Genomic DNA, 56,020 nt, shown 5'->3' with positions numbered 1-56,020 from the left:
GGGCGCTATGCGCGGCAGCAGCAGGGCGCGGCCGTCGGCGCGGCGCAGGAATGCCTCCGTCAGGGCGCGGGCCGCGCGGCGGCTGGGCAGCAGGATCAGGCCCGCGCCGGTACGCTGCGGGTCGTCATCGACCTCCGCCATCCAGCGCGCGGCAAGCTGGTCAAGGAAGGGCACATGATGGGCGACGGTGACGATGGCGGGAGCGGACATCAGCCGTGCACGTCCGGGCTGTCATGATCGGGGTCGAGCGTCCGGCGCAGCGTCGCCTCCGCCGCCTCGATATCGCGCGGGCGCGACAGGTGGAACCACAGCGAATCATGGACGATCATCCCCAGCCGCCCGCGCGCCATCGCGCGGTCCCACAGCAGGTTCAGGCTGAACGCCCCGTCCGGCGCGCCGTCGAACAGCGCGGGGGAGACGATCTGCACCCCGGTATAGACATAGGGCGTCAGTTCATCCTCCTTCGGCCTGCGCGGCCTGCCATGCGCGTCCACGGCGAAATCGCCGCGCCCGACCTCCCCCACCGCGCGGGTCGTCGCCCCCAGCAGCAGCATCGCGTCCATCGTGTCAGGATCGAACGCCGCCGCCAGACGGCGCAGCGCCGCGTGCGGGCCATTGAGCCACATCGCATCGCCATTGAGCAGGAAGAACGGCCCCGGCCCGATCTGTCCCGCGCGCAGGGCGGCGGCGGCACTTCCCCCCGTCTCCAGCAGCGTATCCTCGCGCCGCAGGATGGTGCGCGGCCCGTCGCCCGCCGCCCGCCGGGCCTCCAGCGTGGCAGCCACCATGTCGGCGTGCCAGTGGGCGTTGACCACGACGCGGCCGACGCCCGCGCGGTCCAGCCGGTCCAGCGCGTGCTCCAGGATGGACTGCCCGCCCACCTTCAGCAGGGGCTTGGGGGTCGCCTCGCTCAGCGGGCGCATCCGCCGGCCCATCCCGGCGGCAAAGATCATCGCCGTGTGTGGCATCTCCACGCTCATCCCCGTCCTCCTGCATCTATCATGCGCGCGGCCGCGTGCGCATGCGCGCCCCAGCCACGCAGAATGGCGTCCCGCCCGCCATCGGCGCGCACCACCAGGTCGATGCCGCGCGCATCAGGCGGCGCAAGGGCGCCCAGCCGTTCGGGCCATTCCACCAGCACGATCCCCTCGCACGCGTCATCCCAGCCCAGTTCCACCAGCGCGTCGGGACCATCCAGACGCCACAGGTCGAAATGCGATACTTCCACCCCTGATGCGTCCCCCCCCGATGCATCCCCCCCGGGCGCGTCATAGGTCTGCACCAGGGTATAGGACGGGCTTGGCACCTCCATCGCCGCGTCATTGCACAATGCCCGCAGCAGCGCGCGCGCCAGCGTCGTCTTGCCCGCGCCCAGATCCCCGCGCAGCAGCACCACGTCCCCCGCGCCCAGCGCCGGGGCCAGCGCGCGGCCCAGCGCCATCGTCGCCGCGTCATCGGGCAGGACGATGCGCAGCGTACCGGCATCCGCTGCCCCGGTATCTGCCGCCGGGGCCGCTGTCGAATCCGGTGCCGAAGCCGCCATCGAGGCGGGCGGGCGGGGTGGTTTCATGTCCGTCTCCCTCATTGCCGCATATTGTGCGCCCTTGCCCCCCGCCCAGACAAGCGGACAACCAGACAAGCGGACAAGATGAAACCGCCGCCCGCGACCGGCGCTGACGCCGGGGTGCATTTTCGCATGCGCCGTCCCCTTTTTGTGGGTTGCGCTGGTGCGCCGCGCAACGCACAACGCTGCCGACAGCCTGAACAGCCACGGATTGCAGGATACACAGCAATGACCGACACCCGCAGCCTTTCCACCGATGTCGCCATTATCGGCGCGGGGCCTGCCGGCCTGTTCGCCGCGTTCGAATGCAGCATGCTCAAGCTCGGCTGCGTCCTGATCGACGCGCTGGACGAAGTGGGCGGACAATGCTGCGCGCTGTATCCCGAAAAGCCGATCTATGACATCCCGGCCCATCCCTCCATCACCGGGGGCGACCTGATCGCCGCGCTGGACCGGCAGATCGCGCCCTTTGACGTCGCGCGCCTGCTGGGCCGCCGGGTGGAGGAACTGACGGGCACACGCGGCGCGTTCACGCTGCGGACCGACGCCGGCGACACGATTCGCGCCCATGCCGTCATCATCGCGGCGGGCGCGGGCGCGTTCGGCCCCAACCGTCCCCCGCTGCCGGGGCTGGAGGCGTTCGAGAAAAGCGGCGCGGTGCGGTATTATGTCCGCCGTCGCGCCGATTTCGCCGGAAAGCACGTCCTGATCGCGGGTGGCGGGGATTCTGCGGTGGACTGGGCGCTGTCGCTGCGTGACGTGGCGGCACGGGTTTCCATCGTCCATCGCCGCAACCGTTTCCGCGCCGCCCCCGAAAGCCTGCGCCAGCTGGACGAGGCCGTCGACCGGGGCGAGATCGAGAAGCTGGTGGGATACCAGCTGCATGGCCTGCGCGGCACGGATGGCGTGCTGGAGGGCGTGGACCTTGTCACGCTGGAGGGCGAGGGCCTGCATGTCCCGTGCCAGGCGCTGCTGCCGTTCTTCGGGCTGGCGACCGACCTTGGCCCCATCGCGCAATGGGGGCTGGATACGATCCGCGGGACCATTCCCGTCACGCCCTCCACCTGTGAAAGCAGCATGCCGGGCGTCTTTGCCGTTGGCGATGTCGCGTCCTATCCGGGGAAGCTGAAGCTGATCCTGCAGGGATTCAGCGAATGCGCGATGGCGGCACACGCCATCCATCCCATCGTCCATCCCGACACCGCGCTGCATTTCGAATATTCCACCAGCAAGGGCGTTCCCACCACCTGAACGCATGGCGGCTGCCACCGTGCCGGGCCACATAATCCGACATATAATGTTATAATCGCCGCGTCGAGATCGGCGCCGTGATGCTTGACCCCATCGGGACGGGCGATAGCATCGCGCCCGAACTCCATGACATGACAAAAGGGGCAGCGGGTGAAGGTCATTATTCTCGGCGCGGGCGTCATTGGCGTGACGACGGCATGGTACCTCGCCAGACAGGGACATGAGGTGGAGGTCGTGGACCGGCAGCCCGCCGCCGCGATGGAAACGTCCTTTGCCAATGCCGGGCAGATTTCGCCGGGTTATTCCGCCCCGTGGGCCGGCCCCGGGCTGCCGCTGCAGATCCTGAAATGGATGTGCAGCCGCAACAGCCCCATGATCGTCCGCCCGCGCATCGATTTTGCGATGTTCGCGTGGATGCGCCAGGTCCTGCGCAACTGCAACGCCCGTTCCTATGAAATCAACAAGGCACGCATGCTGCGTGTCGCGACCTACAGCCGCGACTGCCTTGACGCGCTGCGGGCCGAAACCGGCATTTCCTATGACGACCGCCAGCGCGGGCTGATCCAGCTGTTCCGCACCGACCGCGAGGTGGCGAAGGCGCATCGCGACATGCGCGTGCTGCGCCAGCATGGCGTGGCGCATGACCTGCTGGACCCGGACCAGATCGCGGCGTTCGAACCCGGGCTTGCCGCCTCGCGCCACCTGCTGCGCGGGGGGCTGCGGCTGCCGGGCGACGAATCGGGGGATGCGCACATGTTCACCCAGCGCCTTGCGCAGAAGGCGGAGGAACTGGGCGTCATCTTCCATTATGAAACCACGGTCAGGGCGCTCGACGCCTCGGCCGAGGAGATACTGGGCGTGCGTACCTCCGCCGGGCGGATGACGGGCGATGCGTATGTCGTCGCCCTCGGCAGTTACGCGCCGCGCCTGCTGCGTCCGCTGGGGCTGCGGCTGCCGGTCTGTCCGGTCAAGGGATATTCGCTGACCCTGCCGGTCACGGACGAATCCCGCGCGCCGGTTTCCACCGTCAATGATGACACATACAAGGTCGCGATCACCCGCCTGGGCGATCGCATCCGCATCGGTGGGACGGCGGAACTGGCGGGATACAACACGCGGCTGAGCCGCGATCGCCGCGCGGGGCTGGAGGAATCCTTCTCCGAACTGTTCGGCGGGGGCGACCTGTCACAGGGAGTGTACTGGACGGGACTGCGCCCCTGCACGCCCGACGGCACGCCCATCATCGGCGGCTCAAAGCGTTTCGGCAACCTGTGGCTCAATACCGGCCACGGCACGCTGGGGTGGACGATGGCCTGCGGGTCGGGAAAGCTGGTGTCCGACATGATCAGCGGCCACCAGACCGAAATCCCCAGCCTCGACCTCTCGCTGGAGCGTTATTTCCAGTAAGCCGGGCACGGGGGAACCACCCTGCGGCTTCAAGACAACAGAAGTTTCCGGGCGCCGCCTGTTTCCAAAAAGGCGGCGTCATTTCAAGGCATTTCAAAAAAGCCTCACCAGAAACCTCTGCATGGTTGCCCGAAATCCGGACAATAAAAAACGGGGCCGGAAAATTCCCGGCCCCGTTTTTCTGGCATCATGCAGCCGTGGCGCATCGCCGTCCGGATGGATCCGTCAGGCGATGCCCGGGCGACATTACTGCGCGGCAGGCGCTTCAGCAGCGGCGGCGGCCTTCTTCTTGCCGTGATGCTTGCCGCCATGATGATGGCTGCCGTGGTGCATCTTCTTTTCACCCTGGCCCGCGACACCCGCGGCTGCGTCAGGCGTACCGGCCTCGGGCGCATGTTCCGGGCCGGAGACAGCCGGGGCGGTCGGTTCGGCGGGGGTGGTCTGCGCCATCAGGGGGGAAGCAACGCCCATAACGGCAACAGCGGACAGGGCGGCCAGGAAACGGCGGGTCGAAACGATCATGAACTCTTCTCTCCAACAATCGGGATAATATCCCAATGCCTGTGCCGGACCAGCAACGATACCAGTCCGATCCGACACCACGCGGAATAACACGCGGAGAGGAGCCCCGTCTCGAATTAAAAAATTTAAATTTTTACAGCGAACCCCATAACTGCCGCATTCCCACCGCAATCACAATCCCCGAAACATTACGAATGGTTGCTGCAGGGCTGCGCGACAGTCATGGGACAGTCATGGGGTCGATGTGAAAATCAGTCCACGGTGCCCGAACGCTCGCGCTTCTTGCGCTCATGCGGGTCGAGGTAGCGCTTGCGGATGCGCACGGCCGACGGCGTGACCTCCACCAGTTCGTCATCCTCGATATACGCGATGGCCTGTTCCAGGTTCATCTTGCGCGGCGGGATCAGCAGCAGGGCCTCGTCCTTGCCGGCGGCGCGGATGTTGGTCAGCTTCTTTTCACGGACCGGATTCACTTCCAGGTCGTTTTCACGCGAATGTTCGCCGATGATCATGCCGACATAGACCTTTTCGCCCGCGTCAACGAACAGCGTGCCGCGATCCTGCAGCGAGAACAGCGAATACTGCGTCGTCGCCCCGTCTTCGGACGAAATCAGCGACCCGTTGCGACGGCCCGCGATCGGCCCGACATACGGCTGGTAGCCGGAGAACAGGCGGTTCATGATGCCCGAACCGCGCGTGTCGGTCAGGAATTCGCCGTGATAGCCGATCAGCCCGCGAGAGGGGATCTGGAACGTCAGGCGCACCTTGCCACCGCCCGACGGCTGCATGTCCTGCATGATGCCCTTGCGCAGCGCCATCTTCTCGACCACGACGCCCGAATACGGCTCGTCCACGTCGATCAGGACTTCCTCGAACGGTTCCTCGCGCTCGCCGGTTTCCTCGTTCGTGCGGAACAGCACGCGGGGACGGCCGATCGTCAGCTCGAAACCTTCGCGGCGCATCTGCTCGATCAGGACGCCAAGCTGCAGTTCGCCACGGCCCGCGACCTCGAACGCCTCGCTTTCGGGGCTTTCGGAGACGCGGATGGCGATGTTGCCCTCGGTTTCCTTGAACAGGCGGTCGCGGATCTGGCGCGACGTGACCTTCTTGCCCTCGCGACCGCCCAGCGGGCCGTCATTGAGGCGGAAGGTCATCGACAGCGTCGGCGGATCGACGGGGGTGGAGGGCAGCGGCTCCTTCACCTCGAGGGCCGCGATGGTTTCGGGGATCGTCGCTTCCGACAGGCCGGCCACGGCCACGATGTCGCCGGCCTCGACCTCTTCCACCGGCACGCGGTCCAGCCCGCGGAACGACAGCAGCTTGGTCAGGCGGCCGGTTTCCACGACGGAACCGTCGGGACGCAGCACATGCACGGGCATGTTCATCTTTGCCGTGCCCTGTTCCACGCGCCCGGTCAGCACGCGGCCAAGGAAGTTGTCGTTTTCAAGGATGGTCGCGACCATCGCGAACGGCGCGTCCTTGTTGACCTTCGGCGGCGGGACATGACGCAGGATCAGGTCGAACAGCGGGGAGAGGTCCTTGCGCGGGCCATCGATTTCCAGATCCGCCCAGCCCTGACGGCCGGAGGCGTAGAGCATGGGGAAATCAAGCTGCTCGTCATTCGCGCCAAGGGCTGCGAACAGGTCGAAAATCTCGTTATGCACCTCGTCCGGGCGGGCGTCGCCACGGTCGATCTTGTTGACCACGACGATCGGCTTCAGCCCGCGCGCCAGCGCCTTGCCCACGACGAACTTCGTCTGCGGCAGCGCGCCTTCGGCGGAATCGACCAGCACGACCGCGCCATCGACCATGCTCAGGATACGTTCCACCTCGCCGCCGAAATCGGCATGGCCCGGGGTGTCGATGATGTTGATGCGCGTGTCCTTCCACACGACGGACGTGCACTTGGCCAGGATGGTGATGCCGCGCTCACGCTCCAGGTCATTGCTGTCCATCGCGCGTTCCGCGACATGCTGGTTTTCGCGGAACGAACCGGACTGTTTCAGAAGCTGGTCAACCAGCGTGGTCTTGCCATGATCGACGTGCGCGATGATGGCGATATTACGGATGTCCATAACGGTTGTAACCTGACTTTCCTTGCGGGGGCGCCAAAAGGGCGCGCCGCCCGTGCGGGCAGTTCAGGCCCGAGCGACATGGCGGCATTGTTTGGTGCTGAGGCGTAGATAAAGGGGACTGGCGCGGATTGCACGCGAAACTTCACGTCATCCGCGCATGCCGGTGATGAATTCTGCCGTGCGTGCGATCAGAACCCCATGTCCTGGCGCATGTTGATCAGCGGCCGCGCGCCATAGTGGGAGATCACTTCGGACGCGGCGACGCTGCCCAGGCGGCCGCATTCGGCAAGCTCGCGCCCCGACGTCCATCCTGCCAGGAACCCGGCGGCATAGGCGTCGCCCGCCCCGGTGGTGTCGACCACCTGCGTGCGGACGCTGTCGATGGCGATCTGCTGCTGGTCCTGCACGATCACGCTGCCCTTTTCACTGCGGGTCAGGACGGCGAAATGCGTATCGGCCGCCACGTGGCGCAGGGCCTCGTCGAATTCCCTGGCCTGGTACAGCGACAGGATTTCCATTTCATTGGCGAAAAGGATGTCGACATGCCCGCGCACGAGGTCAAGGAACGCGTCGCGGTGGCGGTCGACGCAGAACGCGTCCGACAGCGACAGCGCGACGCGGCGGCCTGCGGAATGCGCGATTTCGGCGGCGCGGCGGAAGGCGGCCTGCGCCTCCGGCCGGTCGAACAGGTATCCCTCCATATAGGTCACCTTCGACGCCGTCACGACATCGGGCAGCACGTCGTCCGGCCCGAACGCCACGCATGCCCCGAGATAGGTGTTCATCGTGCGCTGCCCGTCCGGGGTGACAAGGATCAGGCAGCTTGCGGTCGGCTGCTGCGCCGCATCCTTGCCCTTGAGCGGCTGTGACGGGAAATACACGCCCGCCGCCTGCATGTCCGCGGCAAAGGCCCGGCCCGTCGCGTCATCCGCGACCTTGCCCAGATAGGCCACGCGCGCGCCCATGTTCGACGCCACGACGCAGGTATTGGCGGCCGAGCCACCGCCCATTTCCTTTTCCCGCCGGATGGCACGGCCCAGTTCCTCCGCCCGGGGCGCGTCGATCAGCATCATGCCGCCGGGCACCATGTCATTGGCCTTGAGGAAGGAGGGCTCGACAGGGGCAAGGATATCGACGATCGCGTTTCCGATCCCCAGGATATCGAACCTGCATTCGGAGGCCTGGCCAGAATTTTCCGTGTTCTTTTCCATCTTCGTCTCCCCTCTCCCCCGCGTCTTACGGCGTTATTGCGCCAATATCGCCATGAAATAACCAACATTGCGGATAACTAAGTTGCGCATTCGCTATCACCGGGGCAGGGAAACCGCAATGGCGGCATGTTTTTCACCGCTGCGACATGACGTACGCCCTTGTCGCGAATACATGCACGCGTATAACAAAAACAGAAAGGTAGGGCATGCCTGTCCGGTGCGAAAGCGATGACCGATCCGGACTATTCCCAGCGCCGGATTACACAGCCAGATGAAGCGGGGTAATATTGTTCAGACGTCGTAAGCCAGAAGAGACCAAGCCGCCGGTCAAGCCTCAGGCAGCCACTCCGCAAGCCGCGCGCCCAGCGCCTTCTTCCACACCAGCCAACAAGGAAAACGCGCCGATGGCCCGTCCCCCATTCCCCCCGACACCGAACACGTCTCCTGCCGCGGGCGGCGTGCGCCCCGGCGCCACGGCCCCCGGCGCGAAAAAGGACAACGACCGCCGCACCCTCGTCGTTGGTCGTGGCATCAGCGTCCAGGGCACCATCCAGGATGCCGAACGACTGGTGGTGGAGGGAACGGTTGAATCCTCGATGATCAACGCCTCCGAACTGCAGATCGCCCATGGCGGCATCTTCAAGGGCGAGGTCGAGGTCGAGGACGCCGAACTGGCCGGGACCATCGACGGCAAGCTGACGGTGCGCGGCAGCCTGACGATCCGTTCGACCGGCCGCCTGCTGGGCACGGCAAAGTGCCGCCGCCTGAAGGTCGAGGACGGTGGCCAGGTTTCCGGCCAGCTGGAAATGATCAGCACCCCCGCCCCGGCGGAACCGCCGGCCGCGGCCCCGCAGCCCAAGCCCGCCACACCCTGAGGCCGGCTGCCCTGCCTGACCATGATGCCCGTCCCGCGCGGGCATCACGGTCCGCCCGCGCGACGCCATGCAATCGGGGCGCCACGCATTCCGGGCATCCGTGAAAAAGCGGATACCATGAAAAAAAGCCGCCGGAACGCCCTGTTCCCGGCGGCTTTTTCATGCCCGCATGTCACGGGGCCATGTTATGGGGCCATGTTAACGGGGCGATATCAGGCGACGTTGTCGCGACGGTCGCGCAGCTTCACATACGCAAGCTGCGCATGCTCGGCGCAATAGGGCTTGCCCGGCAGTGGCGTCGCGCCACAGAAATGAAAGCCCGGCGTTCCCGGATCGCCCAGCGGCCAGCAGCAGGACTGGCTGCTGCGACGGCGCGGCGGGGCCGGGGCATGCGCGGCGGCGCGTTCAGCACGCGAGGTCGCGGCCCTGCGCGCCGGCTTGGCCGGGGCCGGTTCCTCAGCCTTGGGCGCGACGGGCGGAGTCGCGGGGGCTGCGGCTTTCTGGGCCGGGGGTGCTACAGGCGCGGGCTGCGCGGAAGCGACCGGGGCGGCGTCAACGGGGGCGGACGCGACAGGCGTGCTGGCGGCTGGCTGCGGCGTAACGGGTTCGGCTGGCACGGGCGCTGCCACAGGCGCGGCGGCGACCTCCGCATGGGCGGGGCGCGGCGTTGCGACAGGCGCGGGCGCGACGGGGGCAGCGGGCGTGGCCGATGGCGCCCCGGCCGTGGCGGGAGCTGATGTCGCGGGGGCTGGCGTCGCGGCGGCGGCCTTTTCCGCTGCCTTGCCACCCCGGCGAATGGGCGACGGGCGTGGCTTCAGACCCAGCCGATGCGCCTTTCCCACGACCGCGTTCTTGGTCACTGCCAACTGACGGCCGATTTCCGCCGTTGACAGTCCCTGCTGCCACAGGTCGCGAAGACGCGCGATCGTCTCCTCGGTCCATTCCATCGCCATCGCTCACACTCCATTACGCGGAATTGGGGGCAAAATAGGCTTATATTGTGGGTGACTCAACCGGCCAGACACAAAATATTGTGGACAAGACTGCACATAACCTGTTCGCAACCATGGGAAAACCCGGGGGATAACCCGATGGGGATCAGGCGCGTATCAGCCGTATCGCCCCGTTTTCCACCCCCAATGTCAGTTCACCCGCCTTCAGCGCCAGCGCCTGCGTCCCGAAAACCTCGCGCCGCCATCCCTGCAGGGCGGGGATTTCCGGCGCGTCTTCCAGCGCAAGGCGATCGATATCGTCCGCCGACGCCACCAGCTTTGGCGCCACGCGATGCCGTTCGCAGCATGCCGCAAGCAATACCTTGAGCATCGCCACCAGCGCCGCCGATGGCCGGGGCGCGTCCTTGCCCCGTCCCTTTGGCGGGCGCGGCAGGCTGGCGTCGGGTTCGCGCCGCGCGACCGCGATCGCCTCCAGCAGGCCCTGCCCGCTGCGTCCCTCGGCAAAGCCGCGCGAAATGCCGCGCACGCGCGCCAGCCCGTCAACATCGCCGGGGCCGGTGGCCGCGATTTCCATCAGGCTCTCATCCTTGACCAGGCGCTGGCGCGGGACGTTGACGCGCTGCGCCTCGCGCTCGCGCCATGCCGCGATGGCCCGCAGCATGCCCAGCATGCGGCGGTTGCTGGTGCGCGGACGCATCCGTTCCCACAACGTCTCGGGGTCGGGCCGGAAGGTCGCGGGGGAATTGAGGACATCCATCTCCGCCGTCATCCAGTCCTGCCGGCCTTCGCGTTCCAGCTGCGCCACCAGCCGCAGGTAGACATCGCGCAGGTACGTGACGTCAGCCGCGGCGTAGCTGATCTGCGCCGGCGAAAGCGGACGCGCGGCCCAGTCGGAAAAGCGGTGCGACTTGTCTATCTGCGCGCCCAGAAGGGAGGAGACGAGGTTGTCGTATCCCACCTGGTCCCCGTATCCCGCAACCATCGCCGCGACCTGCGTGTCAAACAGCGGCTGCGGCAGGCGGTCGAACAGGTGCAGGAAAATCTCCAGATCCTGTCGGGCGGCATGGAACACCTTGATAACGTTCTCATCCGCAAGGAGTTCACCCAGCGAGGTCAGGTCGATGCCCGGCGCCAGCGCGTCGACCACCACCACTTCGTCCGCACCCGCCAGCTGCACCAGGCACAGTTCGGGCCAGTACGTGCGTTCACGCACGAATTCCGTGTCGATGGTGATGAAGGGTTCGCGGCGAAGGCGCGCGGTCACCGCATTCAGGTCGGCAGTCGAGGTCACAAGGACCGGATCGGGAAATTCGGTTCGGGATGCAGGTGCCATGCCTTGTGTGTTATCACGTGCCGCAGGCTTGCGACAGCAGGCAAAATGACATGGCAATCCATTGACGCCGCCATATCCCGTCCGCCATCACGGGCCTTTACGTGAACCATGGAAAGACCACGCCCATGACATCCCCCACCCCGCCCGATGACGGCAGCCAGGCCCTGACGCAGCTGGGACGCAGCACGGCCCAGCCCGCCAGCCCGGAGGAAGCCGTGCTGGAACGCGTGCCCGCGCCGGACCCGGACAAACGTTACGTCGTGCGCTTTACCGCGCCGGAATTCACCTCGCTGTGCCCTGTCACGGGACAGCCGGATTTCGCGCATATCGTCATCGACTACATCCCCGGCAAGTGGATCGTGGAAAGCAAGTCGCTGAAACTGTTCCTGACCAGTTTCCGCAACCATGGCGCGTTTCACGAAAAATGCTCCATGCAGATCGCAACCACCCTTGTCGATCTGCTCGACCCCGTATGGTTGCGGATCGGGGCCTACTGGTATCCGCGCGGCGGCATGCCCATCGATGTCTTCTGGCAGACCGGAACCCCGCCCGAAGGTACATGGATCCCGGCGCAGGATGTTCCCGGATATCGCGGGCGCGGCTGACATATGCCCGGCGCATGAAAAGCTTTACGGGAAAAAAGCCGTTTGACAGTCAGACCCGGTAATGGACTGAAATTCTAAAAGTTTTTGGGTATCGCCTTTTTTCAAACAGGCGATGTCTTTCGAAGCTTTTTGCAAAAAGCTTCACCAAAAACTTTTGCTACTTTTTATCAACGGTTTCCAAAAATCCGCGCAAAAACACCCCGGCAATCCGTGAAACGGTTCAGGAACCCACAAAAAAAACGGCGCCCACCAGGGGGCGCCGTTTTCATGACTGATCAGGCCGGAAGCCGCGATATCAGATCGACATCTCGGGCGTGGCACTGTTGGCGGCCTCGATTTCCGCACGGGCGGACTGCATCTTGTCCATCAGGATATCCAGCGCGGGGACATTCATCTTGTCCGCCTCGTCATAGGATTTTTCCAGCGCGGCCAGACGGGATTCGGCATCGGTCGCGGAAAGTTCCGTCACCGGCGTCGCGTGATCCGCCAGGATGGTGCAGTGGTCCGGCGTCATATCGGCAAACCCGCCCGACACGAAGAAACGATGGGCGATGGCATCGCCCTCGTAAATCTCGACAACGCCACCGCGCAGCATCAGCATCAGCGGCGCATGCTCGGGCATCGCGGCGATATCGCCCTCGGACCCGGGCATGACCACCATGTCAGCCTTGTGGGAGAAAAGGATTTTCTCCGGGCTGACAATCTCGACCTTAATCGGCATGGTCTGTCTTCCTTGCGTCAGGGGCCAGTAATCAGGCCGATTCCTTCATCTTTTCGGCCTTGGCCACCGCTTCCTCGATCGCGCCGACCATGTAGAACGCGCTTTCGGGTAGGTGATCGTATTCGCCCGCGACAATCGCCTTGAACGAACGCACGGTATCGGCCAGCGCGACCAGCTTGCCCGGCGCGCCGGTGAACACTTCGGCCACATGGAACGGCTGCGACAGGAAACGCTGGATACGACGCGCGCGCGCCACCACCAGCTTGTCGTCTTCCGACAGTTCATCCATGCCCAGGATGGCGATGATGTCCTGCAGCGACTTGTAGGTCTGCAGGATGCGCTGCACGTCGCGCGCCACCTGATAATGTTCGTCGCCCACGATTTTCGGGTCCAGCGAGCGCGAGGTCGAATCCAGCGGGTCAACGGCGGGATAGATGCCCATTTCCGCGATGGAACGGTTCAGCACCGTCGTCGCGTCAAGATGGGCGAACGTCGCGGCAGGCGCCGGGTCGGTCAGGTCATCGGCGGGAACGTAAACGGCCTGCACCGAGGTGATCGACCCCTTCTTGGTGGAGGTGATGCGTTCCTGCAGCGCGCCCATTTCGGTCGCCAGCGTCGGCTGGTAACCCACGGCCGAAGGAATACGGCCCAGCAGCGCGGACACTTCGGCGCCGGCCTGCGTGAAGCGGAAGATGTTGTCGACGAAGAACAGCACGTCCTGGCCTTCGACATCGCGGAAATATTCCGCGACCGTCACGCCGGACAGCGCCACGCGGGCACGCGCACCCGGCGGTTCGTTCATCTGGCCATAAACCAGCGCCACCTTGGAACCCGCGGTGGAATCACCATCGAGCTTGATGACGCCCGCGTCCTGCATTTCGTAATACAGGTCGTTACCTTCACGGGTACGTTCACCGACACCGGCAAAGACGGACACGCCGCCATGCGCCTTGGCGATGTTGTTGATCAGTTCCTGGATGATGACCGTCTTGCCGACGCCCGCGCCACCGAACAGGCCGACCTTGCCCCCCTTCAGGTAGGGGCAGAGCAGGTCGACGACCTTGATGCCGGTCGGCAGGATTTCGGTCGCGGCAGCCTGTTCGTCAAAGGCCGGGGCCGCGCGGTGGATCGGCGAACGGCCCTTCGCCTGGATCGGGCCACGATCGTCGATCGGCTCACCGATGACGTTCAGGATACGGCCCAGCGTGCCCGGACCGACCGGCACGGTGATCTGCGTGCCCGTGGCGACGACCTCGGTCCCGCGGCTCAGGCCGTCGGTCGTGTCCATCGCGATGCAGCGGACTTCGTGCTCGCCGATTTCCTGCGCGACCTCGAGCACCAGCGTCTGGCCATTGAGCGAGACATGCAGCGCATCGAGGATGTGCGGCAGCGTGCCTTCGAACTGGACATCGACGACGGCGCCGCGGATCTGCGTCACGCGGCCGACGACGTTGCTTTTCTGCGACTGCCCCTGTGTGGAGACAGGAGCCTCGTGAGTTGTGGTTTCCGACATGGGACAGCTCCTGGAGCGTGGAGACCGATCTTCAGACTGCCTGGGCGCCCGAAATGATCTCGATCAGTTCATTGGTGATGTTGGTCTGGCGGGTGCGGTTATAGGTCAGCGTCAGCCGGTCGATGGCCTTGCCCGCGTTACGCGTGGCACTGTCCATCGCCGTCATCCGCGCGCCGTTTTCACCCGCGGCGGTTTCAAGCATGGTCGCATAAAGCTGGACCTGCAGGTTGCGTGGCAGCAGTCGCGACAGCAGCGCGCCCTCGTCCGGCTCGAACTCGTACTGCGCGGTCTCGTCGCCCGCGTCGTTGTCGTTGCCCGGCAGCGCCAGCGGGATCAGCTGCATTTCCGTCGGGACCTGCGACATGACGTTCTGGAAGCGGTTGTACACCAGCGTGCAGACATCGAATTCATCCCGGTCCAGCATGCCGGAAATCCGTTCGCCCAGGTCGGAAGCGACCTTGAACGAGACTTCCTTGCCCGACGACATGTGGATGTGCCCGATAATCAGGTCCGCGAAATCGCGCTGCAGGTATTCGTACGTCTTGCGCCCGACCGGCAGCAGGCGCACGGTCTTGCCCGCGGCCTGCAGCTTGAGGATCATGTCGCGCGTCTTGCGGTTGATGTTGGCGTTGAAGGCCCCGGCAAGACCACGGTCGCTCGACATCGGTACCAGCAGGTGGGTGGTATCTCCCCCCGTGCCGGACAGCAGCTTGGGCTGGCCGCCCTCGCCCGCCATGCTGCGGGCAACCTCGGCGAGCATGCGGCGCATCGCGTCGGCATAGGGACGCGCCGCCGCCGCGCGGGTTTCCGCCCGACGCAGCTTGGCCGCGGCGACCATTTTCATCGCGCTGGTGATCTTTCGCGTCGATTTGACGCTGCCGATCCTTGCGCGCAGTTCCTTCAGGGAAGCCATGGATGCGCGTTCTTCCTCAGTTGACGAACTGACGGCCGAACGTCGTCAGGAAATCGTTCAGTCGGCTTTCGATATCCTTGGTCAGCTGACGCTGGGTCCGGATGGATTCGAGGATGTCCTTGCCTGCCGAACGCACTTCCTCAAGCAGACGCTTTTCATAGGTCGTGACCTCGTTCACCGGCACGGCGTCGATATAGCCACGGGTGCCCGCGAACAGGACGACCACCTGCTCCTCGACCGAAAGCGGGGAGGTTTCGGGCTGCTTGAGCAGCTCGACAAGGCGCGCGCCACGGGCAAGCTGCTTCTGCGTCGCGGGATCGAGGTCCGACGCGAACTGCGAGAAGGCGGCCATTTCGCGATACTGCGCCAGTTCCAGCTTGATCTTGCCGGCAACCTGCTTCATCGCCTTGATCTGCGCAGCGGAACCGACGCGCGACACGGAACCGCCAACGTTCACCGCCGGGCGGATGCCGCGATAGAACAGGTCGGTTTCAAGGAACACCTGGCCGTCGGTAATGGAAATCACGTTGGTCGGGATATAGGCCGACACGTCGCCAGCCTGCGTCTCGATCACCGGAAGCGCCGTCAGCGAACCCGCGCCGAACTTGTCGGACATCTTCGCGGCGCGTTCCAGCAGGCGCGAATGCAGGTAGAACACGTCACCCGGATACGCCTCACGTCCCGGCGGACGACGCAGCAGCAGCGACATCTGGCGATAGGCGACGGCCTGCTTGGACAGGTCATCATACACGATCAGGGCATGCATGCCGTTGTCGCGGAAATATTCGCCCATGGAGCACGCGGCATACGGCGCCAGGTACTGCATCGGGGCCGGGTCGGACGCGGTGGCCGCCACGACGATGGAATATTCCATCGCGCCGGTTTCCTCCAGCGTGCGGACCAGCTGCGCCACGGTCGAACGCTTCTGCCCGATCGCGACATAGATGCAGTACAGCGACTTGGATTCGTCACCCAGGGCATTGACGCTCTTCTGGTTGACGATGGTGTCGATCAGGATCGCGGTCTTGCCGGTCTGGCGGTCACCGATGATCAGCTCACGCTGGCCGCGCCCGATGGGCACCAGCGCGTCGATGGCCTTGATGCCGGTCTGCATCGGCTCGCTGACGGACTGGCGCGGCATGATGCCGGGGGCCTTGATTTCCGCGCGCTTGTTGATGATTTCACCAACCAGCGGACCCTTGCCGTCGATCGGGTTGCCCAGACCGTCGACCACGCGGCCCAGCAGGGCCTTGCCGGTCGGGACCTCGACCACCTTGCCGGTGCGCGCGACGGTGTCGCCTTCGCGCATGGAGGTGTCATCACCGAAGATGACGACGCCGACATTGTCGTTCTCGAGGTTCAGCGCCATGCCATGCTGGCCGCTGGCGGGGAAGACCAGCATTTCGCCGGCTTCGACGTTCTGCAGCCCGTAAACACGGGCGATGCCGTCACCAACCGACAGGATGGTGCCGGTTTCGGCAACATCGACAGCCTGGTCGAACGTGGCGATCTGCTGCTTGAGGATATCCGAAATCTCGGAGGGGCGGATTTCCATCACGCGGCTCCCTTCATGGCATGATGCAGGCGGGTAAGGCGGGATCTGAGGCTGGTATCATACAGGCGGGCGCCTATGCGCACGACCAGACCGCCCAGCAGCGCCGCGTCAACACGCTCCTGGATATTGACTTTGGAATAGCCGGCCTCGGCGAGGCGGCCGCGAAGCTGTGCGCGCTGCACGTCGTTGAGGGGATGGGCGGACACGACGTCCGCCACCACCTCGCCCCGGCGGGCAGCGGCGATTGCCGCCAGGGCGGCGAGAATTTCACGAAGATGCGGCAGGCGGCGGTTGGCCGCCACCACGCCGACGAAATCACGGATCAGGGGATCGAAACCCTCCTTGTCCAGCACCGCGAGCAGCGCGCGCGTGGACTGGCGGATGTCAAGGGTGCGATCAACCAGCACCGCGGACAGGTCCGCGCTCTGGTCCAGCATGGAGGACAGGGCCTTTGCCTGGTCCAGCGCGAGGTCGAGCTTCTGCTGGTCGGAGGCAAGGTCATAGAGCGCCGTCGCGTAACGGCCCGCAAGGCCATTGGCAATGGAGGCGATTGGTATTGAGGTCGTTCCAGTCGAATCCACTGTCCGCTTTTCCAATCCAGAATCGTGGGTCACACAAACACGCCGCAGGCCCCGGAACACGACCGCCCGAGCCACTGCTGGCGCGGCTCTAGCACGCTGCGTTGACCCACGCAACCGGCACCATACCGGCCGCGCGCCACAAAATCCATCGCGCGCCCGACCCGGCCGTCCGGCAGGTCACGCCACCGTCCCACAGCGGGTCGTAGCATACATATCCACCCCCGCTTCGGAAATAGAGTTCATGAACGATTCGTCACGAATATCCCGCCTTCCATTGCACGCTGCGCATCTCAGTCATGCACGGATCGAACAGGAGCCGGTCAGGCCCGCCGCGATGCCCCGCCGCCCATGCCCCGGGCCGCCATGTCGCCAGCCTCCACCCCGGCCAGCACGGCCGCCACAGCTTTGGTGCTGGCGCGCGCCCGCGCGCTGGTGACGACAATGCCGATCACCCCGATCAGGATGGCCGCCACCAGCATCGCCCACCACACGGCATGCGTCGCCCGCGCGAACGCCGCCCACTGGACCGCCCCGATCTGTCCCGTCGGCGCGCCGGTCATCGTGCCAGACAGCGCGATGCCCAGCAGCACCCCGATCTGCCGGCTGGTGGAGGCCAGCGCCGCCGCCACCCCCGCCTGCGTGCGCGGCATGCCGGAGACGGCGGCATTGGTGATCGGGGCGTTGCACATCCCGAATCCGCAGCCGCACAGGCCATACGCCACCAGCAGCACCCACAGCGGCGTCGCATCCGACAGCCCCGTCAGCAGCAGGGCGCTGACGCCAAACCCCACGGCGGAGACCAGCAGCGGCAGGCGCGCGCCCACATGTCCCACCAGACGTCCCGACAGGGGGGAGCAGACGCTGCTGCACACCGCGAACGGCAGCGTGCACAGCCCCGCATGCAGCGCCGACATCCCGCGCGATCCCTGGAGATAGAGGGTATTGAGGAACAGGAACGCGCTGAAGACCGCAAAGGCGAGGATGGCGGTCACGATCGCCCCGGAAAACGGCAGCGCATGGAAAAACCGCAGGTCCACCAGCGGCGCGGGACTGCGCTGTTCCACGATCACGAACCCGATCATCGCAAGGACACCCAGCGACAGGAACCCGACGATGACCGGATTGCTCCAGCCGAGGTCACGCGCCTCGATCAGGGCGGCCGTCAGCATCGCCAGCGTCACCATCACCAGCAGTTGCCCCGGCCCGTCGAACGCGCGCGTGCGCGGGCCGTGGGATTCGGGGATGAAACGCAGGCTGAGGAAAATCCCGATGATCCCGATCGGCACGTTGACCCAGAACACCGCCTGCCAGTTGACCCAGTGGACAAGGATGCCCCCCACCACCGGCCCCAGCGCCAGCGCCACGCCAGACGTGCCGCCCCATATCCCGATGGCCTGCGCCCGCGCGCGCGGATCGGTAAAGACGTTCGCGATGATCGACAGCGCCACGGGGTTGAGCATCGCGCCACCGATTCCCTGCAGCATGCGCGCGAACACCAGGAACGGGATCGACCCCGACAGCGCGCACAGCATCGACCCCCCGCAGAACACCGCGATTCCAGCGACGAAGACGCGCCGCCGCCCCACCCGGTCGGCGATCGCGCCCATCAGCACCAGCAGGCTGGCGACCATCAGGGTATAGCCGTCGACCACCCATTGCAGGGTGGAGAAACTGCCATGCAGGGCGATGCGGATGGAAGGGAGCGCCACGTTGACGATGGTCACGTCCATCATCACCAGCAACAGGCTGAGGCAGCACGTCACCAGCACAATGGTCGGATGAATCGCGGCGGGCCGGGACGCCCCGGCGTGCGTGGGGGGATTGGTGGGGGTCATGGCGTGGTCGGGTTCCCGTCGGTCGGAAGCTGCCCGCGGCCGCAGGGCCCGTTGGGGGACCCAGCCCGGCCACCCGGCATGTCCGGGACGAAACCCGTTCCGTGCGAAGCGGGAGCCACACTCAAGATATATGCTTGAAGGATAACGAAGGAATGGAGCGGGCGAAGGGAATCGAACCCTCCTCAGAAGCTTGGAAGGCTACTGCATTACCACTATGCTACGCCCGCCCATTTCGGGGCATGTATAATGCGTGGCGACAAGGCATGGCAAGTCCCGATGACGCGACCACGCCACTTTCATCGGGGCGGGGAACGTTTTTTTTATCCCCGCGCATGAAATCACCCACGCCCCCTTGACTTTCTCCGTCAGTCGTATTCTTTTCCGCTTCACTGTGCCGGGTACGCATGGGCAGGCCGGAAGGGCGGGACAATGGTTCCGCCGCGATCCGGCCACGTCGATAGCGGCTTTGCAGGGGTGTAGCTCAATTGGCTAGAGCGCCGGTCTCCAAAACCGGAGGTTGCGGGTTCGAGACCCTCCACCCCTGCCATTCTCCGGTCGGGATCATTCCCCCCCTTCCGGCTTGGCATGTTTTGGTCAGGACAACGCCGTGCTGACCGGATTTCAGGCCCCCGCGCCAGCCGGGCACCCCCGGTCAGGCGCGTCGGGTGTTGCAGGAAGGATGTTTCGTGTCGGTCAGTCCCGCGAAATTTGTAGAAGAAGTCCGCGCCGAGGCGAAAAAGGTCACGTGGCCCACGCGCCGCGCGACCCTGATGACGACGGGCGCGGTTCTGGCGATGGCCGGGCTGGCATCGGTATTTTTCTTCCTCGTCGACGAGGTGATCGGCCTTGGCGTGCGTAAACTATTTGGACTGGGAGGCTGAGTTCAGCCATGGCCAAGCGGTGGTATGTCATCCACGTCTATTCGGGTTTTGAAAAGAAAATCGCCCAGCACATCAAGGAACAGGCCGCCCAGAAGGGGCTGGCCGACCATTTCGGGGAAATCCTTGTGCCGTCCGAGGAAGTGACCGAGGTCCGTCGCGGCCAGAAGGTCAATTCGGAACGCAAGTTCTTTCCCGGCTACGTGCTGGTCAACATGGAACTGACGGACGAGGCGTGGCACCTGGTCAAGGACACGCCGAAGGTAACCGGCTTCCTGGGCAGCAAGACCAAACCCTCCCCCATTCCCAAGGTCGAGGCCGAGCGGATCATGAAGCAGGCGCAGGAAGGCGTCGAGCGCGTGCGTCCTTCCGTCACGTTCGAGGTGGGCGAGCAGATCCGTGTTGCGGACGGTCCGTTCACGTCCTTCAACGGCACGATCGAGGAAGTGGACGAGGAAAAGGGCCGCCTGACCGTCAGCGTCTCGATCTTCGGACGCTCCACGCCGGTGGATCTGGAATACAATCAGGTGGAAAAGGTCTGATCCTTTTCCATCCGCGATATCTGGGACAAAGGCACCCTTCGCGGTGCCTTTTTTCATGCCCACGTCCCAAGGCCGGCAACACACCGAAGTCATGAAAGTTTTTGGTGAAGCTTTTTGCAAAAAGCTTCAAAGGACGCCGCCTTTTTAGATGAAAGACGGCACCCAGAAATTTTTATCATTCATTATCAGCTGGTTATTTCCGGCCGCCCGTCCGGCCCCGTCATGCCATCACCCATTCACCATGGCCCCGGATGGTCGCATCGCGATACACTTCCCCACCCAACGGGAGGAACCGGAATGAACGAACGTTACAGATTCGCTGATTTTGACGAGATCATAAAGCAGTTCCCCGACCGGTCGGACACGCTGATCGTCGATGCCTACCTCAGCGATTCGGCGGAGGCCAGCATGCGGCTGTTCCGCATCTATCACCCCCTGCCCCGGCATTATCATACGCAGTGCGACGAACACCTGCTGCTGCTGCGCGGGGAACTGGAATTCCTGATCGAGGACGAACCGCCACGCACCCTGCGCGCGGGGCAGATGGTGTCGTTCCTGCGCAATGTCGTGCATGGGGTGCGACCGATCGGTACCGCGCCGGTGGTCTTCTTCGCCGCCGACACGCCGCGCCGCGCGCCCGACGACGTGCATTTCGTGGACCCCGAGGCCACGAAGGGGCTGAAATTCGTCAGCCACCTGAAGAATTACGCCAATACCCTCGCCTGAAAAGACGGATCCAATATTACCCTGAAATCATAAGAGTTTTTGGGTGTCGCCTTTTTCCAAAAAGGCGATGTCCTTTGAAGCTTTTTGGAAAAAGCTTCGCCAAAAACTTTTAATTTTATCAACAGGTTGCCTGATGGGGACGGACAGGTACCCGCCCCCCATGCAGTGGCCTGCCGCGTCAGCGCGCGTGACGGGCCGTGGTCTCTTCTGCCGGCAGGGCGCGCAGGCGCTGCGCCGCGCTATCGGCCACCTGCCCCAGAAGCTGGCTCAGCCCCGCGACCATGGCCGTCGTGCCGCTACCCGAACTGGTGGCGAGGGAGAAAGGCTGCGCCGTGCCCTGTTCGGGATCGCCCGCGCGATGGACCGACAGCGTGCCCGACAGCCGCACCTCCCCCGAGGCATCGCGGGCGAACTGCGTCACGTCGAGTTCGACGAACGCCTTCGCCGGCATGCTGGTGGCGTTGTTCTGCGCAAAGATGCTGCTGCCGGGCAGGCGCTGCTGCAGGTCGGATGTCAGGGTATCGCCGATCATCTGGGGCAGAGGCTCGCTCCACGACGCGCCGGACAGGGTGGTCAGGCTGTAATTCGCCTGCTGTCCCACGATATGGTCGCGATCCAGAGCGGGCGGCACGCCGGGGGTGCGGACCTCGACCACGGCGGGGGCCTGTCCCACGGCGCTGCCCTGCGTCGGGGCAAGGCTGTAGAGCGTCGGGTCCGCCGACCCGCAGGCCGCCAGCAGCGGGGTCGCCGCCGCCAGCGCCAGTGCCGCGCGCCGGACGGCACGCCCCGGCTGTGTGGTGCCGTTCATGAAGCTCAAGGGCCAGGTCATCGCATTATCGTCCCGTAATCAGCGCCGAGGGATGGCGGGTAAGGAAGTCGGACAGGAACCGCAGCGAACGCGCCGCCTCGTTAAGCTGTACGACCATCTGTTGCAGGTTGCGGTGGAAGTCCGTGTCGCCGCCATAGCTGGACAGCAGCGAATTCGCGTTCTTCAGCGTGGAATCCAGCCCCGCCAGCAGTTGCGGCATGCGCGCCCGCGCATCGTGGGAGATGACCTGCAGGTTCTCCATCGACGCCCGCAGCGACGCCAGCCCCTGGCGCATGTCCGCGCTGTTGATGCGGGCATCCGCATGGGCCAGCAGGTTGTTCAGGTTTTCGCCCACCTGCGTCAGCGGCATCGCCGCGACCTTGTCCGTGATGGTGGACACCGAATCCATGATGCCCGCCATGCCGCCCGCCTGTCCCGGCAGGACCAGCGCGTCGCCTTCCTGCGTCATGGCGGCGGGGCGCGCGTTCTTGACGAAGGTCAGCGCGATTTCGGATTCGCCGGTCAGGAAGCTCGCGCTCTGGACCGAGGCGCGCAGCCCGTTCGCCACCTGCGTATGCAGCAGGCTGCGCAGGGCGTCGGCGGGAACCTCCTGGTCATTCAACACGCGTTCGGGCTGCAGCTCCATGGCCACGCGCACCCGCGCCTGTCCGGTATGGGGATCAACCAGCAGCTTCACGTCGTCGATCATGCCGACCTGGATGCCGAACATGGTCATGCGCCCGCCCTTCGTCAGGCCCGAAACGGGACTGGTAAGGTAGGTGACAAGGGGGATGCGTTCGCGATACCCGGCGGCATCGGCCTCCTCCTGGCTGTCATACAGGCGAAAGACGGTGCCGGAATTGGGCTGCACCAGCTGTTCATCGCGCGCATCGGGCGGTGCGAAGGCGATGCCGCCCGACAGAAGGGCCTGCAGCGACTGGAGCTTGACCTTCAGCCCGCCCGCGCCAAGCCCGACCTGCACGCCAGACACGTTCCAGAAACGCGTGTCGGTGCGCAGGTACTGGTCATACGGGGCCTGCACGAAAATCTGCACCTTGATCGGCCCGCGGCCGCCCGGCGGCAGGGTATAGCCCAGCACCTCGCCCGCGACGACATCGCGGAAGAAGATCGGCGCCCCCTGCCCGATGGAGCCGAGGCTGGGCGTCATCAGGGTATAGGTATGGCCCGGCTGGTCCGAACGCACGCCCGGCGGCGATTCCAGCCCCTTGAAGAACGTGGTGTGCCGCCCGCCGGGTTCGCCGGGGTCCATGGCGATATAGGCCCCGGACATCACGGTTTCCAGCCCGGTGATGCTGGCGCCGTTGATGCGCGGGCGCACCACCCAGAACCGCGCGTGGTCGGTCATCATCCGCGACGCGGCCGAGGTCATGCGCACCCCGACCTCCACATGGTGCATGTCATCGCTCAGCCGGATCGATTCCACCGTGCCGAGGGAGACGGACTTGCTCTTCACCTCGGTCTGGCCGCTGGTCAGGCCGTCGGCGGTGTCGAAGGTGATGGTGATGACCGGCCCGCGCGTCGTCAGGCCGCGCCAGCCAAGGTAGCCCGCAATCAGCAGGGCGACGATGGGAACCAGCCAGATGACGGAAAACTGGTATGTGCGCGTTTCGGACTGCGGGATGGAAGTCTGCGACCGCCCGTTCCGGGGATCGTTCGGGGTATCGTCGTTCACGCCTGATTCGGCTCCATATTGGCGGGACGGGGGGTCGCCGCGGACTTGGTTGATGCGGGGCCGGACGGCCCCTGCGTGGTGTCGCCGTCATGCGCCGTCAGCACGGCGCGGGGAAGCCCGTCGACCAGCGTGCCGTTCATGCCGGCCGCGTCCCACATGATGCGTGGGTCAAAGCTCCATGCCGCAAGCAGCGTCAGCACCACCACGGCGGCGAACGCCACCATCCCGGCATTGGCGGTCACGGTCGCCATGGCGTTGAAGCGCACGACCGCGACAAGGATGGAAATCATGAACACGTCGATCATGGACCACCGACCCACCATGTCGACAAGCCGGAACAGGCGCGTGCGCCGCACCAGCCCCTGCCGCGCGCCGCGCCACGTCATGGCGACCATGGTGGCAAGGCTGACGATCTTGAGCATCGGGACGGTGATGCTGGCGAAAAAGACCAGAAGCGACAGCGGGATCATGCCGTCGCTCCATAATTCCAGCGCGCCTTCGATGATGGTGTGGCCCCCGCCGCCGCCCATGCGCATGAAGGTCATGACCGGATACAGGTTGGCCGGGATATAGAACGTGACCGCCGCGATCAGGTACGCCGTGGTGCGCGTCAGCGACTGCGGCGCGCGGCGCCAGACGCTGTGGCCGCAGCGCGGGCACGCGCCGACGCAGTGCAGGTTGCTGACGGGGTGCTCCATCTCCCCCACTAGGCCGCATGAGGGACATGCGACAAGGCGTTCGACGGGGGGCATGCCGACATCCTCCACATGGACGTACTCGACCGGCACGGCCTCCCCATCCTCCAGCCGGGCCAGGGAATCCACGCGGCGGTGTTTCCAGATCCGTTCGGTATCGAGGGTCGAATCGGTCACCGCCATCGTCAGCATCAGCCCGCCGATCAGATAGACGGCAGGCCCGACATCGACATGCGCCATGTCCGTCAGCTTGGTATAGGCGACGAAGATGCCGAGGATATAGACCTCCACCATCGACCAGGGCCGCAGCTTTTCATACCAGATCAGGATGGTCGGCGCCCAGTTTGGCAGGGTGGGACGCGTCCCGGCGTACAGGATGGCGAACATCAGGGCGATGGCGACGGCGGGCGCCATGATGGTCACGGCGCCCACCAGCACCCCGGCCTCCCCCCAGCCTTCGTGCATCAGTTCCATCGGCCCGGTCAGCAGGTCGACGGTGCGTTCGCGCCCATAGACATTCAGCGTCATGAGAGAGGACGCCAGCGCCGCGAGGTAGAAGGCGGCCGAGCTGATGCAGAACGCCAGCGGCGCCGCCACCGGCGCGGTCCGCCTGCGCCGCCGCAGGTGCTGCCCGCAGCGCGGGCAGGCCGCAAGCTGTCCGGGCTGCAGTTCGGGCACGTGCTGGTACAGCCCGCATCCCGGACATTCCGCCAGTCCGCCGATGACACGCACATGCTGCACGGTCGGCACCGGCGCGGGGCCGACCGACTGACAGCCAAGCCGGGCGGGAAGGGTCGTGATGAAAGTTCTCATGCCAGCGACACCATACAACGCGAATTAAATTGAGGAATGGTGCATTTGGCATATTGCATCCGCGTCCAACGTCGGATATCAAGCGCACAACTTCCGCCGACATAGCTCAGGGGTAGAGCAACTGATTCGTAATCAGTAGGCCCTCGGTTCAATTCCGAGTGTCGGCACCACTTTCCCCAAAATCAGGTAATTATTCCTAATGCCCCCCCCGGGGGCAGACGGGGTCGCGCGCAATTCGTGACAGGACACCCCGCGCGGGTGCGCGCGGTGTGAACATGCGCCCCCACCCGCGCCCGCCGGCATGGGAAGTGACGCAATATTATGTAACAAAATTCTGGCCCATGCCATGCCGCGGGCGGGCACGGGACTCCATCATGTCCCGCCTGTTCCGTCGCGCGGGCTTCATGCCCCCCGCTTGCGGAAATCCCCGCCCGTCAGTTTCCCGTATGCCTGCGCAGAAGCGGGATGGCATGCGGCCCCTCCGCCACGGCGGCGTTGAGGAGGTCGCGGCCAAGTCCCTTCAGGGTCAGGGGATGCATCGTCTCCAGCGACGCCAGCAGGTCCTGACGCTGCCCGTCCGACAGGCTGGCATCGTCCAGCACGCGCTGGCGCAGTGCCGCGACCGTGGTCGGGCCATCAAGCGTGATTTCCATGTTTTCGGGCCGGGCGAGGAAACGCCGTCCCGCATCGGTAATCGTGCAGGCCCCGCCCACCCGGAATCCCTGTGGCGTGGCGCTGACGCCGCCGGTGGACAGTCCCTGAAGTTCAAGGTCCAGCAGGTTGCGGGCGCATTTCTGTTCATCCCCGTCATGCAGGGAAACCGGGTCGATCGTGCCGCCCGCCTTTTCCATGCGCCGCAGCGCCTCAACCTGCCAGTCACGATCAATCATCCACGCGCCCTCCGCATATCATGTTGTAACATATATGGTTTGGGCCGGTGCTGTTACAATTCCGCCGCCGCCACTTTCTCCTTCCGTCAGGCGCGGGGCCAGTGGCGCACCTGTTCGCGCAGGACGATTTCAACGCAGCGGCGCAGCATGCGCATGTCGCCTGCGAACACCTTCTGCAACTGCGCCAGTTCGTAGGCCGACAGGTCGAACCAGCCGGGCTGCAGGTTCCGTTCGACCTCGATTTCACGCACGATGTTCCACGCCAGCGCGGGGACATGTTCGGCCGTCGGGGCCGGGACATGCACGACCGCGCAGCGCGACCGCAACGGGGCGGAAACCGCCTCCAGCGAATTGGCGGTCATGACCCAGCGGACATGGCTGACATCGACGGGCACGTTCAGGAACACGTCGCGGAAGGTCCGGGCCTCCGCCAGGTCAAGGAACTGCAGCAGCGCGTCCTGTACCGTTCCGTTCCGGCATTCGCGCGGGGACTTGTCCACCTCGTCCATGATCATGCAGATATTGGCCATGCCGGTGCGGGCCATGGCCTCCAGCACGATGGAGGGCTTGGAATCGCCATAGGTCTGGTGCGTGCCCATCAGCGACAGGGCATCGGACATCGCGGCGACGTTCTGTTTCTGCACCGCGTGCCCCATGGTCTCGTGATACAGGCGCGCGACCGTCGACTTGCCCGACCCCGGCGGCCCGACCAGCAGCACCGGGCGCATCCGTCCCGGCGTGCCCCATGCCATCAGGTCACGTTCGGCGTTTGCCATCGCCTCCACCGCGTCGGCCGCGTGGGGACAGGACTGCAGCGCCAGATCGATGCGTGACGCCACGAAATCGGGGACATGCAGCCCGAGCGGCTGTTCCAGCCGCCGCACGGAGGCATAGCGGTCCGGCATGCGTGCGTTCCGGGGAATGGCGGGAAAGGCGAACCCATCCGGCAGGACCCGGATCATCCGGTCGGGCGGCGGGGCGGGATCGGCCGCCCCTTCGGCGGGGACGGGCGTTTCATCCTCGTCCGGCCAGTACTTCATCAGTACTTCGAGGGAGTCCGCCTCATCTCTGGCGGAACTGGAAAATGTTTTTCTGCTCATATCGTGGGACCCTGACAGGCTGGATCATGAAGGTTTTGCGGCGCGTGACAAGAGCAAAACGCATGGCCTGCGACAGGGGGCGGATGTCGGGACGGATCGCGGGGCGCAACGGACACGCAGTATCCCGGCCTTTCGGGCCGAGGATGGGGCGAACATCGCATTGCATAAAAAAAAGGTAAGCGGGTGCCGGGGCGCGGGCGGCGCATTCGGTCGCACATTTACTGGCGCATATTTACTGGCGGGCACGTCCAAAAGATCCCGTCATCGGGATGCATGGGCGGTGCGCGGCAGCATTCGCGATGAACATCCATGGCACGAACGCGATGATCGCGCTGATCGGGACGTAAAAGACAGAAGGCGGCACCCCCGATGAAAGGAATGCCGCCAACCTGAGAACAGTCACAACCGTTCGGAAAAACAGCCGTTACTGTTCGTTATTAATGACACACGTGAATAACCATACAACACGACTGTGGTAACAACGTGCTGAGGTCACATCATTGTAACTCATGCCTGATCCAGCGGATCCTCGTCGCCGTCATTTTCACGCACGCTCCACCAGCCCGCCGACCACTGCGCGAATTCGGGGGTGTCTTCCTCATACGGGTTCTCGATCAGGGGCTGCCCCCCGACGGCGGCGGCCTTGCCCTTTGCCGTCGGGTCGTCGCTGGCGGGGGTGGCCGGGGTCTGCTGTGTCATTGCCTGTTTCCTTGCAACGTCTGCTGTATGCGCGTGAGATACCGCATGCACCCGCCTGCGTCAGCCCCATCCGTCGCCCGTGCGCCATGCGCACCACGCGACACGCAATCCCGAAGGACCATAATGGAACGGACGCCATGATCGCGCCCCCACCCGCATCATCGCGGCCGGAATCATTCCCGCCCGACGGAACGCCGCCCGCGCGGTACGGCATGCGCAATGCGTGGTACCGCACCGATGCATCGCGCGGATATTCCCATGGCGACGGCACGGCGCGGGGCAGCGTGTTTCCCGATCCCCTGGTCCGCCATGACGATACGGGGGATACGTTGTGGCTGGAACATGTCCGCGCCCATGACGGCGGCGGCGACCTGTTCTGGCTGATGTGGTACGACCGCGACGGATATCCCCGCCTGCGCAACAGCGCGGTCATGGGACCACGCGACCTTGCCATCCTGCTGCGGGGACTGGGCCGGAATCCGGGACGCAGCCTGCCTGGCGGGAACGCCCTGGACGCGGACACCGCCCCCATGGGGGACAAAGGCGGGACATCGCGATGACAGGCAGGCGCCGATTCCGTCATTGCGGGTGAAAATCCGTTACCGGGACAGGGAAAATCCGGACACGCCTCCTGCGGACCCGCGCGGCGCGCATGATGGCCGCCACGACCGTCCATGCGATTGAAATGTTTTTTTCGCTGTATTTTACGGCAATGTTCGCAATCCATGCCGAAATTTCGCCCATGTGGAAAAAGCCGTTCCCGACATCAGGTCACATTCCCGCCAGCCCCAGCGCCAGCGGGCCTGATCATCGGGTGGTTTTATGCAACTGCTCTTTCATTGTATTTCATTTGTTGAAAATTACAGCCAGGAACATCAAACCAACATATTGATATATAACTGTTTTTACTGGACACAATATGACATCGGGTGTCCACCTCACGTTTACGTGATTATCCGGACGCTTGTGGTTCACGATGTATCTATATACCAATGGATATAGACATTCCGCTGTATCCGGCGGTTTTGTTCTTCCTCGCCGATCCTTGCAACCGGCAGACTGGGGTGATGATACGCAGATACGATTTTATCCCGGTACAGACGTTCAGAAATACGGTGAACAGATAACGGGAAATACGGGATACAACCCATTCCCTGTACCGTTCGGTCCCACATGGGGACATGGACAGTCGCCGGGCCACGCACCGGGATCAGCAACGCCGGACAAATGGGCAACCATGGAACTGTATTTCATATTCCCATGAAATACGGACACGGACACTGCATAACAACCAAGGGAACATGGCTCATGTCTTCCGATTACACGACCGAGAAGCCGCCGTTCAAGGCGCGTTACGAAAACTATATCGGCGGCAAGTGGCTGCCCCCGATCGCGGGTCATTACCTGACGAATACGTCGCCCGTCGATGGCCGCGTGCTTTGCGAAGTTCCCGCCTCCACCGCCGCTGATGTGGAACTGGCACTCGATGCCGCGCACAAGGCGAAGACCGCCTGGGCCCATACCTCCCCGGCCGATCGCGCGCTGATCCTGCTCAAGGCCGCGGACAAGATGGAGCAGAACCTCGAACTGCTCGCCCGTGCGGAAACTTGGGACAACGGCAAGCCGATCCGTGAAACCCTGACCGCCGACATCCCGCTGGCGATCGACCATTTCCGCTATTTCGCCGGCTGCATCCGCGCGCAGGAAGGCACGCTGAGCGAAATCACGGACACGACCATCGCCTATCACTTCCATGAACCGCTGGGCGTTGTCGCACAGATCATTCCGTGGAACTTCCCGCTGCTGATGGGTTCGTGGAAGCTGGCCCCGGCGCTGGCCGCCGGCAACTGCGTCGTCATGAAGCCCGCCGAAAGCACGCCCGCCAGCATCCTCGTGATGATGGAACTGATCGGTGACCTGTTCCCGCCCGGCACGCTGAACATCGTCAACGGCCTGGGCAAGGACGTGGGCGCGGCCCTGTCCAACAGCGACCGCATCGCCAAGATCGCGTTCACGGGTTCCACGCCCACGGGCAAGATGATCGCCCATGCCGCCGCCGAACACCTGATCCCCGCGACGCTGGAACTGGGTGGCAAGTCGCCGAACATCTTCTTCGCCGACGTCATGGACCACGACGACGATTACCTGGACAAGGCGATCGAGGGCTTTACCATGTTCGCCCTGAACCAGGGCCAGATCTGTTCGTGCCCCAGCCGCGCGCTGGTTCAGGAATCGATCTATGAGAAGTTCATCGAACGCGCCCTGCCGCGCATCAAGGCGATCCGCCAGGGCAACCCGCTGGATCCCAACACCATGATGGGCGCGCAGAACTCGCACGGCCACCAGGAAAAGATCCTGTCCTACATCGACATCGGCAAGGGCGAAGGCGCGCAGCTGTTGACCGGTGGCGGACGTCCCGACCTGGGCGGCGACCTGAACAAGGGATGCTACGTGCAGCCGACCGTGTTCAAGGGCAACAACAAGATGCGCATCTTCCAGGAGGAAATCTTTGGCCCGGTTCTGGCCGTGACGACCTTCAAGACGGAAGAAGAAGCGCTGGCCATCGCCAACGACACGCCCTTCGGGCTGGGTTCGGGCGTGTGGAGCCGTGACGCCAACACCTGCTTCCGCATGGGTCGCGGGCTGGAGGCCGGCCGCGTGTGGGTCAACTGCTATCACGTCTATCCCGCGCATGCGGCGTTCGGCGGATACAAGAAGTCCGGCATCGGCCGCGAAACGCACAAGATGGTTCTGGAACACTACCAGCAGACCAAGAACCTGCTTGTCAGCTACAGCGAAAAGAAGCTCGGCTTCTTCTGATCGCGGGTCGTGGCGGCGAAGGCCGCCACGCCATGATACGCAGGCGGTGCGGCCGGGCCGGTTTTCTTTTGCCGGGTCGGCCGTTGCCGTCTTGCCGCCCGCCCCCGCAACGGGCGCGGGGCGGCACGGACATGAACAGTTTTTCGATATATTCGTAATGCGACAGGGTTTTTCCCTTGGGGGCCGGGACACTGTGCGGCAGGGGTGAAAGAGGCATAGGATGGCACAAAAGTTTCGGGTGGTGATTGTCGGCGGTGGTATCGCGGGCCTGGCGCTGGCGACGCGTCTGGGCGATTCCATCGGCAAGTCGGGACGCGCGGAAATCACGCTGGTGGACAAGAGTTTCGCCCATGTGTGGAAACCGATGCTGCACTGTTTCGCGGCAGGCACGGCGGCCAACGAAAACGACCGCATCAGCTTCCTGTCGCAGGCCAGCCGCCATCATTTCGATTTCTGGCCCGGCGAGATCTCCGGCCTTGACCGCGCGGCCAAATCCATCACGCTGGCCCCGGTGAAGGAACCCTCGGGCGAGGTCATCCTTGACGAACGCACGCTGGAATATGACGCGCTGGTGCTGTCGATCGGCAGCCGCGCCAACGATTTCGGCACGCCCGGCGTGGCCGAGCACTGCCTGTTCATCGACAACCTGGTCGAAGCCAACGGATTCAACGAACGCTTCCGCATGGAACTGCTCAAGGCGTTCGGCAATAACGAGGAACTGGACATCGCCATCGTCGGTGGCGGCGCCACGGGCACGCAGCTTGCCGCCGAACTGCACAAGGCGCTGGACCTTGCCTCCCTCTACAGTTTTGGCAAGAAGCCGCCCAAGCTGAAGATCACCCTGCTGGAGGCCGGGCCGCGCATCCTGCCTGCCTTCCCCGAAGCGGTGTCGGCGGCGGCGAAAAAGCAGCTCGAGGATATCGGCGTGACGGTGCAGACCTCCGCCATGGTCAGCGGCGCGGATGAAAAGGGCTACATGCTCAAGGACGGCACGCGCGTCCCCGCGACCCTGCGGGTATGGGCGGCGGGCGTGAAGGCGCCTGACGTGACGCGCAACTTCGCGGGGCTGAAGCTTTCGCGTTCCGGACAGCTTGAGGTGCGCCCGACCCTGCAGCTTCTGGAAGATGACAACATCTTCGCCATGGGCGACTGCGCCTTCATCGCGGAAAAGCCCGTTGCCCCCACGGCACAGGTCGCCCGCCAGCAGGCGCATCACCTGGCGCGTTACATGCCGCGCTGGATGAACGGCGCGAAGCTGCCGCCGTTCGCCTTCCACAACAAGGGCGCGGTCGTCGCACTGGGCGATTACAACGGGTGGGGCACGTTCCCCGGCGGCAAGGTCTTTGGTGGCGGGTGGCTCAGGGGCATCAGCGCGCGCATGGTTCACCTGATGCTGTATCGCCAGCACCAGTTCGAACTGTATGGCACCTTCCGCGGCCTGATTTCGTGCCTTGTGGACTGGCTTGACGTTTTCGTCCGCCCGGCGGTCAGGCTCGACTGACGCTGGCGGGTGATCGCGGCATTTGAAACCGCCTTATCTGATCACGACATTTCATCTTTCCTCTTTGCGCACATCCAGTCACCGGGCCCGCGGTCATCGCGGGTCCGGTGATGTGTTTTTTACCGGAACCCCCATCGGGGATGTCTCGTTGCCTGCCTTATATGCAAGGGAGAACAGACATGCGCTTTGCCTTCATCCCGCATGGCCTTGAACAGCCGCCGTCCCCCGCGCCGGTGCCCCCGATGCCGCCCGGCGTGCCGGTGCCGCCCACCAACCCGCCGGAACCGGGCGAGGACCCGCAGCCCATCGACGACCCGCAGCCCTATCCCCCGCCGCTGCCGATCTGTGGGGGCGCGATGTATTTCCGGAACTCCTGCCCGATTACGCTGTTGAACAGTTCCGCCATATAACAAGGGAGAATCCCGATGTCGGACATCAGGAACCAGACCGAAAAACCCCTTCCGAAGACCGAGAAGGAAAAGGACCAGGACCGTGACGAGGCGCTGGAGGAAACCTTTCCCGCCAGCGATCCGCCGTCAAAGGGCGAAACCACGGGGCCGGAAACATGAACCCGTCCCCGCCGGGGGTATCGAAGAACGGCTGACCGGGGGAGTGGCAACAGGTTCCGGGGGCGTCTTTTTCAGGATGGTGGCGTTTCCTGAAGCTTTTTGAAAAAAGCTTCACCAAAAACTTTCTTCTGATGACGCAAGGTTCCTCGAACCGCCCTTCGTGCGGGATGGCATGGCGGGTTGTGTACCATCTGGTCTGGGACAGGGAGATACGGGCGGGCACGCAACCTTTTCACGCACGGGCTGTTGGAATTCATATCCGCCGCGCATTTCATAAAAAAGGAAGCGTCATGAAAATTCTTGCCAGTTCCCTGTTCGTGCTGACGGCCTTTGCCGGGGCGCCGTCCATCGCGCTTGCGCAGACAACGCCCCCGCCACAGCCCAACGCGGATTCCGCGGCGTCCGCGGTGGGCAAAAACCCGCCCTCCGCCACGGATCGCAGTGGCCAGCGCATCGACCCGTCGGACAAGCTGTGGAACAATCCCCGCACCGTCAATGAACAGCCCGGGACCCAGCCGCCGCCCAACGATTCCACGACCGGCGCCGCCACGCCCAATACGACCGGGACCACAGGCCCCCATACCGGCCATTCATGGCATGGGCACAAGCGCACGAAATACCACGCCACCACGCCCACGCAGGAATGACGCCATCCCCCGATGCACCGCCCGCAGGCAATGCGACCCGCATAAGGGGCCGTTCCCTTGCGGGCGCATCGTCCTTCGCGCACGACCGGGCGTGATCGCCCCGTCGTGCAAGGGGGACAGGACGCAGGATCCGCGCCCTGTCCCCATGCGGGACGGGGCAGCGGCGCATTATCCCCAGCGCATTATCATCATCCGCCGGGCGGACGATCCCGGCATCCCGACGACGCGACACGCCCCCGTCCGGTCATTGCGGGCCGGGGCGACGCAGGTCACAGTTCGTCGAAAAGAAAGTCCTCTTCAAAAACCGGATAGGCCGTATCGGTCGGACGTGTATAGCCACGCCTGTTTTTCCATGCCTGAATCAGGGCCAGTCGCCATTCCTCATGGGGATCGCAAGGGGTCTTGGTGGGGTAATCGGATTGTGTGTTCATGATCCGCAAACCTCTATTGCTGGCCCGCGACGCTGCGGGTAACGGTTCCTTAGCAGGCCGCCCGCAGCCATGGTGTGACGATTGCATGAAGCTTGGTTACGATCCCGCACGGGCGCAAAACCGGCCTGCACGTGGATCATAGGGGAAAAGAAGGAAGAAACACCCCGTGGAAGAAGCGTCCGAGTCCGCCGTTGCCCTGCCCCCCGCGTACCGCCACCCGTCGGGGGTGCAGTGTATCGAAATCGCGCGCCACATGTCGTTCTGCCTTGGCAATGCGGTGAAATATGTCTGGCGCGGCTGGTGGGATCCCGACCACACCGTGACCGGCGACCTGGAAAAGGCGGCGCGCCATATCCGCGAATGGCTGTCGATGGAGGTGCGCCCCCGCATGCCCATGTGCCACGTCGTCACGCGCGCGGTCTCCCGCTTTGCCACCGTGGATCAGGAGGGACGCTTTTCCACCATAGTGCGCGATCTGTGCCGCGCCGATTTCACGCACGGGAACGAAAATGCCGCCCGCCATGCGCTGGCACTTATCATGGCGGAAATCGCGAAACGGAAGGACACGAACGCCGCATAGGCCGCCACCGCCGTATGGTGGACGCCACGACATGGGCGGACCGGCATGGCGGCCGGATTACGCGGCATGTAACCACAAGGGAGCAGGACGCGTGTGCAACCTCTATGCGATGACCAGCAGCCAGCAGGCGATCCGAAAGGCGGCCGGGGTCGTGACCGACCGCACCGGCAATCTTGCGCCCCTGCCCGACATCTGGCCCGATACCATGGCGCCCATCGTGCGCAACGCGCCGGATGGCCGGGAACTGGTGATGGCGCGCTGGGGCATGCCGACACCGCCGGGATACCTGAAAGGCCGCAGGGTCGACCGGGGCGTGACCAACATCCGCAATCCCGCCTCGACATGGTGGAAGCGTTGGGAAGGGATGGCGCATCGCTGCCTTGTGCCGCTTACGGCTTTTTCCGAACCGCAGCGCCTGGCCGATGGGAAATCGCGCCCCGTCTGGTTTGCCCGCGGCGATGGGGAACCACTCGCCTTCTTCGCGGGGATCTGGTGCCGGTGGACATCCGTGCGGAAACTGGCGGATGGCGAAACGACGGATGACCTGTTCGGCTTCCTGACCACAACGGCCAATCGTGAAGTCGGCATCATCCATCCAAAGGCCATGCCGGTCATCCTGACCCGCCCGGAAGAACTGGATGTGTGGATGAAGGCCCCCCTGAACGAAGCACTGCGCCTGCAGCGTCCCCTGCCTGACAATGCCCTGTCGGTCATATCCCCCGCCGGGGAAAAGGACTGACCCGGCAATCCCCCGAAAGCCGTAAAAGTTTCTGGTGAAGCTTTTTGCAAAAATCTTCCGGGAACGTCGCCTTCTTGCGATCGGCCGAGGGCTGGAGGCCCATGCCTGATGACCGCTGCCGTCCCGATTTCGGGGCGCAATCTGCTACCCGAAAAAAGCGGGCGCGTCATATGAAATCCGGCGCAGAAAACGCATGACTGGATTTACCGACAAGCGCTGGTCTTTGCCCATCGACATCCATATCTGCGCCTGAATAATTTTTTCGTGGGCAGAACGGATGAAGAATACCGGCCTTTCGGCGGGCATGATGCTGGCATTCGCGGCATACGCCTCGTTTTCGATCAGCGACGCCTATTCCAAGCTGCTGGCCGGACGGATCGACCCGTTTGAAGTGGCGTTTTCCGGCGGTGTCTTCGGCCTGCTGCTCATTCCCTTCGTACGCGGGAAAAACGAATCCTACCGCGACCTGTTCGTGATCCGCCAGCCGGTCATGTGGCTGGTGCGCGCGGCCGCGACCTTTGCCGCCACGGCGGCAAGTGTCGAGGCCTTCATGCTTCTGCCCATGCCGGAGGCATTCTCGCTCATTTTCCTCATGCCGTTGTTCGTGACCGTCCTGTCGGTCGTGCTGCTGCGTGAAAAGGTCTCCGCGCTGGGCTGGCTGTCGGTCATCGTGGGCTTTGTCGGCGTGCTGATCGTGCTGCGGCCGGGCCTGCGCGCGCTCCATTTCGGGCATCTGTGCGCGCTGATCTCGGCGGTCGCGAATGCGGTGGGGGTCATTGCCTACCGGATGTCGGGCCACAACACGCCGCGCCTGTCGATGTTCAGTTCCAGCCTGTGCGGTCCCCTGCTGGGCAATGGTATCCTGATGGTGGCGCATGCAGGCTGGCCGCAGGGCGGCACGGTGTGGATATTCCTGTTCGGCTATGGCTTCCTTGCGGCACTGGGGCAGCTGCTCATGATGATGGCCGCGACCCGGTCCACGGCCAGCGCGATCGCCCTGCCGCAATACAGCCAGATGCTGTGGGCCGTGGCCTTCAGCTTCTATGTCTTCCATGAACCGCTGGATGACTGGACCTTTGTGGGCATCGCGGTGATCGTCGCCTCGGGCCTGTTCAAATGGGCCTATCCACGCGTTGCGGCCCGGATCGCGGCCATGCGGCGGCACAGGATGGTCCAGCCGCCATATGATCCGTATCCGCTTGCCTGAGGATACCGACTGGCACAACACACGGGGCAGGCATCTCCGTGACGGCGGACAGGCTCGGGTATTCCGCCTGCCATGCCATCGGCCCGGTTCGTGACATTCGGGCCGGCCTTTCCGGGGGCCGCCCTTTTCCCAAAAAGGCGACGTCCTTTTGAAGCTTTTTATGAAAAGCTTCACCAAAAACTTTCATGATTTCAGTGGATTGTCAGAACTGCCTTTTCAAACAGCCTCTGAAACGGCGTCCGCGTCCGGCGTGGATATCGGGAAAAAATGGATGCCGGCATGTGGCGGACCGGAACCGTTACCGTTCGGGATGGCCATGATGGCATGGGACCAGCCGTCCTGCCGGATATCGCGGCGCGATGGACAGGAAACTTGACAGGCAGGCGGCCCGGGGATTGAGGATAGGGGCCAGCCGTCACCATTCGGGACAGGAAGAATGCCATGCGCCCCCGCACCACGCCGCCGACGGACGGAACCGCCGGGCCATCGGCATCGCTGGCCCACGGCAATATCACGGTAATGGTTGAGGGCGCGGGGCCGGACATCATCCTGATCCCCGGGCTGGCGTCCTCGCGCGATGTATGGGCGGGCCTTGCCGCCAGGTTGCGGGGGGATTACCGCCTTCACCTTGTTCAGGTGGCGGGGTTTGCCGGCACGCCCCCCATGCCCGGCCCGGACCATCAGGTGGCGGCCCCCGTGGCAGAGGCGATTGCCGGGTATATCCGGCGCGAACATGTCGCGGCCCCCATCGTCGTCGGCCATTCGCTGGGGGGCGAGGTGGCGCTGATGCTGGGCGCGCGCCATCCCGATCTGGTCGGCGGGCTGGTGATTGTCGATGCGCTGCCATTTTACAGCCTGCTGTTCGATCCGGCGGCCACCAGCGAAACGGCCCGACCGCAGGCGGCCGGATTCCGCGATGCATTGCTGGCGGCATCCGATACACGGGCGCAGGCCATGCAGGAGGCATCGATCGCCCGCCTTGCCCGGACCGAAAGCGTCCGGCCCGCCCTGGTCGCGGCGGGGCTGGAATCGGATCGCAGGACCGTGGCCGATGCCGCCTATGAACTCATGACCACCGACCTGCGTCCCGAACTGGGCCGCATCACCGCGCCTGTCGCGGTCATTTACGCCTATGACCCTGTCTATGGCGTCGCGGCCCCGCACATCGATGCGGTATTCCAAAATGCCTATGCCACGACACGCAATGTCAGCTTCCGGCGCATCGATGACAGCTTTCACTTTGTCATGCTGGACCAGCCGGAGGCGTTCCTGCGCGCGGTCCTTGATTTTCTGGACCACGGGACGCTGCGGGAAACATGAAAAACTTTCCGGCGGAGCCTTTCTGGATAAAAGGCGGCATCTGGAAACTTTCATCATTTTTGGGACTGCACATGGAGGACGCCTTGCCTGATGACGTGAAGAGCCTGACCGCGACCGACCCGTCGTTCGGCGCCCTCCTCGCGCTGAACAACGATCATGAGACCGAGCTTTCGCGGCTGGATGCGGATCGTTTCAGGCATCTTCTGAAAACGGCTTTCCTCGCCCGGCATATCGGCGGGGCGGCATTCGTGCTGGCGTTCGATCAGGACGCCGGGTACGACAGCCCCAACTTCCTGTGGTTTCGCGAAGGTTTCGACCGCTTCGTCTATATTGACCGGATCGTCGTGTCACCACGCGCGCGCGGGCGCGGTTACGCACGCAGGCTGTACATGGACCTGTTCGCCCATGCCGCGCGCGCCGGGCACAGCCATGTCGTGTGCGAGGTCAACCTCAACCCGCCCAACCCGGCATCCGACGCCTTCCACGCGGCACTGGGTTTCAGGGAGGTCGGATGCGGCGTCATCCATGGCGGGGCGAAGACTGTCCGCTACCTCTGCATGGAAATCGGCGGCCAGTGCGCGGCACCCGACACGGCCGAAAAGATCGCACAAGAAACATAAGAAGTTTTTGGTGAAGCTTTTTGCAAAAAGCTTTGAAAGAACGCCGCCTTTTTAGATGAAAGACAACACCCGAAAACCTTCATCGCTTACTTTTCACCCCTGCTGTCGCAGGCCGCCACCCCTCAGGTACCGGGCATCTGGGCCAGGGCGTCGTTCGCATGCCGGTTGCTGTCGGCCGTCGTGTCCTCCGCCATGCGGGTCGCGGCCTGCAGTTTCGGGACGGTGTCCTGGAACGTGTCGTTGCGTTCCATGATGTTGGCGATCGTCTGGCGGTTCGCCAGGGATTCCTTCCATGCCTCGACCGTCGCGCGTTCCCCGTCATCGTCAAGTTCCACGATCTGCATCAGATGGCGGACGACCTCGTCGCGGCCCTCGATATCCGTGATGACGTATTTCCGGATGGTCTCACGTCCCGCGACATCCTGCCATGTCCCCTGCATTCCCTCCACTTCCTGCTTCCATATCTGTACCGAATGGAACAGGGCCTGAAGGTCGTCATGGGCTTCGCGCGTCCGCCTGCGCAGGAGGTCCAGACTGTCGGGAAGGGTCCCTCTTGTGGTGGTCATGGCATTTTTCCCTGTAGCAGGATTTCTATGACAGGATTTCTGGAGCAGGATTTCTGGGACAGGCTTCAGTTCGCGGCGTTGAAGGCAAGCAGCAGCTGGACCTGTTCCGTCAGCTTGCTGTCCATCATGCGCGCGTACTGGGCATTTTCGTCCCCCACCCTCTGGCAGGTGGCGAACTGCGTCATGGCGCTGTCGCCGCGCGCGGTGGCATGGTTGGCACGCACCATGCACCTTTCGGCCGCGTCCTGCGCCACCTTCGCCAGCGCGTGCATCCGCTCCAGCAGCGGCTGCGTCGCCTCGACCCGTTCGATCGCGTGGGATGCCTCGTTCACCGCGCGTTCGCCAAGGGTGCAGGCCGTCCTGGCGGTATCAAGGGCGCGGCCGGCCTGCGCAACACAGGCGCGGCAGTGGTTTTCATGCGCGATCGCCGCGTTCAGGCGGCCCTGTGCCGCGGACAGGTCCGCGTTCGCCCGCCCCAGGGCCGCGGCGGCGGCATTGCGTTCCCCACTGGCCCGGCCGACGGCCCCCGCATGCGCGGAACAGTCATAGCGGATATGGTTCCCCTCGGAATCGACGTAGTAGGAGCTTTCGCAGCTGCTCAGCCTTGACTGGGCGTCGGCAAGCTCGCTTTCCGCCCGGCTGAGGCTTGCCTCCGCGCTGCGCACCCGGGCCTCGGCCGCCGTGACGTCGTTCTGTGCCGCGATCCGGACGGAGGTGGCGCTGCTCAGGCGGTCCTCCCACAGGTCCAGCCGGTTCTGCGTCGCCTGACGCGCATCGAGGGCGTTGCCAAGCTGCACGGTGGCACGGCCATGGGCGGCCTTTGCCCCGGAACGCTGGCGTTCCAGCGTGGTGGCGCAGGCCTCGACCTGCGTGCGCGCGACGCGCGTCGCCTCGGCAACGCGCCGGGCCTCCCGCACGGCCTTTTCGGCCTCGTCACGCAGGCATGCCTGCGTCCGGCCGAACGTCGCGATGGCGCCAAGCGTCCTTTGCTGCGGCAGGACGTGGTTCTGCAGGATGGATTCCAGCAGAAGGACCAGGACGCGCGGATCACTCGATTCCATCGCGCTCAGGCCCCGCCCGGGGTATCAAGCTGCCGCAGGTATTCCAGGCGCTCCTTCAGCTTGTGCTGGATCAGGTTCATCATCGCGCTGCATTCCTGCATCTTTCGCATGCTGCCCCCGAACATGGTGGCGAACTGTTCCGCCCCGTTGCCGTGATACACCATCGAAAGCGCGCGCCAGCTGCGTTCCAGCTCGCCAAAGGACTGTTCCATCGCGCCATTGTTGCGCGACAGCGCGGTGATGTACCCCTCCAGCGCGGAGACCAGCTGCGTCGTATCGGTCATCGTCCACTCTCCAGGAACTGGCGCAGGATATGGCGTTTCTGGTTGATGAACCCCAGATAGGCCGGCGCGTCGCCCTGGCTCCATTTCATCAGCGCGTCGCTCAGCTCTTCCCACGACCGGTTATAGGCCACGGCGCTGCGGTCATTGCCCCACGCCGCCATCGCCTGTTCGTGCTGCCGCGTCAGGTCAACCAGCGAACGGGCCAGGACCTCGCTGAACTCCGCCAGCTTCTGTTCGAAATCGCCCATCTGCACGTATGTGTCGTCCAGGGATGACATGCCTATTCTCCAAACACCGTAACAACGGTTTCCTTGCCCGACCGGCCCAGCAGGATGGCGGTCGTATCCCTGTCCTTGCCGGGGCGGTTGCCGCCGCCCGCGCGCGACAGCGGCTGGATCAGCCGCAGCGCCGCGCGCAGGTCGTCGTCAACCCGTTCGACCAGCACCCAGCGGAACAGCTGCGACAGGCCACCGCCCACCGTCTCGTTCACGACCACCTTGTACAGCCGCTGCAGCGAACTGGTGAAGATGATGGTGTGCTGCCCCATGTCCGGCCCCTGCTTGAGGCGTTCCATCAGCGGGAAAGTGCTGAAACGCGCCGTCTCCGGCGGTCCGACCAGCAGCGGGGACGCGCGTTCGGGATCGATGAGGATCAGGATGTCGGCCGTCCCCGGCGGCGCCACGGCACCGATCAGGCCGACCGCGTCGTCGGGACTGGTCGAAACCGTGATGTTCGCGGGCCGCGGCAGCCCCGCCGCGGCAAGGCCGGCCGCAATCGCGTCGCCGTAATCGAAATCGTCGGGCACCAGCTTCGCCGGGGCGAGGTTGAGGATGCGCACCGATCCCACCACGTCGGGCGACAGCGCGGCGAGCGAGGCGACAACCGTCGCCACCACGTCCATCTGCAGCCGCGCGGCCTTCATCTCCATCACGCACAGCAGGTTTTCGCCCCCCTCGTGCGACAGGGGCACGCAGGCCTGTCCGTTCAGGGTGGAATCACGGCCCAGCATCAGCGGCACCGGCAGGAAGCGCGAATCGATGCCCAGTTCCTGCAGCCCCCCGGCGGCGGCGGGCCTGCCGCCCATTTCCAGCAACTGCGTCAGCCTGATCGCGCCATGCGTGCGCAGCGCCTCACGCACCAGGAAGTTCTGCTTCAGCCCCGGACGGACCTGCCCGGTCAGCACCTGCGTCGTCGGCCATGCCGCGCGCTTTTCGGCGGGCCATTTCTGCGCCATCGCCTCGAACCGCGCGAACAGGGGCGCAAGGCGCACCGCCGCCTTTTCACGTTCCGACGGCGTCGTGCGCTGCGCCGGCGGACGCCCGTCCAGCACACCGACCTTGCCCGCATGGTTGAAGCCGTCCGCGCCGCCATGGTCGTTGATCAGGATCCGCCCCGATTCCTGCAGGCCGCGCAGGACCTGCCGGCCCTCGGTCCCGAATTCGAACATCGAATCAACCTCGTCGGCCGCCATCTGCAGCGACATGCGCAGGGTGATCATGCTCATGATATGCTGCGAGCGCGACATGCCCGAAGGCACCATCTTCTGCGAGCTCAGCAGCACATGCACGCCCGCGGCGCGCCCCTTGCTGACGATTTCCTTGAGGTGGTTCGCAGCCTCGTCCTGGCTCTGTTCCTCGTCGAACAGGGTCTGGTACTCGTCGATCACGATCAGGATGCGCGGCGCGGGACCGCGCGGCTGGCCCGCCGCGTGATACTGCTGCAGGTCGCTGAACTCCCCCTTGCCGTCGTCGCGGTCAAGGAACAGGTCGTACCGCCGGTCCATTTCCCCACGCATGTTGCGCAGGAAGCCGATCATGGCCCCCGGCACCGCGTTCGAGGCGATGACCGCCGCGTGCGGCAGCTTCGCATAGGCCTGGAATTCCACCCCGCCCTTGAGGTCGAGCAGGTGGAACTGCAGTTCCTCCGGCGGGTAGCGCATCGCAAGGCCCATGATGATGAGCGCCAGCACGTTGGACTTGCCCGAACCCGGTATGCCCGACAGCACGCCCGCCGTGATGGAGCGGGTGCTGCGCCCGCCGGTTTCCTGCCCGAACAGGACGCCAAGCCCGTCGTCGCTGTCGGTAAGGGAGGTGCCGACGCATTCCTGCGACGTCTTCGTCCACCACCTGTCGGGAATGACCTTCAGCTCGCTGTCCACCATGGCGCTGGCAAGCCGGCTGAGGATATGCCTGTGCAGGGCCTCGTCCGGCGGACGGTCCACGCATCCGGCGTCGCATTCGCGCAGGTCGATCACGTGGGCGTCGTCCATGATGGCCTTCAGGTCGAACCCGTGCGGCAGGGCCTTGTCCATGTTGACATGCAAAAGCAGGTAACGCCCCGCAAGCGGCCCCGTGCGCGCAAGGTCCGTCAGCTGCGTCGTCATGGGATTGTACTTGGCCGTATCGCCCATATCCAGCGCGCAGACGACCTCATACCCGCCGGCATCCTTCTGGTCGCGGCGGTCCCATTTGTGGAAATCCTGCGCCCGCGTGCCATCGAGCATCGTGGCCGTCACCTTCGCCAGCCTGTCCATGACAAGGCCCAGCGTTTCCGCCGGGACGGCGTTGTTGGCCGGCAGGTGCGACGGCAGCAGCCCCTGCTGCGGGAAGGTGGTGCCCCCGCCATTGGGGTCCAGCAGGACAAAGCGCACGTCATTGCCCATCATGCACGCAAGGCGCAGCACCAGCGCGCGAATCAGCCCGATTGCGGTCTCCCTCGTCCTGTCGTCCGACAGGATCACCCATGACCTGCGCCCCCCGATCAGCGGGAGGTAGCGGATGGCGCCATACGGATCCGCATCGCGGCCCCAGCGCAGCAGGCAGCCATCCTGATCCGCGCGGGTCAGCCCGACATGTTCCCCCTGCTTGAGCCATTGCACCCACGCGGGCGCCCATTCGGCATGCAGCCCGGCGCAGTCATCCGAAAGGAACGAGGCGTTGAGGTGAAAGACCTCCGGCGCATAGAGCGCCCGGCGCACCGCGGTCCCCTCCGGCCCGACACTGAGTTCGCACACCCCGGCCGACTGCTCGCGGCCGGGCCTGGCCCGTGTCGCGTATTCGGCGCGCCACGCGGCGTCGAGGGCCAGCGCGTCGTCGATCGCGACGGGCCGCACCAGCGGGCGCGCGGGCCGGCCGGCGGATGGCGCGGCAGACGGCGCGGCCTCCGGCGCGGGGGCGTCGGGGGCGGGGGTCAGGCCCAGAAGGTCGTCGAGGTCCGATGCGGTTCCACTCATGAAACGGGTTCTCCGCCTTGGGATTGAAAGGATGTCATGGAAACGGGACAGCAGGTCATGCGCGTCAGCCCGTCAGCTTTTTCGCGGGAAGGGCATCAGGACGCCGCTGAACATCGCAATATCGTTCTTTGTGTCCAACGTGTCAGGCTGGAACGGCACGAAGAAGAACGGCAGCGTGCCACCATGGAAATACTTCTGGATATGGGGAAAGAAGATGCCGGTGGGATCGGCGCCATACAGCCGGTATGTTTCGTGAGGGGACCAGTGATCCGGAATTTGCTTGTACTCCTCGTACATGGCTACGGCGTCGCGGGCCTTGAGGTCGCCAAAAGTGGTGTAATCGCCCCACGTGTTGTTGGCCGCCTTGCGCATGAGTTCATCGGCCTTCCTGGTGTTGCTGAACAGCGGGCCCAGAAGGCCCTTTTTCTGGCCGCCCAGGTACATCGCCTCCCCGAAATATCCCCAGTGACCGGGCACTTTCTGCAGCTCCTGGAACAGGCCTAGCGCGTTGCGGTAATTGCGGGGCGCCCCGATCCCAAGGCAGTGGCAGTACGCCAGCCGCAACATACCCCACTCATTGCCGCACCTGGCGGCCTGATCGGCCCAGAAAAACGCTTTCCCCGCATTCGACAGCGGGTTCTTGTCATGGACATTATGGGCAAAGGACAGGAACTGCATCGCGCGTACATTCCCGTCACGCGCGAGCTTTTCCAGCCATTCCATGGCGCTGTCGCGCAATTTCCCGTCCATGTAATTCCCACAGGCATACCGCAGGCACATCAACGTATCGGTGCGAACGCCGCCGCCCGCCGCGACCGACTTCTCGGCATAGGTCGTGGCCAGCTGCGTCAGGATGGGACGCGCATGCTGCGGAAACCAGATGATATTTTTGGGGGTATCGTGCTTGAGGCCCGCATAAAGATCCAGAATGCCGCCACGGCAGCTGATGCGGGAAAGGGCCAACAGGCAGACACTGACGATTTTTTCAGGCGTGAGGACGCCTGCATCCACCAGACGGGGCAGGCATTCGATGGCCTCGCGCATGTACTGATCGGCTGCCTTGTCCTTTTCCCCCGGCCAGACATTCTCGAACATCCATGCCTGCGCCTTCAGGCTTCCCGCGCGGGAGGCCGCCCTGTAGCGGGCGACGGTGGTGGCGTCGCGGGCATCGCCGCCGCCTGCCAGCGCGATGGCCTCAAGTCCCGCGACATCATTGGCATCCGGCGTCCCGATCAGTTCCATGCCACGTTTTATGTCACGCGGCATCATTTCCCCACGCAGGAGCAGCTCGCCCAGAAGCCGGCGTGCGACCGGAGATCCCTCCTCGCACCGTGATCCCTTTGCAGCCCATAGTTCCAGTGTATAGCGCGCCGCGTTATGCACGACGGTGACCACCTGCGGGTCCAGCTTCGCGCGCCGCGCCCATTTCACGAAACGCAGGCTGAAATCGAGGTCCCTCTTATAATCCCCCGCCCACCGGCAATAGATCTCCACCTGCGTGCGCAGGCTGTCCTTGCGCTTCGCGTCGGTCGCCTGGAGGTAGAGCTGCCATGTCAGGGCGAACGCCTCTTCCTGCGCCGCGACGACGCGCGGAAGGTCGAAGTAAAAGTAATCGTGCCGGCGCATCGTCGCTTCCGGCAGGTACAGGCTCTGGCGCAGCGCCTCGGCCCGGGCGGGGTCCGTCGCCCCCGAGCGCGGATCGAAAAGGATTTTGATCAGTTCCACGCGGGCGGGGATGTTGCCCTGTTCCGTGGCCTTTTCATACCATTCGGTGGCGGCGGGCAGGTTACGCTGCACGCCCGTCCCGTCACGCAGGCAGTCGGCATAGCGCAACATCGCGGAGGCACGTCCCAGCAGGGCGGCCTTCTCGTACATCTGCGCGGCCCCTGGCAGGTCGACCTCGTACGGGGTGATCCCCGACAGGCTCCCCCACCGTGGCCGGGGGGCGGAGGCCAGCACGCCACGCATTTCCAGCACATAGGCGTAATTGCGCCTGAAATCCTCCGCCGTCGTCCGGGCGACATTGCGAATCAGGTCGTCCCCGCCCCTGTCTATCTGGTCGCATATGGACAGCAGGCCTTCAAAAAACTCCTTACACTTCGACCTGCTTTCCGGGTTGTCCGTCCGCAGCATAGAGTCGACGCAGTAATCAGCCCTGCCCGTGGTGATGACCTTTGTCCGGCTTGCCTTTTCCAGCCATTCGCGCAGGTATTTGTACTCAGACTGCGCCCGTGGGCCGGGGTAACGCAGCACGTAATTGCCTACGGCGGCCATGGCGGCCGCATTCCCCTGCTCCGCCGCCGCTTTGTAACAGGACCACGGGGCTTTGTTCTGTTCCGTCGGGAAGATCATCGCAATGTCGCCGAGCAGCTTGATCGCCGCACTCTGCAGGGCCAGGGGTGCATGAACCTCGTCGCGCGTGACCCCTTTTCCCTCCTTGATAAGGCTGTTTACGATCCTCTCGCTCTCGTTTTTGCGGGCCTCGTGCTCGGCGGCGCTCAGCAGGGGGCCGCGCGGCATCTGCGCCAGGTCCAGCCGCGCAAGGGCGTATTCGCACCACAGGTCGCCGCATGCCACACCTATGTCCAGCCACTTGCGGGTTGCGGCCAGGTCATTCACGGACTGCGCCGCCATCGCGGCGATCTGCGCCAGGCGCCCCCGCAGGAAAGGCGGCGCGGCGGTCATCCGGGCGCCCATGTCGTCCAGAACCTCGGGCATCGTCGTGGGCCATGTGTTAGCGTTGAACGCGCGGGCCATCATGGCGGTCATGGCATAGAAATCGCCCTTGACGACCGCCGCCAGCAGCCAGTCCATCAGGTCCGGCTGCTCGTAATCGCCAAGCCTGGGCGTGGCATAGGCGCCATATTCGACACTGAACAGCTTGGGATAGCCCATGAGGTCCGAAAGCAGGGCCGCAGCGCCGGGCACGCCCTTTCGCGCGCAGTTTTCGAGCCACGCGACGTCGGGGATGGTGGAACTGTCCGCGCGCGCCGCCGCGATGACGGCGGCGGTGGCGTCGTCATCATCGCAATTGACCATGTCGAAATACGACGACAGCAGCCCGTCGGTGGTCGCGGGCCGCCACAGGCGTTCGGGATCGAAGGGCAGTTCGTCCAGCCCGATTCCTTCCGCCTCGGCCGCCCTGGTGTAACAGATGACCGCCCGTTCATAGAACTGCGCCGTGGCGGGCCGCGCCTCCCCGCCCAGGGCGCACCAGTCGCCCAGCGCGACCAGCCCCTCGGCCGATCCCTGCTTGGCCGCGGCGGCGCACCACCTGTAAATCGCCCGGCGATAGGCGACGGGATCTGCGGGATCGACGCCCTGCGTGCGCGCCGAATGGATACGGGCCATCACCATGATGGAGGACAGGTCGCCCTCTTCCGCCTGCCTGCGCAGCTGTGTGGTATCCACTCGGCCCTATCCCCCGCGTACGATTTAATTTAACCGACCGGTTTATAGCAGGGTGACAAGTTATGCGTCGATACGATATCTGAAACAAATACAGGGCGGGCGGTTAAGGTCTCATGACAATGTTTCGTGGTGGTGGAAACGCGCCCTGGAACGCGATTTGGAAGAACGCGCCCTGTCGCGATGAAACGGAAACCCTGCGGATGACATTACCGACATGACGACTTCGGATTTTTCATTTAATTCATTTTCGACATCTGGTTATTCATTACTGAAGCATATGTTTTCGACCGGGCGCCGCCCGTTTCTTTTCGGGGCGGGCGTCATGGCGTGCATCGCGCTGTCATCGACCGCCCGCGCGCAGGTGGTGCCGCCCGACACCCCGCGCGAAAGCCTGATGTACGAAGGCAGCCAGATCGCGCTGGAAACCGATGCGCATGGCCACGATTACATGGCGGTCGTGGGCCATGACGCCAGGGCGCCGCTGGACATCCACGATACCTTTGTCCTGGAGGCCGCACAGCTGCAGAACGAGACCGTCATGATCCTGCGCGGGCGCGACAGCACATGCGACCGCCGTTACGCGGTCGTCTCGCTGTGGGGTGGCAGGAACATGCGCGTCAACATGCTGGAAGGTCCGTGCCAGCCGACATTATGGTTCGCTCCGATCTATACGGGGATGGTCATCTTTCATGCCCCCATCGGCAAGAGCCTGACCTACGTTTACCAGAACAACACGGTACGCTCCTACGTCGTGTCGCCGATGTTCCGGCGGATCAGGGAGCGCCCGACCATCCTGCCCGTCATCCGCGCGGACCAGTCCGCATCCATGACCCTGGACAACAACGACGCCAGGGCGAAGATAGACCAGAGGGCGCTTGACGACAGGCTGCTGGCCGAGGCCACGGCGGCGAGGAAAGCCGCCGCGAGGTCAGCGTCGTCGTCCCCCGCCGCCCCTGTCGCCCCGGCCCGGCCGGCGCCGGTCCACATGAAGAAAATACAGGTCGGCAGCACGCATGCCGATGAAACCGATACGTCCAAGGACGTCAGCCTGGACCTGACGAAGTGAAGATACCGTTCATCAACTTTTCCAACGCCACCAGCCCGCGTGACTATGCCCCGGTCATGCTGGGCCTGACGGTGGGCTACCTCACAATCGAACTCGGGTTCAATGCCCGGCTGCTCGACATCACGGGCGGTATCGCAACGCGGCACGACATCACCGCGATCGAACATTATGGCCGCCTGATTTCGGGGGTGGCGCTGACGATCGCGATATGGGGGCCGATCCTGCGCCTGTCCAACGAAACCTACCAGCGCGGGCGCTGGGTGCTGCTGCTGCTGATCTGCAGCGCCATGGCGCTGATGCCCGCGGCCTATTACGGGGAAAAGGCGCTGGTGGAAAAGATCGTCGATCATTCCACCGGGGAACAGCGGCGCAACGCGCTTTTGCTGCAGTACGTCAACCGCGACCTCATCAGCGGGCTTATCAAGGCGGAGGCGATCAGGCTTGACGACCATGCCCGCCATTCCCCGTCGGGCAAGGCGTTCCTGTCGATCCTGCCACTGATGGGCATGTCGGTACAGCATGTCGACCAGAAGGTCCTCGACGACGTGAAGCAGGTGATGGCGCGGTCCGTGCGGAATGATACCGGCGGTTCGGACGGGTACGTCTACAACCACGGCTATGCCACCGTGCAGCAGGAAATACAGAAGGAATACAACGTCTATACCGACCTGTCCTATGCCTATGCCCGCAGCAGCCAGTCGGGACTTGCGCGGATGACCTATGAAAACGCGCTCAGGCGGCTGACGCACCATCGGGGTTTCATCCCGCCGCAGCTCGACTTCCACGCCTTTGCCCAGCAGCCGTCCATTGTGGCACAGCTGCGCGAGGCGCTGAATATCCCCGATGACATTGCCGTCAATGCCGACATGACGCCCGATGAATACACGACGCACGTGCGCGACGTCATGGTGGGCCGCGAAGTGGACAGGAAGATCCGGGAGCTGGATTACGCCCCCGACACCTTCCTTGACGGGAAGGCACACGCCCATATCGGCCGCGAGGCGATGGAGGCGGTGATCGCCCCGGCCCTCGCCCTCGTCTTTTCCGCCATCGGGGCGCTGGTGCATATGTACAAAAGCATGTTCTACGCGCTTTATACCGTGGGAATGCAGCCAAGGCCGGTCCACATCATCGTGGCGGGCGTGCTGTTCGTGTGCGTCACGACCATCTGGCTGTCGTCCAATGACGTCACCAGTTCCGCGCTGTTCCAGTACCTGGCCCAGCAGATGCGACAATCCGGCGGGATCAGTGGCGGGCTGGCCTGCGGCGCGATCCGGTGGATGATCCAGGCGCAGTCCTATTTCTATCCCATCAGCGAAATGATCTGCAGCACCACCGGCTGTACCTTTGGCACGACGGGCATGTAACGCCCTGCCCCCTTAAGACCGATACAGGAAACGGCATCGCCTGCAACATGGCGGTGCCGTTTTTCGTTGCGGGTGGCCCCGCCCTCACAAAGAGTTGGATTCCGGTTCCCCGCGCATGGGCCGAAACTGCATGCCGTCACACGCCGCGCGGGTCATGGCAGGCGGAACCTCCGGACGAACGGCCGTGCGTCGCACCATAACCCTGCCGTCCCGTGCCCCCACGACATCGCGCCTTCGTCGAAAGGAAATCCCCATGCCCACACGACGTTCCCGGCTTTGCGGCCCTCTCTCCCTTGGCCTGCTTTCCCTTGCCTGCGGTTACGCGGCTTTCGCCACCCCTGCCCATGCGGCCGATACGGCATCGGGCAGCCTGATGGGCACGGACGGCACGGCGCGGGGGTCGATCCATGTGACGGCAGCGCCCAAGGGGGTGCTGCTGCGTATCGAGGCCACGGGGCTGATCCCCGGATGGCACGGCGTGCATTTCCATGAAAAGGGCACCTGCGGGCCGCCGAAATTCACCGACGCGGGCGCGCATGTCCATGCCACGACGCCGGTGGTCCATGGCCTGCTGAACGCCAACGCGAACGACGCGGGGGACCTGCCCAACATCTTCGTCGGACAGGACGGCAACGCGACGGTCGAACTGTATTCGACGCTGGTGACCCTTAACGGCACGGACGGCCATCCGGGACTGCTGGATTCCGACGGATCGGCCCTTGTCATCCACGCCAGTCCCGACGATTACCGCACGCAGCCGATTGGCGGGGCGGGCGATCGCGTGGCCTGCGCCGTCATTCATTGATGGGGGGCCGCCGGCAAAGGCAATGAAAGTTTCCGGGTTCCGCCTTTTTTCAAAAAGGCGGCGTTCTTTCGAAGCTTTCTGAAAACTGCTGTGATCGTGACAGCAACAGGATGTTCCGCATCGCGGGAAAGCCCCGGCGGGAAAATATGCGGTTGACGCCTCTTTTTTTCGGGAGGGGCCACACATCATGTCGCATGGGGGTGTCGCGTGTCCTCAGGGGCGTTGCCCCTGAAACCCCACCAAAGGGTATTACCCTTTGGAAACCGGGGCTTTACCGACACAGGTCAGGGGTTGCGGCTTTTCCATGCCATGATGGCCAGTTCCAGTTCACAGCAGCTTTCGTGCGACCGACTGTCCACGTTTTCTTCATCCAGATACGTGTTGAACCCGAAGCAGAAGACGTTTTCCGCATGGTTGCGCGCCTTATCGACATCCCCGCCCTGTTGCGCAATATGGGCAAGGAACTTCTGGACGGTTATGCTCCCGGCTTCCGCCGCCCTGTCATAGACACTGGGCGGGGGTCTGGTGCCCTTCCCGGTCGCGACATCATCCACCAGCGCACGAAGCATGTCCATGGCCTGGGCCGTCGATCCTGCCGGGGGGATGTCTGTCGCCGGATTGCTGGTGATTTCCTGCCTTTCGCAGGCATCGGCAGTCACGTGGGGCGTCGACTGATGGATTTCATGCATGTCGGGCCGTTCATCCTGACGCGGCGCAGGCTCCCGGCTTCGCGTGTCATCTGCCTGCATTTCCCTTTTCACCGGGGAAGTTCCCAACATGATACAGATGATATCCGTGATGAGCAGCAGGCCACCTGTGACATGGCTGCCCGTGCCAATCAGGTGGATTGAATAAACGCCGACCAGCACGCTGAGTATGGGTAACATGGTGTAGGATCGTAATTCCGATGCGGCACAGGTCCGGAACGGTGGCGTCTTCCCCAGAATGGCCCGCAAGAAAATTCTGGCTGTTCCTGTCTGTGTCGTTCACGAACAGAAAGTAATTGCCGCTCTTGTTCCTGGCGACGTTACCCCACAATACCCTGTCGGTCTACCCTGCGCGAAGGGCAGGGTTCCAGTTGATGCCTGGGGCTGGGGCCTGTCGGGCCGGGGTATCCTGTGAAGGGATGAGGTTGCAAGGTGGTGTGATAAACCGCTTCATCCCGTGCCCGGTCTCAGCCGTATCTTCTGCCGCCTGATCCGAAGGCGTGGCTTCCGGCTGGCGATATGGCGCATTTCGTTGCAGCTGCCGTTGAGCCGGTTCCGATGAATGTGTTTTCCGCGCCGGTGCGCACGGGTGGCAAGGCGCAGTATCATCCGCGCCTGATGCCCGCGCTTCTGACCGTCAGCCATGCAAGCGGGATTTTTTCCTTACGCCGGATCGGGCAGGTGACATGTCGCACATCGGCATATGCTTCGTGGCGGCAAACCTGCATCCGGATCACGACACGATTGCCGCTTTCCGGCGGACAAACCGACAGGCTGTTAAGCCATATTTTAATATGCCGCGCCCCGCCGCCCGTGACATGTTTTGTCATGATTTATCCGCCATGGAATGGAATCGCGGCATGACCCACAATTCGGCAAAAGCAGATCCCGCCCCGCTGGGGCTGATGGGGTTTGGCATGACGACCGTCCTGCTCAACCTGCATAACGCGCATCTTGTCCCGATGGGAGGCGCCATCCTTGCGATGGGGCTGGTGTTCGGGGGCGCGACGCAGTTTGTCGCCGGGCTGCTGGAATACGCCAACGGCAATACGTTCGGCTTGACGGCGTTCATGTCGTATGGCGCGTTCTGGCTGTCGCTTGTCGTGCTGCTGTTCCTGCCGCAATGGGGGCTGGCGCCGGCGTCATCGCCCGCCCTGATGGGGGGTTACCTGCTGATGTGGGGCCTGTTCACCGCCATCATGACGGTCGGTACGCTGCGGGCATCGCGGATGCACCAGGTGGTGTTCACCAGCCTGACGGTGCTGTTTGTGCTGCTTGGCGCTGCCGAGATCCTCGAACAGCCGGTGCTGACGCTCATCGCGGGGTATGAAGGAATGTTCTGCGGATTCAGCGCCATCTACCTCGCGGCGGTGGAACTGCTTGCGAGGCAGGTCGGCCACGCGGTCGCGCCTGTTGACGCGCCCACCATGCCGATCGAGGTCCCCGCCTGAAGAATGCCCGCCTTCCTCCAATACCCCCTGCAATCGCAATAAAAGTTTTTGGTGAAGCTTTTTGCAAAAAGCTTCGAAGAACGCCGCCTTTTTAGATAAAAGGCGGCACCCGAAAACTTTCATGACTTTTAGACGCCCCCGGACGTCACCCCACGCCGGGGCAGCCTGCGTTATCGTCCGGGCCGTACTGGACAAAGCACGCCCCCGAACGGGCTGATGGCCCCCTTTCATGTCGCGGCATGGACGGCGGCCCCATTAATCACTATTTCATATTGTGAAATATGCCTCCTTCCGTCCCGGCCCGGAACGAAGGGAGGCGCATATGGAAAAATTGCCGTATGCCCGCCATTCATGCAGGATTCCGGGTGGGCATCCGCGCGCCGTCCATCCCCATGAGGGAACGATGGTTCCCTGCGAATCCGGCCACCCTGCCGGGGAAATCCCAAAAAAACACACAACGACAGATTGATAATTTCAATAAACGTTTTTTGTTGTGGTTTTCTTGACTGCGCATGATCGATGTGATTTCATACAGGAAGACGGAAGCCCTCCCATGACGGGACGGACAGGGCGCCGCGCAATGAAACAGGATTTGCGGGGGGAACAGGCGATGGCATTATTCGCCGGGCACAGGGCGCCGGATTTCACGGCGCGGACCACCATCGGCCGCATCCGTTTTCACGAATGGCTGGGCCGGTCATGGGGCATGCTGGTGACGCATCCCGGTGATTTCCACCCCATGACGTTCCCCCACGGCCATTTTGACCGTTCGGTAAAAATCCTTTGCCTGCCCCACCATGGCGGGGCGGATGGTGGCGCCTGCCCTGCCCCCGTCCTGCCGCCGGGCGGCGTCGCGGTATGCGATCCGGGCGACGGGGCGGCGATAGCGCGGCTGTATTCGGGGGCGGAGTTCGAAGACACGCCCGCCCCCGACATGGTGGCGGAACATGTCGTTTTCCTGATCGCGCCGGACAGGACGATCCGCACCACCCTGTCCCATCCGCCCGCGCAATCGCGTGCTGGCAACAGGGATTTCCGCGAGGCGCTGCACCTGCTTGACACGTTGCGGGCCGCGGCCGGGCCGGGGGTGGCGCCATCCGCCTCGCCGCGCCGGGCGGCGGCATAGGCAACGGTGGAGGATACCCATGACGCTGGATCCCTCTGTACCGGAAATACTTCCCACGACGCCATCCCCCGATGCATCGCCATCGGGCGGGGCCGCTTTTTCCACGACGGGGACGACGCACGACGTCGCGGCGTCGGTACGCCACCTGCGCGGGCTGCTGGCGCCCTATGACCTTGTGATCGTGCCGGGGCTGCATGATTCCGGCCCGCGCCACTGGCAGTCGCACTGGCACGCGCTGCTGCCGTCGCGGCGCGTCCGGCAGGCGGACTGGGACCAGCCGCGCTGGGACATGTGGGTGACCGGGCTGGAACGGACGCTGGCCCATTGCCACAGGCCGGTCGTTTTCGTGGCCCACAGCCTTGGCGCGGTCCTTGTCGCGCGATGGGGACAGCAGCAGACGCGCGTGCGCGTGGCCGGCGCGCTGCTGGTCGCGCCCGCCGACCTGCGCGGCCCGCGCGCGCAACAGGTGCCCGCCCTGCGCGATTTCGCGTTCCCGTCGCCATCGCCCCTGCCCTTTCCCGCACGCATCATCGCCAGCACCGATGACGAATGGCTGTCGCCGCACCGCGCCGGGACGTTCGCCGCCGCATGGGGCGCGCCGCTGATCGGGGCGGGGCGGCTGGGGCATATCGGCAATATGTCGCCGCTCGGCGCGTGGGCGCAGGGGCTGGACTGGTTCAGGGATTTCCTGGCGACGCTTCCGCCGCCGGGCGATGCCTCCCTGGGTGACGCGCGTCCGGGGGGCATCGCCCTGGACGACATCGCCCCGCGCGCGCGGCATCACGCATAACAGGGACATATCGCATGCAGGGCATCCGCGACCGCACGGTAACGGCGATTTACATCATGCTCGACGTCGCCTTTCACGGCACGCACGGCAACACCGTCAGCGCCACCGAAATCGCGCGGCGTTCGGGCATGGCGCGACGCGGGATCGAACCCGTGCTGCAGGAACTGTCGCGCTCGGGGCTGCTGTCGGGGGTGCGCGGGCCACGAGGCGGATACAGGCTGGGCCATCCGGCGCGCGAAATCCTGCTGTCGGACATCCACCATGCCATGCGGTGCGATGACAGCCGCCCCGACAGACGCAACGGGCCGCTGTTCAATGCCGCGATCCGCCCGTTCCTTGACCGGATGGGGGAATTCCTGGACCACGAATACCGCAAGATCACGCTTGACGAACTGGTACGCCAGGCCGAAAGCAACGGCCTGTCCCGCCCGAAGGCGGAGGCACCCGTTGCCACATTTTCCATCTGATCGGGCATAACAGAAGTTTCCGGGCGCTGTCTTTTCTTAAAAATGCAGCGTATTTCGAAGATTTTTGAAAAAAGCTTCACCAAAAACTTTCTTACGATGACAGGTTGTCCTGCGCCAGTCCGCCAAAGGCCGCCGCCACGCTGTCATGCCGCCCATGATCGCGCAGCAGCCCGAAGGCAAAACGCAGGGCGGCCTCCCGCCGGGTCGTGCGTTCGTCCGGCCGCGCGATCACGTCGAAATCCGCCGTATGGGCGTATCCGATGATGCGGCGGATGATTTCCATCGCGGCATAGCCCACAAGGTCGTCCAACACCCCGTCCATGAACGCCACGCGCCCCGGCGACATGGCGGTGGCCCCATCGGGGGTGAAAAAGGCGCAGGGACCCCGCGTATCGGACGGGGTTGGCCGCGCATCGGCCCACAGGCGGGTGAACTCGTCGACGAAACGGTCGCGAAAGCGGATGATATCGCGCACGCAGCGCCGCCCGGCATCGGGCGACAGGTCGGCAAAGCGGCGCAGGACAAGGTTGCCCACGAACATCCCGCAATCGAACCCGATGGGGCCATAGATCGCGAATTCCCCGTCGATCACCCGCGTATCGGTCGCACTCGCCATGATGGATCCGGTATGCAGGTCCCCATGCAGCAGCGCCTGCGGGCAGGTCAGGAAACGCAGCCGCAGCCCGTCCACCGCCCGCCGCACGGCGGCGCAGGCGCGTATGTCCGCCACGACCGCGTTCAGGCGCGGATCGTCCCAGTGGTTGCGGGGATGATCGTGATACGGGTCATCCATCACAAGGTCCAGCGTGATGCGCCGCAGCGTCTGGTTGCGGGCATACAGCGCCTGCCGGTCGAACACGCGTTCGAACGGTTCGCACAGGACCGACGTCCCGAACGTCGCGCGCGCAACAAAGGTGGCGATGTCGGGCGCCACCCGGGGCCAGTCCACCCCCGCCATCAGGGCATGGCGGTACACCTGGTGGCCCGACAGGCTTTCGACGATCAGGACAAACAGGTCCGGGTCGAAATGCAGGCATTGCGTCGTCAGGCCGGGGACAAGGGGAAAGACATCGCGCAGGTACGAGGCCTCGTAAAACGTGCGGTCCAGCGGCATTTTCCACGACGGATCGACCCGCACGTAAGGCAGCGACTGTTTCAGGCACACCCCGCCTGCCGGTCCGTGGTTCAGGAAGACATTGTTGAGGTTGCCGTCACTGACCTCCACAACGCGCCACTGCGTCGCCGTCCCGCCCAGCCGCGCGGCAATGTGCGGCAGGCCCGACAGCAGGGCGCGGATGCCCGCGATGTCCAGCGTGCGATATTGCGTTGCACCTGCCTTCATGACCCCCACCTGTCTTTCCCCCTGTTTTCCCGTGCCGCCCATCCGGCGCGGCGACGACGCGGATTTCTCACACTTGAGGCAATTTCGGGTCATTTTGTAGAATTCAGTCATCCCACAGGAGCCCGATCTGGAATATTGACGATATTCTGCTTC

56 protein-coding genes, 3 tRNA genes and 1 pseudogene (1 of these 60 cut by a window edge) are annotated in these 56,020 nt (G+C 64.4%); 30 read left to right on the top strand and 30 right to left on the bottom strand.

The window, feature by feature from the left end; genetic code table 11:
• The 3 genes in view from addB to tsaE are tightly spaced (each overlapping or abutting the next) and all read right to left on the bottom strand, a layout consistent with a single transcriptional unit that may run on beyond the window.
• On the bottom strand, positions 1-210 hold the 5' portion of the coding sequence (gene addB, locus CFR71_RS11195; protein ID WP_110531113.1) for a double-strand break repair protein AddB. Its footprint begins 2,817 nt before the window's first position; only the first 210 of its 3,027 coding nucleotides appear in the window; it begins with the start codon at positions 208-210; the stop codon falls past the left edge of the window.
• Positions 210-980: a nucleotidyltransferase family protein gene (locus CFR71_RS11190; protein ID WP_110531111.1), complete on the bottom strand. Its 771-nt coding sequence runs from the start codon at positions 978-980 to the stop codon at positions 210-212. Before CFR71_RS11190 ends, addB begins: the two co-directional genes overlap by 1 nt.
• Positions 977-1,570 (bottom strand): tRNA (adenosine(37)-N6)-threonylcarbamoyltransferase complex ATPase subunit type 1 TsaE, encoded by a 594-nt coding sequence (gene tsaE / locus CFR71_RS11185; RefSeq protein ID WP_275405112.1) that lies wholly within the window; start codon positions 1,568-1,570, stop codon positions 977-979. Before tsaE ends, CFR71_RS11190 begins: the two co-directional genes overlap by 4 nt.
• A 222-nt stretch (positions 1,571-1,792) precedes the next feature.
• On the opposite strand from tsaE, the gene CFR71_RS11180 reads away from it, so the two are divergent.
• Positions 1,793-2,815: an NAD(P)/FAD-dependent oxidoreductase gene (locus CFR71_RS11180; protein ID WP_110531107.1), complete on the top strand. Its 1,023-nt coding sequence runs from the start codon at positions 1,793-1,795 to the stop codon at positions 2,813-2,815.
• A 150-nt stretch (positions 2,816-2,965) separates the two neighbouring features.
• Positions 2,966-4,222, top strand: a complete 1,257-nt coding sequence (locus CFR71_RS11175) for a D-amino acid dehydrogenase (RefSeq protein WP_110531105.1) — start codon at positions 2,966-2,968, stop codon at positions 4,220-4,222.
• A 246-nt stretch (positions 4,223-4,468) separates the two neighbouring features.
• Here the strand turns inward: CFR71_RS11175 and CFR71_RS11170 are convergent, their stop codons facing one another.
• The 3 genes from CFR71_RS11170 to CFR71_RS11160 all read right to left on the bottom strand — a co-directional run bounded on the left by CFR71_RS11170 (position 4,469) and on the right by CFR71_RS11160 (position 8,030).
• A complete protein-coding gene (locus CFR71_RS11170) occupies positions 4,469-4,744 on the bottom strand; it encodes a hypothetical protein (protein ID WP_110531103.1) in 276 nt (91 codons plus the stop codon).
• Between the two features lie 251 nt (positions 4,745-4,995).
• Positions 4,996-6,819: a translational GTPase TypA gene (gene typA / locus CFR71_RS11165; protein WP_110531101.1), complete on the bottom strand. Its 1,824-nt coding sequence runs from the start codon at positions 6,817-6,819 to the stop codon at positions 4,996-4,998.
• Between the two features lie 188 nt (positions 6,820-7,007).
• Complete coding sequence (locus CFR71_RS11160; protein ID WP_110531099.1) at positions 7,008-8,030, bottom strand: adenosine kinase; 1,023 nt, start codon at positions 8,028-8,030, stop codon at positions 7,008-7,010.
• A 287-nt stretch (positions 8,031-8,317) separates the two neighbouring features.
• Between CFR71_RS11160 and CFR71_RS11155 the strand changes: the two genes are divergently transcribed.
• A complete protein-coding gene (locus CFR71_RS11155) occupies positions 8,318-8,905 on the top strand; it encodes a bactofilin family protein (protein WP_408889660.1) in 588 nt (195 codons plus the stop codon).
• 212 nt (positions 8,906-9,117) lie between these two features.
• Here CFR71_RS11155 and CFR71_RS11150 read toward each other — a convergent pair whose 3' ends face one another.
• Both CFR71_RS11150 and rnd read right to left on the bottom strand, forming a co-directional pair.
• On the bottom strand, positions 9,118-9,858 hold the full coding sequence (locus tag CFR71_RS11150) for a GcrA family cell cycle regulator (RefSeq protein WP_110531095.1): 741 nt from the start codon (positions 9,856-9,858) through the stop codon (positions 9,118-9,120).
• A 145-nt stretch (positions 9,859-10,003) separates the two neighbouring features.
• Positions 10,004-11,191 (bottom strand): ribonuclease D, encoded by a 1,188-nt coding sequence (gene rnd / locus CFR71_RS11145; RefSeq protein WP_110531093.1) that lies wholly within the window; start codon positions 11,189-11,191, stop codon positions 10,004-10,006.
• A gap of 125 nt (positions 11,192-11,316) precedes the next feature.
• On the opposite strand from rnd, the gene queF reads away from it, so the two are divergent.
• Positions 11,317-11,796, top strand: a complete 480-nt coding sequence (gene queF, locus CFR71_RS11140; protein WP_110531091.1) for a preQ(1) synthase — start codon at positions 11,317-11,319, stop codon at positions 11,794-11,796.
• A 295-nt stretch (positions 11,797-12,091) separates the two neighbouring features.
• Here the strand turns inward: queF and atpC are convergent, their stop codons facing one another.
• From atpC to CFR71_RS11105, 7 genes are all read right to left on the bottom strand, one after another.
• The gene (atpC, locus tag CFR71_RS11135) at positions 12,092-12,517 is read right to left on the bottom strand and encodes an ATP synthase F1 subunit epsilon (RefSeq protein ID WP_110531089.1); all 426 of its coding nucleotides are present in this window, start codon (positions 12,515-12,517) and stop codon (positions 12,092-12,094) included.
• Between the two features lie 31 nt (positions 12,518-12,548).
• Positions 12,549-14,030 carry a F0F1 ATP synthase subunit beta gene (gene atpD / locus CFR71_RS11130; protein WP_110531087.1) on the bottom strand — a complete coding sequence of 494 codons (1,482 nt, stop codon included), beginning with the start codon at positions 14,028-14,030 and terminating at the stop codon, positions 12,549-12,551.
• Positions 14,031-14,061: 31 nt separating this feature from the next.
• Positions 14,062-14,943, bottom strand: coding sequence for a F0F1 ATP synthase subunit gamma (locus CFR71_RS11125; protein ID WP_110531085.1), 882 nt, complete (start codon positions 14,941-14,943; stop codon positions 14,062-14,064).
• Positions 14,944-14,959: 16 nt separating this feature from the next.
• Positions 14,960-16,498 carry a F0F1 ATP synthase subunit alpha gene (gene atpA, locus CFR71_RS11120; RefSeq protein WP_110531083.1) on the bottom strand — a complete coding sequence of 513 codons (1,539 nt, stop codon included), beginning with the start codon at positions 16,496-16,498 and terminating at the stop codon, positions 14,960-14,962.
• Positions 16,498-17,094, bottom strand: a complete 597-nt coding sequence (locus CFR71_RS11115; RefSeq protein ID WP_110531081.1) for a F0F1 ATP synthase subunit delta — start codon at positions 17,092-17,094, stop codon at positions 16,498-16,500. Before CFR71_RS11115 ends, atpA begins: the two co-directional genes overlap by 1 nt.
• A 305-nt stretch (positions 17,095-17,399) precedes the next feature.
• Complete coding sequence (locus tag CFR71_RS11110; RefSeq protein ID WP_110531079.1) at positions 17,400-18,914, bottom strand: MFS transporter; 1,515 nt, start codon at positions 18,912-18,914, stop codon at positions 17,400-17,402.
• Between the two features lie 153 nt (positions 18,915-19,067).
• A tRNA-Gly gene (locus CFR71_RS11105) sits at positions 19,068-19,141 on the bottom strand.
• A 243-nt stretch (positions 19,142-19,384) separates the two neighbouring features.
• On the opposite strand from CFR71_RS11105, the gene CFR71_RS11100 reads away from it, so the two are divergent.
• The 4 genes from CFR71_RS11100 to CFR71_RS11085 all read left to right on the top strand — a co-directional run bounded on the left by CFR71_RS11100 (position 19,385) and on the right by CFR71_RS11085 (position 21,060).
• Positions 19,385-19,461, top strand: a tRNA-Trp gene (locus tag CFR71_RS11100).
• 139 nt (positions 19,462-19,600) lie between these two features.
• Complete coding sequence (secE, locus tag CFR71_RS11095; protein WP_040512887.1) at positions 19,601-19,795, top strand: preprotein translocase subunit SecE; 195 nt, start codon at positions 19,601-19,603, stop codon at positions 19,793-19,795.
• A gap of 8 nt (positions 19,796-19,803) precedes the next feature.
• The gene (gene nusG / locus CFR71_RS11090) at positions 19,804-20,334 is read left to right on the top strand and encodes a transcription termination/antitermination protein NusG (RefSeq protein ID WP_110094708.1); all 531 of its coding nucleotides are present in this window, start codon (positions 19,804-19,806) and stop codon (positions 20,332-20,334) included.
• A gap of 297 nt (positions 20,335-20,631) precedes the next feature.
• Positions 20,632-21,060 (top strand): cupin domain-containing protein, encoded by a 429-nt coding sequence (locus CFR71_RS11085; RefSeq protein WP_110531077.1) that lies wholly within the window; start codon positions 20,632-20,634, stop codon positions 21,058-21,060.
• 178 nt (positions 21,061-21,238) lie between these two features.
• On the opposite strand, the gene CFR71_RS11080 is transcribed toward CFR71_RS11085, so the two are convergent.
• Genes CFR71_RS11080 through CFR71_RS11070 form a run of 3 tightly spaced genes read right to left on the bottom strand, consistent with a single transcriptional unit; the run spans position 21,239 to position 25,069 of the window.
• Entirely contained in the window at positions 21,239-21,889 is a 651-nt protein-coding gene (locus CFR71_RS11080) for a PqiC family protein (protein ID WP_239019439.1), read from the bottom strand.
• Positions 21,890-21,893: 4 nt separating this feature from the next.
• A complete protein-coding gene (locus tag CFR71_RS11075) occupies positions 21,894-23,561 on the bottom strand; it encodes a PqiB family protein (RefSeq protein ID WP_110531073.1) in 1,668 nt (555 codons plus the stop codon).
• Positions 23,558-25,069, bottom strand: coding sequence for a paraquat-inducible protein A (locus CFR71_RS11070; protein WP_110531071.1), 1,512 nt, complete (start codon positions 25,067-25,069; stop codon positions 23,558-23,560). The genes CFR71_RS11075 and CFR71_RS11070 overlap by 4 nt, the downstream gene beginning before the upstream one ends.
• Positions 25,070-25,164: 95 nt before the next feature.
• On the opposite strand from CFR71_RS11070, the gene CFR71_RS11065 reads away from it, so the two are divergent.
• Positions 25,165-25,239: transfer RNA gene (locus CFR71_RS11065), tRNA-Thr, on the top strand.
• A gap of 264 nt (positions 25,240-25,503) precedes the next feature.
• Here the strand turns inward: CFR71_RS11065 and CFR71_RS11060 are convergent.
• The 3 genes from CFR71_RS11060 to CFR71_RS11050 all read right to left on the bottom strand — a co-directional run bounded on the left by CFR71_RS11060 (position 25,504) and on the right by CFR71_RS11050 (position 27,758).
• Positions 25,504-25,959 carry a hypothetical protein gene (locus CFR71_RS11060; RefSeq protein ID WP_110531069.1) on the bottom strand — a complete coding sequence of 152 codons (456 nt, stop codon included), beginning with the start codon at positions 25,957-25,959 and terminating at the stop codon, positions 25,504-25,506.
• Between the two features lie 86 nt (positions 25,960-26,045).
• On the bottom strand, positions 26,046-27,059 hold the full coding sequence (locus CFR71_RS11055; RefSeq protein ID WP_110531067.1) for an AAA family ATPase: 1,014 nt from the start codon (positions 27,057-27,059) through the stop codon (positions 26,046-26,048).
• Between the two features lie 507 nt (positions 27,060-27,566).
• Positions 27,567-27,758, bottom strand: coding sequence for a hypothetical protein (locus tag CFR71_RS11050; RefSeq protein ID WP_110531065.1), 192 nt, complete (start codon positions 27,756-27,758; stop codon positions 27,567-27,569).
• A gap of 137 nt (positions 27,759-27,895) precedes the next feature.
• Between CFR71_RS11050 and CFR71_RS11045 the strand changes: the two genes are divergently transcribed.
• The 7 genes from CFR71_RS11045 (at position 27,896) to CFR71_RS16910 (ending at position 33,295) form a co-directional block, all read left to right on the top strand.
• Positions 27,896-28,318 (top strand): hypothetical protein, encoded by a 423-nt coding sequence (locus CFR71_RS11045; RefSeq protein WP_239020377.1) that lies wholly within the window; start codon positions 27,896-27,898, stop codon positions 28,316-28,318.
• 92 nt (positions 28,319-28,410) lie between these two features.
• Complete coding sequence (locus CFR71_RS16205; protein WP_133251138.1) at positions 28,411-28,650, top strand: hypothetical protein; 240 nt, start codon at positions 28,411-28,413, stop codon at positions 28,648-28,650.
• 416 nt (positions 28,651-29,066) lie between these two features.
• Positions 29,067-30,578, top strand: coding sequence for an aldehyde dehydrogenase family protein (locus CFR71_RS11040; protein WP_110531063.1), 1,512 nt, complete (start codon positions 29,067-29,069; stop codon positions 30,576-30,578).
• Positions 30,579-30,798: 220 nt separating this feature from the next.
• The gene (locus CFR71_RS11035; protein WP_110531061.1) at positions 30,799-32,079 is read left to right on the top strand and encodes an NAD(P)/FAD-dependent oxidoreductase; all 1,281 of its coding nucleotides are present in this window, start codon (positions 30,799-30,801) and stop codon (positions 32,077-32,079) included.
• Positions 32,080-32,258: 179 nt separating this feature from the next.
• Positions 32,259-32,489, top strand: a complete 231-nt coding sequence (locus CFR71_RS11030) for a hypothetical protein (RefSeq protein WP_110531059.1) — start codon at positions 32,259-32,261, stop codon at positions 32,487-32,489.
• 15 nt (positions 32,490-32,504) lie between these two features.
• Entirely contained in the window at positions 32,505-32,648 is a 144-nt protein-coding gene (locus CFR71_RS16550) for a hypothetical protein (RefSeq protein ID WP_165829346.1), read from the top strand.
• Positions 32,649-32,938: 290 nt separating this feature from the next.
• Positions 32,939-33,295: a hypothetical protein gene (locus CFR71_RS16910; RefSeq protein WP_239019441.1), complete on the top strand. Its 357-nt coding sequence runs from the start codon at positions 32,939-32,941 to the stop codon at positions 33,293-33,295.
• A gap of 269 nt (positions 33,296-33,564) precedes the next feature.
• Here the strand turns inward: CFR71_RS16910 and CFR71_RS16545 are convergent, their stop codons facing one another.
• Complete coding sequence (locus CFR71_RS16545) at positions 33,565-33,726, bottom strand: hypothetical protein (RefSeq protein WP_165829348.1); 162 nt, start codon at positions 33,724-33,726, stop codon at positions 33,565-33,567.
• Between the two features lie 166 nt (positions 33,727-33,892).
• Between CFR71_RS16545 and CFR71_RS11020 the strand changes: the two genes are divergently transcribed.
• The 6 genes from CFR71_RS11020 to CFR71_RS10995 all read left to right on the top strand — a co-directional run bounded on the left by CFR71_RS11020 (position 33,893) and on the right by CFR71_RS10995 (position 38,192).
• Complete coding sequence (locus CFR71_RS11020) at positions 33,893-34,306, top strand: DUF3310 domain-containing protein (RefSeq protein WP_206057938.1); 414 nt, start codon at positions 33,893-33,895, stop codon at positions 34,304-34,306.
• 91 nt (positions 34,307-34,397) lie between these two features.
• Positions 34,398-35,045: an SOS response-associated peptidase gene (locus CFR71_RS11015; RefSeq protein WP_110531057.1), complete on the top strand. Its 648-nt coding sequence runs from the start codon at positions 34,398-34,400 to the stop codon at positions 35,043-35,045.
• A gap of 277 nt (positions 35,046-35,322) precedes the next feature.
• Positions 35,323-36,252, top strand: coding sequence for a DMT family transporter (locus CFR71_RS11010; protein WP_110531055.1), 930 nt, complete (start codon positions 35,323-35,325; stop codon positions 36,250-36,252).
• Positions 36,253-36,412: 160 nt separating this feature from the next.
• A complete protein-coding gene (locus CFR71_RS11005) occupies positions 36,413-36,628 on the top strand; it encodes a hypothetical protein (protein WP_110531053.1) in 216 nt (71 codons plus the stop codon).
• Positions 36,629-36,693: 65 nt separating this feature from the next.
• A complete protein-coding gene (locus CFR71_RS11000) occupies positions 36,694-37,572 on the top strand; it encodes an alpha/beta fold hydrolase (RefSeq protein WP_110531051.1) in 879 nt (292 codons plus the stop codon).
• Between the two features lie 83 nt (positions 37,573-37,655).
• Complete coding sequence (locus CFR71_RS10995) at positions 37,656-38,192, top strand: GNAT family N-acetyltransferase (RefSeq protein ID WP_207781372.1); 537 nt, start codon at positions 37,656-37,658, stop codon at positions 38,190-38,192.
• Between the two features lie 122 nt (positions 38,193-38,314).
• Here CFR71_RS10995 and CFR71_RS10990 read toward each other — a convergent pair whose 3' ends face one another.
• The 6 genes from CFR71_RS10990 to CFR71_RS10965 form a co-directional block, all read right to left on the bottom strand.
• Positions 38,315-38,758 (bottom strand): hypothetical protein, encoded by a 444-nt coding sequence (locus tag CFR71_RS10990; RefSeq protein WP_110531049.1) that lies wholly within the window; start codon positions 38,756-38,758, stop codon positions 38,315-38,317.
• A gap of 65 nt (positions 38,759-38,823) precedes the next feature.
• Positions 38,824-39,819, bottom strand: a complete 996-nt coding sequence (locus CFR71_RS10985) for a coiled-coil domain-containing protein (RefSeq protein WP_110531047.1) — start codon at positions 39,817-39,819, stop codon at positions 38,824-38,826.
• Positions 39,820-39,824: 5 nt separating this feature from the next.
• On the bottom strand, positions 39,825-40,103 hold the full coding sequence (locus CFR71_RS10980) for a WXG100 family type VII secretion target (protein WP_110531045.1): 279 nt from the start codon (positions 40,101-40,103) through the stop codon (positions 39,825-39,827).
• Positions 40,100-40,381 (bottom strand): hypothetical protein, encoded by a 282-nt coding sequence (locus tag CFR71_RS10975; RefSeq protein ID WP_110531043.1) that lies wholly within the window; start codon positions 40,379-40,381, stop codon positions 40,100-40,102. Before CFR71_RS10975 ends, CFR71_RS10980 begins: the two co-directional genes overlap by 4 nt.
• Positions 40,382-40,383: 2 nt before the next feature.
• Positions 40,384-43,335, bottom strand: coding sequence for an FtsK/SpoIIIE domain-containing protein (locus CFR71_RS10970; RefSeq protein ID WP_110531041.1), 2,952 nt, complete (start codon positions 43,333-43,335; stop codon positions 40,384-40,386).
• 72 nt (positions 43,336-43,407) lie between these two features.
• On the bottom strand, positions 43,408-46,746 hold the full coding sequence (locus tag CFR71_RS10965) for a tetratricopeptide repeat protein (RefSeq protein ID WP_110531039.1): 3,339 nt from the start codon (positions 46,744-46,746) through the stop codon (positions 43,408-43,410).
• A 277-nt stretch (positions 46,747-47,023) separates the two neighbouring features.
• Here CFR71_RS10965 and CFR71_RS10960 point away from each other — a divergent pair, with 277 nt between their 5' ends.
• From CFR71_RS10960 to sodC, 3 genes are all read left to right on the top strand, one after another.
• Positions 47,024-47,812: a hypothetical protein gene (locus CFR71_RS10960; RefSeq protein WP_110531037.1), complete on the top strand. Its 789-nt coding sequence runs from the start codon at positions 47,024-47,026 to the stop codon at positions 47,810-47,812.
• Positions 47,809-49,179, top strand: a complete 1,371-nt coding sequence (locus tag CFR71_RS10955) for a hypothetical protein (protein ID WP_110531036.1) — start codon at positions 47,809-47,811, stop codon at positions 49,177-49,179. Before CFR71_RS10960 ends, CFR71_RS10955 begins: the two co-directional genes overlap by 4 nt.
• Positions 49,180-49,432: 253 nt before the next feature.
• On the top strand, positions 49,433-49,984 hold the full coding sequence (gene sodC, locus CFR71_RS10950; RefSeq protein ID WP_110531034.1) for a superoxide dismutase[Cu-Zn]: 552 nt from the start codon (positions 49,433-49,435) through the stop codon (positions 49,982-49,984).
• Positions 49,985-50,268: 284 nt separating this feature from the next.
• On the opposite strand, the gene CFR71_RS10945 is transcribed toward sodC, so the two are convergent.
• Positions 50,269-50,673, bottom strand: a complete 405-nt coding sequence (locus tag CFR71_RS10945; protein WP_133250298.1) for a hypothetical protein — start codon at positions 50,671-50,673, stop codon at positions 50,269-50,271.
• Between the two features lie 437 nt (positions 50,674-51,110).
• Here CFR71_RS10945 and CFR71_RS10940 point away from each other — a divergent pair.
• The 5 genes and pseudogenes from CFR71_RS10940 to CFR71_RS10920 all read left to right on the top strand — a co-directional run.
• Positions 51,111-51,482: pseudogene (locus CFR71_RS10940) on the top strand (IS5/IS1182 family transposase); the annotation flags it as partial.
• A gap of 51 nt (positions 51,483-51,533) precedes the next feature.
• Complete coding sequence (locus tag CFR71_RS10935; protein ID WP_110531129.1) at positions 51,534-52,142, top strand: acetate uptake transporter; 609 nt, start codon at positions 51,534-51,536, stop codon at positions 52,140-52,142.
• Between the two features lie 580 nt (positions 52,143-52,722).
• Positions 52,723-53,268 (top strand): thioredoxin domain-containing protein, encoded by a 546-nt coding sequence (locus CFR71_RS10930; RefSeq protein WP_110531029.1) that lies wholly within the window; start codon positions 52,723-52,725, stop codon positions 53,266-53,268.
• Positions 53,269-53,287: 19 nt separating this feature from the next.
• Positions 53,288-54,058 carry an RBBP9/YdeN family alpha/beta hydrolase gene (locus CFR71_RS10925; RefSeq protein WP_110531027.1) on the top strand — a complete coding sequence of 257 codons (771 nt, stop codon included), beginning with the start codon at positions 53,288-53,290 and terminating at the stop codon, positions 54,056-54,058.
• 14 nt (positions 54,059-54,072) lie between these two features.
• On the top strand, positions 54,073-54,525 hold the full coding sequence (locus tag CFR71_RS10920) for an RrF2 family transcriptional regulator (RefSeq protein WP_110531025.1): 453 nt from the start codon (positions 54,073-54,075) through the stop codon (positions 54,523-54,525).
• 91 nt (positions 54,526-54,616) lie between these two features.
• On the opposite strand, the gene mtnK is transcribed toward CFR71_RS10920, so the two are convergent.
• Positions 54,617-55,867 (bottom strand): S-methyl-5-thioribose kinase, encoded by a 1,251-nt coding sequence (gene mtnK / locus CFR71_RS10915; RefSeq protein WP_110531127.1) that lies wholly within the window; start codon positions 55,865-55,867, stop codon positions 54,617-54,619.
• Positions 55,868-56,020: the final 153 nt, after the last annotated feature.

This window comes from Novacetimonas pomaceti, from assembly GCF_003207955.1.
Classification (GTDB): Bacteria; Pseudomonadota; Alphaproteobacteria; order Acetobacterales; family Acetobacteraceae; genus Novacetimonas; species Novacetimonas pomaceti.
This window is presented reverse-complemented; position numbering and strand designations above follow the sequence as displayed.

What these genes read in the sequence shown, in the direction of transcription:
- CFR71_RS11190 (WP_110531111.1), bottom strand. Translation starts at nt 980, where the DNA reads ATGAGCGTGGAGATGCCACACACGGCGATGATCTTTGCCGCCGGGATG.
- tsaE (WP_275405112.1), bottom strand. Translation starts at nt 1,570, where the DNA reads ATGAAACCACCCCGCCCGCCCGCCTCGATGGCGGCTTCGGCACCGGAT.
- CFR71_RS11180 (WP_110531107.1), top strand. Translation starts at nt 1,793, where the DNA reads ATGACCGACACCCGCAGCCTTTCCACCGATGTCGCCATTATCGGCGCG.
- CFR71_RS11170 (WP_110531103.1), bottom strand. Translation starts at nt 4,744, where the DNA reads ATGATCGTTTCGACCCGCCGTTTCCTGGCCGCCCTGTCCGCTGTTGCC.
- typA (WP_110531101.1), bottom strand. Translation starts at nt 6,819, where the DNA reads ATGGACATCCGTAATATCGCCATCATCGCGCACGTCGATCATGGCAAG.
- CFR71_RS11160 (WP_110531099.1), bottom strand. Translation starts at nt 8,030, where the DNA reads ATGGAAAAGAACACGGAAAATTCTGGCCAGGCCTCCGAATGCAGGTTC.
- CFR71_RS11150 (WP_110531095.1), bottom strand. Translation starts at nt 9,858, where the DNA reads ATGGCGATGGAATGGACCGAGGAGACGATCGCGCGTCTTCGCGACCTG.
- rnd (WP_110531093.1), bottom strand. Translation starts at nt 11,191, where the DNA reads ATGGCACCTGCATCCCGAACCGAATTTCCCGATCCGGTCCTTGTGACC.
- queF (WP_110531091.1), top strand. Translation starts at nt 11,317, where the DNA reads ATGACATCCCCCACCCCGCCCGATGACGGCAGCCAGGCCCTGACGCAG.
- atpC (WP_110531089.1), bottom strand. Translation starts at nt 12,517, where the DNA reads ATGCCGATTAAGGTCGAGATTGTCAGCCCGGAGAAAATCCTTTTCTCC.
- atpD (WP_110531087.1), bottom strand. Translation starts at nt 14,030, where the DNA reads ATGTCGGAAACCACAACTCACGAGGCTCCTGTCTCCACACAGGGGCAG.
- CFR71_RS11125 (WP_110531085.1), bottom strand. Translation starts at nt 14,943, where the DNA reads ATGGCTTCCCTGAAGGAACTGCGCGCAAGGATCGGCAGCGTCAAATCG.
- atpA (WP_110531083.1), bottom strand. Translation starts at nt 16,498, where the DNA reads ATGGAAATCCGCCCCTCCGAGATTTCGGATATCCTCAAGCAGCAGATC.
- CFR71_RS11110 (WP_110531079.1), bottom strand. Translation starts at nt 18,914, where the DNA reads ATGACCCCCACCAATCCCCCCACGCACGCCGGGGCGTCCCGGCCCGCC.
- nusG (WP_110094708.1), top strand. Translation starts at nt 19,804, where the DNA reads ATGGCCAAGCGGTGGTATGTCATCCACGTCTATTCGGGTTTTGAAAAG.
- CFR71_RS11085 (WP_110531077.1), top strand. Translation starts at nt 20,632, where the DNA reads ATGAACGAACGTTACAGATTCGCTGATTTTGACGAGATCATAAAGCAG.
- CFR71_RS11080 (WP_239019439.1), bottom strand. Translation starts at nt 21,889, where the DNA reads ATGACCTGGCCCTTGAGCTTCATGAACGGCACCACACAGCCGGGGCGT.
- CFR71_RS11070 (WP_110531071.1), bottom strand. Translation starts at nt 25,069, where the DNA reads ATGAGAACTTTCATCACGACCCTTCCCGCCCGGCTTGGCTGTCAGTCG.
- CFR71_RS11060 (WP_110531069.1), bottom strand. Translation starts at nt 25,959, where the DNA reads ATGATTGATCGTGACTGGCAGGTTGAGGCGCTGCGGCGCATGGAAAAG.
- CFR71_RS11055 (WP_110531067.1), bottom strand. Translation starts at nt 27,059, where the DNA reads ATGAGCAGAAAAACATTTTCCAGTTCCGCCAGAGATGAGGCGGACTCC.
- CFR71_RS11050 (WP_110531065.1), bottom strand. Translation starts at nt 27,758, where the DNA reads ATGACACAGCAGACCCCGGCCACCCCCGCCAGCGACGACCCGACGGCA.
- CFR71_RS11045 (WP_239020377.1), top strand. Translation starts at nt 27,896, where the DNA reads ATGATCGCGCCCCCACCCGCATCATCGCGGCCGGAATCATTCCCGCCC.
- CFR71_RS16205 (WP_133251138.1), top strand. Translation starts at nt 28,411, where the DNA reads ATGATGGCCGCCACGACCGTCCATGCGATTGAAATGTTTTTTTCGCTG.
- CFR71_RS11040 (WP_110531063.1), top strand. Translation starts at nt 29,067, where the DNA reads ATGTCTTCCGATTACACGACCGAGAAGCCGCCGTTCAAGGCGCGTTAC.
- CFR71_RS11035 (WP_110531061.1), top strand. Translation starts at nt 30,799, where the DNA reads ATGGCACAAAAGTTTCGGGTGGTGATTGTCGGCGGTGGTATCGCGGGC.
- CFR71_RS11030 (WP_110531059.1), top strand. Translation starts at nt 32,259, where the DNA reads ATGCGCTTTGCCTTCATCCCGCATGGCCTTGAACAGCCGCCGTCCCCC.
- CFR71_RS16550 (WP_165829346.1), top strand. Translation starts at nt 32,505, where the DNA reads ATGTCGGACATCAGGAACCAGACCGAAAAACCCCTTCCGAAGACCGAG.
- CFR71_RS16910 (WP_239019441.1), top strand. Translation starts at nt 32,939, where the DNA reads ATGAAAATTCTTGCCAGTTCCCTGTTCGTGCTGACGGCCTTTGCCGGG.
- CFR71_RS16545 (WP_165829348.1), bottom strand. Translation starts at nt 33,726, where the DNA reads ATGAACACACAATCCGATTACCCCACCAAGACCCCTTGCGATCCCCAT.
- CFR71_RS11010 (WP_110531055.1), top strand. Translation starts at nt 35,323, where the DNA reads ATGAAGAATACCGGCCTTTCGGCGGGCATGATGCTGGCATTCGCGGCA.
- CFR71_RS11005 (WP_110531053.1), top strand. Translation starts at nt 36,413, where the DNA reads ATGAAAAGCTTCACCAAAAACTTTCATGATTTCAGTGGATTGTCAGAA.
- CFR71_RS11000 (WP_110531051.1), top strand. Translation starts at nt 36,694, where the DNA reads ATGCGCCCCCGCACCACGCCGCCGACGGACGGAACCGCCGGGCCATCG.
- CFR71_RS10990 (WP_110531049.1), bottom strand. Translation starts at nt 38,758, where the DNA reads ATGACCACCACAAGAGGGACCCTTCCCGACAGTCTGGACCTCCTGCGC.
- CFR71_RS10985 (WP_110531047.1), bottom strand. Translation starts at nt 39,819, where the DNA reads ATGGAATCGAGTGATCCGCGCGTCCTGGTCCTTCTGCTGGAATCCATC.
- CFR71_RS10980 (WP_110531045.1), bottom strand. Translation starts at nt 40,103, where the DNA reads ATGACCGATACGACGCAGCTGGTCTCCGCGCTGGAGGGGTACATCACC.
- CFR71_RS10975 (WP_110531043.1), bottom strand. Translation starts at nt 40,381, where the DNA reads ATGTCATCCCTGGACGACACATACGTGCAGATGGGCGATTTCGAACAG.
- CFR71_RS10970 (WP_110531041.1), bottom strand. Translation starts at nt 43,335, where the DNA reads ATGAGTGGAACCGCATCGGACCTCGACGACCTTCTGGGCCTGACCCCC.
- CFR71_RS10960 (WP_110531037.1), top strand. Translation starts at nt 47,024, where the DNA reads ATGTTTTCGACCGGGCGCCGCCCGTTTCTTTTCGGGGCGGGCGTCATG.
- sodC (WP_110531034.1), top strand. Translation starts at nt 49,433, where the DNA reads ATGCCCACACGACGTTCCCGGCTTTGCGGCCCTCTCTCCCTTGGCCTG.
- CFR71_RS10945 (WP_133250298.1), bottom strand. Translation starts at nt 50,673, where the DNA reads ATGCATGAAATCCATCAGTCGACGCCCCACGTGACTGCCGATGCCTGC.
- CFR71_RS10935 (WP_110531129.1), top strand. Translation starts at nt 51,534, where the DNA reads ATGGAATGGAATCGCGGCATGACCCACAATTCGGCAAAAGCAGATCCC.
- CFR71_RS10930 (WP_110531029.1), top strand. Translation starts at nt 52,723, where the DNA reads ATGAAACAGGATTTGCGGGGGGAACAGGCGATGGCATTATTCGCCGGG.
- CFR71_RS10925 (WP_110531027.1), top strand. Translation starts at nt 53,288, where the DNA reads ATGACGCTGGATCCCTCTGTACCGGAAATACTTCCCACGACGCCATCC.
- CFR71_RS10920 (WP_110531025.1), top strand. Translation starts at nt 54,073, where the DNA reads ATGCAGGGCATCCGCGACCGCACGGTAACGGCGATTTACATCATGCTC.
- mtnK (WP_110531127.1), bottom strand. Translation starts at nt 55,867, where the DNA reads ATGAAGGCAGGTGCAACGCAATATCGCACGCTGGACATCGCGGGCATC.